Source organism: Aliivibrio finisterrensis (genome assembly GCF_008933155.1).
In the GTDB taxonomy this organism is placed as follows: Bacteria; Pseudomonadota; Gammaproteobacteria; order Enterobacterales; family Vibrionaceae; genus Aliivibrio; species Aliivibrio finisterrensis.
Window position 1 is genome coordinate 1 of sequence record NZ_WBVP01000009.1, and the last position, 57,388, is coordinate 57,388.

The window sequence follows — 57,388 nt, forward strand, 5'->3', positions numbered from 1 at the left end:
GACGTAAGAGTGAATATAACAAATACATCAACACGATTTGCTACATTCGGCATTCTAGGTTTCTTTGAGTTTACCGTATTAAGTGGTAAATTTGGGCTTAATCTGCATGGTAGCAAACGTGTTATGCAGGCGTTACATGCCAAAGTTGTCTCCTTTGAGATACAGTGTTATAGTTTAACCAGATTTGATAATTAGAGGTTGCTATGCCAGAGAATAGATGCATTGCTTGGGCTTTCATTTTGTTTGTATTTTTTTGATAACAAGCAGCATAAATTACCTCATATTCATGTCAAATATGGTAGCTATGAGCTAATCATAGCAATTCAAACAGGTGAGTGCTTAGAGGGTTATTTACCAAATAAGCAACGAAAACGAGCAGAAGCTCACATTGAAAGCAATCGAGTAAAATTGATGGCAATGTGGAAACATCAGTTGCTGGTATTAATCCGGGTAAATTATAGGTGACGTATGTTGAAAGTAATTGATGTTGATTTGGTAGCTGATTTTACACTTGAGCTTACTTTTAGTGACGGTTATACCGGTGAAGCTAACTTAACTGAGTATTTCCAAAAAGAAGCATTTAGGCATGTGACTAATTTTCAAAAGTTTGCATTAACTGCTGATGGCTCTCTTGATTGGAGTGGTGTTGAATTATCAGCGGCAACGTTAAAAGAAATCACGGTTGGTAGTTATGCTGAATCTGATTTAACGCCTTTTGACGTTAAAGAAATGGAAATGGTAATAAAGCAGGCTTCATGGGATTCAATGCAAGAAGGTCGAGCTGACATTTTGCAAGCGGCTATTCGTTCTTATGTTGAACAATTTGGCCACAGTGTTGTAATTGAGCGTGCAGGAATTAAAAGTAGAACGAGTGCTTATCGTTCATTAAAACCTGAAACGACACCAAGTTTTGGTACTTTGGTTCAATTAGGTCATGCAGTTATTGAATTGGCTAAAGATAGAGTTTCTGCTCATTCTTTGAGCCGCATGTAACAAATGCATCAACACGATTTACTACACTCGGCATCTCAGGTTGTCGGGTGTTTCTCGTTTTAAGGCGTAAATTTTAAGTATAATTGCATAGTAGTAAACGTGTTATGCAGGCGTTAGCTCATGGAGTTACCCACGTTTTGTAGACACCACATTAAGTTAGAACTACAGTATCGGTTAAGATTATAATCAGACATAACTATTGAGCCTTATGTTTATATTGACTACAATGGCGCACTTTTTATTTTCACAGGCAACGAACATGAACGATATCAAATCTCAACCAGCTTTACCAGATCACCTTTCTGGTAATCCACGCAGTCCGCATCATGTAGCAGAGTGTTTTGAATATCACATTGGTATCAAACTTAATGGTAAAGAGCGTACAGATGTTGAAGAATACTGTATCAGTGAAGGCTGGGTTAAAATCCCATCACCAAAAGCATTAGATCGCCGTGGCCAACCAATGCTAATCAAATTAAAAGGTACTGTTGAAGCTTTCTACAAGTAAGTAATTAACTTCACACCGTTCTAAATAAAGAAAGGCGACCTCATAAAGAAGTTGCCTTTTTTATAGTTATTATGTATTTACTTAATTAAAAGATTAAGTGTGCCATACCTGCAATCACAGGTAACGTAATCAACGTACGTAGAATGAAGATAGCAAACAGTTCAAAAATATTTACAGGGATTTTACTACCAAGAAGTAAAGCACCCACTTCAGACATGTAGATAAGTTGAGTCACAGACATAGCAGCGATAACAAAGCGAGTCATCTCACTATCGATAGACGCCGCAATAATTGATGGAATGAACATATCAGCAAAACCAACGACAATGGTTTGAGATGCTTCAACCGCATAAGGAACACCAAGTAATTCTAAGAAAGGAATAAAGGGTTGGCCCAATACAGAAAATACAGAAGTATATTCAGCAATCACCAAAGCAATAGTACCAAGCGCCATAACAACAGGTAATACACCAAAAACCATATCAACTGCGTTTTTAACGCCTTCACCAAACACACTTCGAATAGAAGTTACTTTTGAAGCCTTATTCATTGCTTGTTCAAGGCCCCAAGAAAAAGTCGTATAGCCTTCTGGGATAACTTCAGCATCAACAGCGCGTTCAGAACCATCGATAAACAGGTCCTTTTTACGGCTAAGAGGAGGCAGGCGAGGGATGATAATTGCCGCAACAACACCGGCTAGACATACCGTTAAGTAAAATGGTAAGAAATAGCTTTCTAATTCAACTTGCGCAATAACCACTAAGCTAAAGGTAATAGACACAGCAGAGAACGTCGTACCAACAACAGCAGCTTCACGTTGAGTATAAAACTTCTCTTCATATTGCTTACTTGTTAAAAGAATACCAACAGAACCATCACCTAACCAAGAAGCCATACAATCAATAGCTGAACGACCAGGTAAATTGAAAACAGGGCGCATAATTTTACTTAAAAGAGCACCGAACAATTCCAATAAACCAAAGTTAAGCAATAAAGGAAGCAGTAATCCCGCAAAAATAAAGACAGAGAATAAAACAGGCAACAGATCGTTAAGAACTAGACCACCTGTATTTGGTTCCCATATCGCTTCAGGACCAACTTGAAAGAAAACCATTGCAGCAGCGATGCCGCCAATTAAGCGAACCACAAACCAAAGAGGGGTAGGGTTAAGTAAACCAAATAAAAAGTCGTTATTTGTGATAATGCTAGGCTTAATAATCTTAGCCAGAATGGTAACCACAGACATCAACATAACGATGCCAGTAACTATTGCAACTAGATACTCACCAAACAAAGCTTGAATTGATTTTGCTAATACAGCAACAGGAATGGTGATATCACCGTTATAAGTGATTGGAGCCATAAATAGGAATAGGCCAATCAACGATGGGATAAGAAACATTAGAAGATTCTTCTTCTTGCTCATTTGGGGTATCTCACTTGAATTTTGCATAAATCTCTCAATTACAACTAGTTAATAAAAAGCTAATCCTTAGCATTATTATTCACTAAACTTCCGTATTCATTCAGTTATTACGGAGAGTACACTGTTTTTTTAAAAAGTGGAATACTATTCATTAAAAAAAAGTATTTATTCACTTATACGTGGTGATAACTATTGGATAGCATTTAAAATGCAACTGAATTGTTTGTTTTTTGTTACATTCTAAAAATTAAATATAAAAAAAGCCCCCGTGATTGGAGGCTATAATTGATAAGTGAGTTATTTAAAGTCTGCAACTCGCATTCTGTTTAATGTTGCCATAACTTCAATCACTCGAGGTTTAGCTAAATCACCATGCTTAGGCATCAACTCATGCCAATTATCATGAAGTTGCTGAGCAATAAATTCAACAGGGTTAGATTCCCAACCTGGTGTTTGAGATAACTGGAACCACATCCAACCGATAGCATGAAGCTGAGCGGAAGATTGCAGCTGAGACATGGCGGTAATATCAACTAATTCACGACCAAAACGAAGCGTATTCTTGTTTCTTGCTTGAATACGGAATTTACCTTCTTGCAAAATAGCCTGAAGAGAAGAGCGGTTTAACTGACGAGTTTGAGTTGGTAATAAATGCTCAGAACCTTCACGAACTCGCGTTGTAGGATGAGTCGCTACCACTTCCTTTGCTTTTACAGTGACATCAACGGCTTGGTAATCATGCATTTGAATCACGGTATCGGCAACATCAAGGTAATCACCAGAGCCACCCATAACTAGGATAGTTGATACATCTAACTCATCACGAAGTTGACCAATACGATCAACTAATGGCGTGATTGGCTCAGCTCCATTATTAACTAGTGCTTGCATGCGCTCATCACGGATCATGAAGTTGGTAGCAGACGTATCTTCATCAATTAATAATGTTTTTGCTTGAGCTTCTAAAGACTCTTGAAGCCACGCAGCTTGTGACGTAGAACCCGATGCATCTTGAGTAGAGAAACACGTCGTATCTTTACCCATAGGAAGGTGGTTGATGTAGTTTGAAAGATTCAAACTATGAACACAACGGCCATCTTCTGCTTGAATTTTAGCCGTTGACTCTTCAGTAACGATATATTCGCGACCATCACCAGGGATGTGATCATAAATAGAGCGCTCCAAGGCATTTAATAACGTTGATTTACCATGGAAGCCACCACCAACAATCAGAGTGATACCTTTTGGGATCCCCATGCCTTTAATAAGACCGCGATTCGGTGTCGATAACTCTACTTCAAGAGAAGCAGGGCTTTGGAATGGAATTGCGTCTTTCATTGGGCGATCATTATTACCAGCAATACGCGGTAAAATACTGCCATTAGCAACGAAAGCGACTAAATTATTGTCAGATAACTGACGACGCAACGCGACTTGATCAACGATAACTTGACAGTGGGCTTTAAGCTCATCAATAGGTAATTCGCGGGCTAATAAAGTACGGCGGATATATTTTGGCATATGAAATGTCAAAATATTAATCGCGCGTTTAGCTAAGATCTCGCGACCATCAGCAGGCAAGTTCATGTTATAACGAAGTTCAATCCCTTCATCATCAAAAATAACTGACGTATGATCTAAAACAGTTTGGCCAGAAAGCGCAATTGAAAGTGTCGTGTCTTTCTCAAGCAATTGACTAAAGTGGCGAGCAAGAAAGTCCCTTGCAGCACGCTGGTAATCAAGAGAGGTTTCTTGCAGCCATTGAAGATGTGTAAGTGACCATGCACGTTTAGCTCTTAATCGTGACGGCGGCGCGTAGGGATCAGATTGAACATTATCAATAGATAAAGTGAAGTCAGTGAAATCATATTCCCCTTTAATAGAGGTATAGCTACGATAGTTTCTTTTTTCTAATTTTTTTAGTTTGGCTTCAAGATGTTCCATTACATTCACATTATCAAATAAAGTTGTGAGCAGTATAACAAAAAGCCCGTCATAATAAGAACTTCTTTCATGCAGATATGAAAAAATAACTCTACGACTATTGGCTAATTTACTTTTCTAAGAGTTTCAAGTCATAGTAATGCTAATTAGACGTAAAGGAGTACAGTATGAATGCTATCGTTACTATTTTAGAAAATATATTTATTGGCTCAGGAATTATTTGTCTTTTGCTTGCTATTTCACTGTATGGAAAACGAACCGCAGATTGGGGTGGAGCATGTCTACTTTTTGTCAAAAGAATTGATCTGTCTCTCCAAGAGCATAAATGGTATCGGATTGGCGTCAGCTTATTTTTTATTGGTGTACTTGTACGCATTCTGAATTTAACACTTTGGGGATAAGAGTTACTCACAGTTATCCACATTTTCTGTGGGTAACTATTTGAATAACCACTTAACACTATGAAATTTAAAATAAATGCCTCTATAGCAAGCTTTTTATTGTTATATCCTATTATTTTTTTGTGACGCGAAGTAAAATACATAAGTCAATAAAAATAGCCTTGGATAAATAAAAATAAGATGGACAAAAGACAACCACGTAAGAGAATTGCCATTATTGGTGGCGGGATAGCGGGCTCAAGCATTGCCATGTATTTATCTGAGTATGATGTTGATATTATTCTGTTTGAAGAAGGCACAAGTTTAGTTAATGGGCCGCCAATATGTCACCTTCATGCAGGGGGGAATTTATACCGAGAGATCTCTGATGAACAATGTACTACGTTACTCTCTGAATCTATTGAGACCGTACGTTACTTTCCTCATACATTAAATGAGCGGCCAACTATTATCGCAATCCCTACAGCCGATAAAGGTCAACCTGAGGCGTTATTACCTCGTCTAAAGCTTTTGCAGAAAATCTATTCTAAATTAATAGAAGATGATGAAAGTAATCAAGTTTTTGGTCCTGCATCTGATTACTTTAAAACTTATTCAAAATTAGACCTGAAAAGAATTGCATCATACCCTCTAACTAATAACCCTAAAACACTTGATGATTGGTTAATTGCTTTTTCCAAACAAGTCGACCTGAATCAATTAAAATACCCAATTGTGCTTGTTCAAGAATATGGATTAAGTGTCTTTCGTATGGCGGCGACAGCACAATTAACATTATCAAATCAAAGCAACGTAACCCTAAATTTTGCCAACTCAGTAAATGGGGTGGTCAAAAATGAAGAAGATCATGGCGGTTGGGTTTTAAGCTATACAAAAGAGAACCAAACACATTCAGAAATGTTTGATTATGTGATTAACAGCGCCGGTTTTAAAACAGGCATAATCGACGATCTTGCCAATAAGCCTAAAAAGAGATTTGTTGAGTTTAAAGCTGCATACGTTGCACAGTGGGGCAATGTAAATAATGGTAAATGGCCAGAAATAATTTTTCATGGAGAACGGGGGACACCTCAAGGCATGGCTCAATTTACTCCGTATCCAAATGGTTTTTTTCAGTTACATGGTATGACAGAAGAAATTACTTTATTTAAGAATGGGCTCTCTAGCTCTTGTCACCTTTCAGCGCAACCTAAACTACCGAAAGAGTTTAATAAAAAAATTAATCAAGGTTGGGATCCGAAAATCCAAAAAGAAAGAACACAAAAGGCCATCAACCATTTAGCTCAATTTATGCCAGAATTTGCACAAGCAATACCCGCCGGAAAACCGTTATATGGCGCTCAACAAATACCTGGCGATGACATTACATTAAGAGCAGCAAATATATCCTATACATCTGACGGTTACTTTAGGGCTGAAATTGTCAAAGCATCTTCTGCGATAACATGCGCTAAAGAAATAGCGCAATTAATACATTTACAAGAAAATAAAAAATCAGCGTTAATTTTTACTATAGAAGACGTTGAAAAGAAAGCAGAAGTATTAGCAAAAGAACGCGGTTACCCCGTAGAGTTGGCACAAATATATTAAGTTTAACAGTAAATGCGAACCAAGTAACAGTGCAGTGTTCTGGGGTTTAAATGCATGCCAACATTAATTATGAGCATGATATAGACGCCACTTTTATACTCTTTTTATATAGATATGTGCATTATCACTTTGAACTACAATAGTTTATGCCGTACGGTGGTGGAAAATGAGATAATTTGATTGAATTATCTCGTTTTTTTGTTGAAAATAGCTACATAGTAATCTCATCAAGGTGATATGTGGAATTTTTACTGAAACGCCGTTGGCCTAGATTTGAATGTAAAAAATCAGTCAATGCAAAAATTTTTTGGGCACATCGATTAATGCCATTTGTCAGTGTTAAGTTGATGGATGTATCAAAAAAAGGGTTTGGATTTACCAGCGAACGGAAGCTTCAGGAAGGCTGTTGTGAATTAAGGATCCGTTCTTTTCCTGCGATGATGGGGAACATTGTCTATCGTAAAGAATTTAAAAATCAAGCGGGTGATACTTGCTATCAATACGGCTTTTATTTAACTACGCAGTTACATAAGACGCAAATTGAAAATCTAGGGTGTAGAGGGGTTATTAATATTGAGCACATCAATAATGATCCCAAACAGGAACCGTTAGGTTAGAAGTACTTTTAGTTTGTAGAACATTCGAACAAAGCGAAACAAAGGAAATATTTTAGCAGCGTATGCTTGTTAGTCGTTTCTAATGGATGGAAAATAGAGCAATTAATGCATGTGAGTTGAAACGTTTGTTGCATAATAATGGCGAGATCATCATTTTCTTCTGGAATTAAATTGTTAATTCCTTGATGTTTAAAGTTTGGCTCCACCTTAGATAAATTACCAGTCCACCAATGATAGAGTGTTTTGCTGCTACGAGTTCTGTCTTACTAATGGTCACACAAAGTAGCAAGGAGGTCTGAGCATTTGATGTCACTCTCTTTAACTAACTGTGTTATAGCCGAAAAAATTTGATCTTTAGCTTCCGTTTTTGCATTAAGAAATTGTGGATAAATTACCCATGTTTTTTATTGTTTATTACAATCGTATAAATGTAAAGGTTATGGCTGCTACCACAAGAGTGCAATGAGCATTTTACATCAGTATATTCTTGTTTTACTAATACCTGTAATCGTCGCTGAAACGCAGCACGTAAATGCACTAAGGACATTCCCCGATTGTGAATAGTCGGGTAATGATGCTGACAAAGCGCTTTATAATTATCATTGAATGCATTCAGCGAATTAATAAATAATGGCTCTAACAAAAGTATTCCTTTTAAAAAGTCCAGTGTTACTTCATAACTCTGGACTTTCAATAGTTCATATTAATAATTAACGATTATCAAAGCGATTATAATCAAATAAACCTGCTTCAACAGGGTAGTGCTCTCGATACCATTGACTTACTTCATCACTGTAAGCCCAAAACTTGTCTGAACTTCGATGGGTTGGTTACAGTGTCACTATTATTTACAAACCATTCTTGCCATTTTTGATAGCGATTCTTATCAAGAAAGTATGGCATATGTGTTTATCAGCAGTTGTACTGCGAACAGCAACGAGCGGTAATAAATACGGTCAACGTTAGGGTCATCATAAGGCTTCGAGTCACTATTAATGACAGCGGTTACCCTGGTGGAGTCGAAGAACGAACTAATTTAAAAAACGTAAATGCGATGGTTCAATATGAAAATACAAATTATTAAGAAACAGATACTCGTACAGATAGCGACTTGTGAGTTGTTGCTTTAATGAATCGCTATTAAAGAAGGATTCCCATTGATTGATCAACGTAACTTCATGATCAGTTAAAGGCTTTATGTCATTCATTTTTTCATATTGCTCAAGCCAAGAATACAGCAAATCATGTTCCTGAGTATTTAACTCTGGCATCCCATAAGGCATGCCCCATGCTGGGTACTGTGATTCATAATCAGCAATCTCTTCAATAGTAGGGCATGCTGCTCACGGTCTATTGAAAAATCGTAACCTTGCAGTTGATCGTCTTTAGCAAGTGGATTATTTTGTTTTAAAGTAAGCATGCGAGCCATCACACCCGCTTCAGTATTAGCAATACTACTTTGCTCACGTTCATTTAAAATAGGAGTAAGGCAAACAACACATCGGTTATCTAAGATTGGTTTGATATCCGTTAAATAGTCAATACCTTCAGGGGATTGATAATCATAGACCCTTTGTTGTACTTGTGACTTTCCAAACAGCTGATCGTAATTGTACGTTGCGTATGTCGCACAACCAGAAAAGTAGAAATAATGGGCGTTTGAAAAACATAACGGCATCCATGAAATAAAGGGGGAAAATTTTATTGTAATAATAAATGCGAAAAAAAACAAAAAAAGCCCGTTTACCTTTCGATAAACGGGCTTGATTTAACTAAGAGTTTTAAACAGTAGCAGGGCTGAGCTGTTGTGCTTTTTCTTCTGTGATTGGCTTAGTAATTAATGCTAGAACAATAGCAACACCAACCATTACCGCAGAGATAGTGTAAGCCAGAGCGTAATCACCACCTTGTGTCATAGAGTAACCTACAACTGCTGCACCGATAGCACCACCAATACCCCATGATGTGTAAAGCACACCGTAGTTGGTACCGTAGTTTTTAAGACCGTAGAATTCAGCAGTAAGTGATGGGAATACAGCTAGAAGCGTACCATAACCAACAGCGGCAACTGCAGTACCAATAATTAGCATTAATTCACTGTCGTACATACCAAATAATGCCATGTTTGCACCTTGAAGAACAAATGCAATAAGTAGTGTTTTAACACCACCAATTTTATCTGACAGGATACCAGCTGCCACACGACCGCCTGAATTAAAGATAGCAAGAAGTGATGCTAAATATACCGCATTAGGTAGGTTTGCTTGCATACTTGCGATAGTAGTAATGTTACCAATGATCATAAGACCTGCAGATGCGGCAAATGCATACATAATCCATAAAGAATAAAACTGAGGTGTTTTAAGCATTGCTTTCCAGTTTAAATCCATTGGTGTACGTGTTGTAACCGCAGCTTTGCCTGCTTTTACTTTTGGTTCTTCAGGTTGGTAACCTTCTGGTGGGTTATTGATAGTTGTTGCTAATGGAACAGCAATAATAAGAATCGCAACACCAAGAACTAAGAAACTTGTTTGAATACCATACATTGAAATTAATGCTGAAGTAACAGGCGCTAAGTAAATAGCAGCAAGGCCAAAACCAGCAGCGATTAAGCCATTAACCATGCCTTTCTTAGAAGGATGGAACCACTTCATAGCAGAAGGCGCAAGACAAGCGTAACCAAAGCCAATACCAGCACCAGTCATCACACCAAACGTTAAGTTAAGCATAAAAACAGTGTCAGCAAAACTTGATGCGATCATACCTAGGCCAACTAAGATTGTACCGAAGATCAAAATTAAGCGTGGGCCCATGCGATCTTGAAGAATACCAGCAACAAGAAGACAGATAGAAAAAGTGATTGTTGCAGTTGCATAAGGTTGAGAGGCTTGTGATGCCGTCCAGCCCATATCAGTAACAAGAGCCTTGTTAAATACGCTCCATGCGTAAAGAATTCCCAAACATAGGTTAATACAGAAGCCTGCAAGCAGGATACGCATTGCTTTATCGATATTTTTCATCGCAATCTCAGTGAGTTGAAAGTTTATTACAATTTAATGTATGTTTTTTTGATTGTACTTATATAAAAATGACTTACGTCACATTAATGAGCGCGGAGTTTATCAGCACTTTGTGTTCATTGGAATAGTTTGTATGAAAATTACACCATGTTTTTTCAATCTAATATTCCATATTTGACACAGTCAAAACAATGACGAGATCGGCATTAAATTGTCAGGTTTATGTAAATTTATGATCTAACATCTATTTTTACAATTAATTGCTTGATAGTATCCGCCGCGTTAAAACCTAACCAAATAATATGAGCAAATATGAACTTCAAAAAACTTAAAATCGCAGTGGCAGTTACTCTAGGCATCACAACACTTACAGGTTGTATGGGTCAAATGGGTGTATCAAAACTTGTTGCATTTGGTAACTTAAAAGCAGTAGATAACCGTTATGGTCGTGCTGGGCTTTATATTCTATTAGCGCCTGTATATGGTGTTGCTGCATTTGCCGATCTATTTGTATTTAACTCAATTGAATTTTGGACTGGTAAAAACATCATTACAGGTAAAAGCCCAGCAGTAGTAGATACCAATGTTGGTGGTGCTGTTTTTAAAGTAAATGATAAAATTGATTCATCAATGACCAAAGCACCAATTGCGCCACTTCAAGTAAATAACAATGTAAAAAATGCTTCGTTTAATCAAATCGATGAAAACACATTAGAGATGCACGTTGCACTACTAGATGGTACTCAACAAGTGCTGCGTGGTGAGAAGACAGATGATAGCGTTGCATTTTACTTAGATGGAAACTACATCACAACAGTACAAGTTGAAGAGTTAGAAAACTATGTAGCGGCTTCTCAAGCATAATATATGCTTCTATTCTTTCATGATAAAAAGCACTCAAGTGATTGAGTGCTTTTTTTTTTGCTTTACTTCAAAAAAATTCATTTATTTCTATTTTTATTTTAACGTTTAATTTAACCATTAAGTAACAAATTGCGCTTCATATATAAGACTATATTACTGCAGTTCAGCATTTACTCTTTAAAGGCTAAATCCTAATGAGATTGCGCAACAATTACGCAACAACCTCCATTTTTCCCTTAGTTGAATTTCCAATAAAAAGCGATAAAATACTACGTAAACAAAGATTTCAAAATTGAAGGGATGCTCTCAATTTATCTTCGAGGTGTTTATGAAACTATTATTTATCTTCTTACTCTCTACTATAGGCGGTGTTGCAGCTGCTGAGCATTTTCATTCCTTTATCCTAGGCTTAAGTATTGCGACACTTGCGGTTGGTTGTTGTCACTGGTTTGCATTTAGAACAACAAAATATCCACAACTTGCTTTAGTACTTTTACTGCTTGGACTATTTTCAAAAATGGCGGTAACTATCGTAGGAGTTATGATGGCTGTGGATGCAGAATTAATTACTTCACCATTTATTTTTGCTGTTTCTTATCTATTCTTTTCAATCGTAGCAACATATTTATGGTTTAAAATTAAAGATCGTAAAATATCGCAACAGTTACTAAATAGACATTCAGGCGCGGCTTAATATAAACCTCTGCTAGCCATTGAAAAGAAGGGGCTTAGGCTCCTTTTTTATTTTTGAATTATGCTATACCGTATCTATAATAATCATTCCTTGATATAGTAATGATAGTTTTATTAAAAAAAGGGTTGTAGATGGCGATTTCCATCTTAATTTGCGATGATTCAGCACTTGCTCGTAAACAATTAGCACGAGTGATACCTTCTTCATGGGGAGCAAATATTGAATTTGCTCAACACGGTTGGGATGCCATTTCTAAGCTTGAAGCTCAGTCATACGATCTTTTATTTCTTGACCTTACCATGCCTGAGTTGGATGGCTATGGCACATTAGAAGAAATGAGAGCACGCAGGATAACAACTCAAGTTGTTGTTGTTTCAGGTGATATTCAACCAAAAGCGCAACAAAAAGTAGCAGAACTTGGTGCTAAAGCATTTATAAAAAAACCTGTTGATAAGCCTACATTAATTTCCACACTAGGTTCAATTAGCATTAAACCTGAAGTTCAAGCGACTTATTTGGCACAACCAGTAACGTCTATTCAACTTCGTCGCCGTGATATATATTTAGAAGTCGCTAATGTTGCAATTGGCCGAGCAGCTGATTCTTTGGCTCGTCATTTCGATGTTTTTGTTCATATGCCTTTGCCAAACGTGAATTTATTTGAGATGAGCGAACTTCAGATGACACTTCGTCATTTGGCCAGCAATGAAAATATGTCAGGAGTATGTCAAGGATTTAGTGGTGAAGGAATCGCAGGAGAAGCCTTGGTACTGTTAAGCGATTCAAGCGTAACAGATCTAACTAAATTAATGGATTACCCCGAAGTAACAGAGAATAGCTTAGAACTAGAGTTATTGATGGATGTGTCTAATATTTTAGTAGGGGCATTCTTAAAAGGAATTGGTGAGCAAGCAGAGGTTAGATTCTTTCAAAGCGCCCCAGTTCTTCTTGGTCAACATGTTTCGGTGAACAGTGTTATTGAATCAACCAAAGGGTCGTTCAATCGTATTATGGCATTTGAGGTAAGTTACAGTATTGATAATACAAACATTAAGTGCGATTTACTTTTAATGATTGTCGATGAGTCATTACCTATATTAGATAATAAACTAGCTTACTTACTGGATGATGAATAATGAATGGTATTCCTGCTGAGTTTGAACAATTTCACTGGATGGTTGACATGGTACAAAATGTTGACCTTGGCTTAATCGTAGTTGATAAAGAATTCAATGTTCATCTTTGGAATGGCTTTATGACACACCATAGTGGCAAACAAGCCCATGATGTAATGGGAAAGTCATTATTTGAAATATTCCCAGAGATAGATAGCTCTTGGTTTAAAGCAAAGTCAAAGCCAGTTTTTGAACTGGGTACACGAAGTTTTGTTATTTGGCGACAAAGGCCTTATTTATTTCACTGTCGTAATGTTCGACCGATAACTCAACAAAGTCACTTTATGTATCAGAATGTCACATTAAACCCAATGCGAAGTACAACAGGGGAGATTAAATCTATGTTTCTTGCTGTTGAAGATGTTACCGCAGAGGCATTGGCTGAAACACTAAACAAATAAATGAAAATGCGATAAATAAGACAAAAAAATGGAGACACGATAGTCTCCATTTTATTTAAACTTATTTATTTGCTTTCTTATCCGCTTCTGTCAGTTCACGGATCTTACGGCTGATATCACGACGTGATTTAGAGATCTCAGCACTTTTGATGATGTGGTCATCAACACGGTCTTCATAATCAGCTTTCATATTTTGAACAACTGCAATGATTTCGTCTGTAGACATTGTAGGGTGAATATAATCCAGCATATTTTCTAAAAGAGTCACACGCTTTTGGTTATCACGAATTTTCTTTTGGTTATCTTGTAGCTCACGCTTTAGTTTATTTTTACGACGTGCTTGGTTGATGATTTCAAAAACGTTATTCATTTTTATTTCCTATAATATGTAATAGCCACTTTCTTGATTAAATCATAAATGCAACATTGAAAACAATAACAAGATCAATACAGTGCTAAAAAAAACAGTTAACCGATAAATTAAACCGCTTTTTTCTCTTCAATGTCTGCTGTTTCATTTTTAGAGATAAGAGTTACTTTTTCTGACTCAACAACTTCACGGTTTTCACCAATAAGTAAGCCACCTTTTTCAATAGTCAAATGCTGAGTTTGCATTGTGCCTTTGAACTTTCCTTTTGGCTGGATACTTACTTCACCACCTTGGCAAGTACCTTCAACTAGACCATTAATAAGTACTAATCCAGCGTTTATGTCACCTTGAACTCTACCAGTCGGCGTTACAATTACTTCCGCTTCTGTAAAGATATTCCCACTAACAAAGCCGTCAATTTGAATGCTTTGATCTGATTCAATATTACCTGTTACACGACAGCCTTTGGCAATAATAGATAATGATGCTGCGGTAGACCGACTACTAAAAAGGCCCATACAGGTTTCTCCAATTGATATTAAACTAACGAAAGAATATTATCATGGATAGAAGACAGAGGGATCACTAATTACATTATCAACATCAGTATTTAGTAATATAGCTCACATTTTTATTGTGTATAGTATCGATTATAGTAAAAGGATTACAAATAATGAGAACAATAACCCAAACAGAAATCCGCATTATTGGTTGTTTAATTGAAAAAGAAATCACAACACCAGAACACTATCCACTAACACTCAATTCATTAACCACGGCATGTAACCAAAAGAGCAACCGTGACCCTGTCACATCAATGAGTGAATCTGATGTTTTAGATGCATTAAATACATTAATTAACGATCGTATCGTGACTGATGAAACTCGTGGTAACTCAAGAGTGGCAAAGTATCAACATCGATTTTGTAATACAGAGTTTGGTAGCCTTAAACTGTCAAAACAAGAAATTGCCATATTATGCGTTTTGTTTCTGCGTGGGCCACAAACACCTGGCGAGCTAAGAACTCGTACCCAACGTTTATGCGAATTTGAAAATGTAGCACAAGTAGAAGCCGTATTAAATAAATTAGCGGCAGATGAGAACGCCCCTAAAGTTGTTAAATTATCGAAAGAACCAGGAAAGCGCGAAGCTCGATATGGACATTTGTTCTGTGGCGATATTAGTGACACCGTCACTATAGAGCAGAGTCAAAATACTCACACAAACAGCTCAGAAGAGAATAAGCGTATTGAACAGCTAGAAACTGAAGTATCCCAATTACGCACCGAACTTGATGAGTTAAAACAATTAGTAAACGACGTTCTCTCATAATTGCATGACAGAAATTAAATCTAATTGGACACTCTATCTAATAAGAACGCAAACAAATAGTTTGTATTGTGGTATTACTAATAATTTATCTCGGCGCTTTGAAATGCACAAAGCAGGAAAGGGCGCTAAGTACTTACGCGGAAAAGGACCTTTAACATTAGTATGGTCGCACAATGTTGAATCAAAATCCCAAGCGTTAAAGTACGAATACCGCATAAAAAAAATGACCAAAGCCTCAAAAGAAGCCTTGGTCAATAATTTAGTTGCGTTACCTGCTATAGATTAATATTGGATTAATCGTAAATAGTAGGGATTGGTTGACGTTTATGCTGAGACAGTTGATAAATTTTTATTAATTTAGCTTCTGCTTCAGCATCTATTTTTTTCCCTTCTAAGAAGTCATCAATCTGGTCATAAGTAACAGAAAGAGCATCTTCATCCGCTTTTTGTGGTGCGAGTTCTTCAAGATCTGCTGTGGGTACTTTTTTAACTAACTGCTCAGGTGCGCCTAGTGTTTCAGCTATTTTTCTCACTTGGCGTTTATTTAAACCAAATAATGGGGCTAGATCGCAAGCGCCGTCGCCAAACTTCGTATAAAAACCAGTAATATTCTCTGCCGAATGGTCAGTACCTAAAACTAATCCACCAACATAACCAGCCACTTCATACTGTGCAATCATGCGTGCACGCGCTTTTACATTGCCCTTAACAAAATCAATTTTTGCAGAATCAGAAGGCAGTAAACCTGTATGCTCAAGGCCAATGTGAGACGCCTTATGCAAACCATCAACACCTTCTTTAATGTTAATGCTAATAGAATGAGAAGGCTGAATAAACGACAAGGCCATCTGTGCTTCATCTTCATCTTTTTGGATTCCATACGGCAAACGAACTGCAATAAATTGATACTTTTTAGTATCATATTCATCATTCAGCTCATTAATAGCAATCTGAGCTAATCGCCCACATGTTGTTGAATCAACACCACCGCTAATACCAAGGATTAAAGAGGTACAGTGAGCCTTGAGTAAGGTAGCCTTAATAAAATTGACGCGTGTTTTAATTTCATTAACCGGATCAATTGATGGTTTAACTTTCATTTCTTCAACAATCAGTTGTTGCATTCTCATTCCTTTACTCTATTGAGACAGTTGGCAGTTAATTTAATAATCATACTGAATTTACACAATTAATAACAGCCTAATAGTGTTATAGGATAGCCATCGACAAAATTTTCACTTATGCTAACTAATAATGCCGTTAATAAGAGAAAAGTCATGAACATTGCTGTATTTGGTAGTGCATTTAACCCACCATCATTAGGCCACAAAAGTGTCATTGAGCGTTTAACTCACTATGATAAAGTGTTATTAGTTCCTAGCATTTCACATGCCTGGGGGAAAAAAATGCTTTCTTATGAAGACAGAATAGAGATGGTATCTGCTTTTATTAACGACTTATCCCTTAACAATGTTGAAATATCGCTGATTGAAAAAGAACTGTATGTTCCAGAGCAAAGCGTGACTACTTTTTCTTTATTAAAAAAACTTCAAGAATTGAATAAAGAGGCCGATATAACCTTTATCATCGGACCAGACAACTTACTTAAGTTTGACAAGTTTTCAAATGCCGATGAGATAGTAAAATACTGGAATGTAATGGCTTGCCCTGAAACACTTCCTGTCAGAAGTACTGATATACGAAACGCAATAAAAAAAGGTGAGGACATTACTCACTTAACAACACAAGGTGTCCAACTTTACATAAAGGCACACCATTTATACGAGTAGTCACGATGAAGAAACAAGTCGCTATAATCAGTTTATTAACAACAACTATGTCCATGGATTTAATTGCCAAGGATAACTCGACTTGTCTACAAGAAAGCTATGATAACTACTCTCGTCAAATTTATTCATCCAACTCAAAATGTCTTATTCCTTTATTTGAGGTGAATCAGTTTATTTATCAGTTAACAGAAATAACAGAAAACATAAAGTCAGACGTTATGGAAGAAGGATTTTGGGATAAATGGGCTTACAGTACAGGGGATGATCCTTTACTAACCGGCTACCTAAGTGATAGTGCGGTAGGCTTTACTGTATGGCAGCCTGAAGAGTATTATGACAAAAAAATTGAAGAGTTTGATTCTTATGGTGAATGGTTGGAAAGCCACGGCCTACAGTTAAGCTTGGCCTTTGGTGGGGAAGAAAAGGGTAATAATACCCGTTTTCGAATTGATTACCGTTGGCATGATCGCGCTGATGATCAATTGTTCATGCAACTGGAAATCCCATTCCAATAAAACCAAGCTAAGTTTGTATAATGCGTTAATCCAATAAAGTATAAGCTTGTTCTAGTAATTCCACATTTCCTGAAAAATAGCGCTCCGCAATCATACTATTCTTAGCTCCTGATTTACGCATTTTATCCGCTTCTCTTACTTTCAATGTCATCATCATATCAGGAGAAACCTGGCTAGACTTTATCTCTTTATTTTCAGATACTTGAGATAAGTAAGTATTGATATGCTGTGATTCCGGAGATAAATCCGTATGAGGTGACGCTTCTAATAACTCATCTTGCATTACCTGCAATAAATGCTGTTTGGCATTTTCAGTCATCGCTATTTCTTGAAGTTTATCTAAACCGGCTGAGAGTAGAGGCGTTGAGGCGATATAACCACCTTGAGTAGGTAGCGTTTCACGTGTGCGAATTGAGAACATTAATGTAGATAATGTAGAGTTAGGAACAATCGTCATTGATGACAGAGCATCAAAAGGTATCCAAAACAATTCACCAGGCAACACTAGGTATTCCCATTTACCAAGGCGAATAAGTACGGCTCCAGTTTGCACGGAAATCAGCTCATAATGATTCTTCTTTTTTCTTGCCGTATAAAGAAGGTGTGAATGTGTTCCTGACTGAAACGTAATTGCGTTTTTCATAGCTACCTCTGATTTGAAGCCCGTAACTCTACTGGTTTTTATCTAAAAATCAACGGATTCTCATCAATTACGGCGATATTTCATGGCCAATGGTACGACCTCTTGAATTGATCACGTACAACTGGAATAAAATCAAGTAGAATACGCGCTACTTCCTTTTTTGGTAACCAGAAGTCCAAACATGACCACACAAGATATCTATCAAGAAATTCGCCCTTACAATGATGATGAAGTTCCTGCCGCTATTGAGCGTTTAATTTCTGATGATGAATTCATTACAGCGATTCTTCACTATAAGTTTCCGTCTGCTTCTAAGTTTTTATTTTGGTTATTAGCACCGTTACTGCGTTGCAAACTACGTAAATCACTGTCTAAAATAACAACAGTAGAAGACGTTCAGTTAAATGTAGCAACTTACTTAAATAAAACGGTCAAAAAAACCACCGATGGCATTACGTACTCTGGATTAGATAAATTAGACCCAAAACAAGCGTATTTGTTTGTGTCTAATCACCGTGATATCGCCATGGACCCAGCGTTGATGAATTGGGTGCTATATAATAATCATATGCAAACCGTAAGAATTGCCATTGGTGATAACTTATTAAAGAAAGCGTGCAGTACTGAGCTGATGAAGCTTAACAAAAGTTTTATTGTTAAACGTTCAGCAAAAGCACCACGTCAAATGCTAAAAGCGTTGGGTGAACTATCTTCATATATCAAGCACTCTTTGGAAACCAATAACTCTATTTGGATTGCTCAAAAAGAAGGGCGAGCAAAAGACGGTAACGATTTTACTGATCCTGCGATTTTAAAAATGTTTCATGTAGAAGGGCGTAAGCGCAAAGAAGCTTTTTCTGATTATATGAATGATTTGAAAATTGTTCCTGTTTCTATCTCTTATGAAAATGACCCGTTAGATATTCAAAAAGCCAAAGAATTAAATGCAGTGGCTACCTTAGGCTCTTACGAAAAAGGGGAGTTTGAAGATATTGATAGCATCATTAAAGGGATTATCGGCAATAAGAAACGCATACACATCCACTTTGGTGACGTTGTCACCTCTGCGCCAGAAACGGCTGATGAACTGGCAGCAGTCATGGACAAAGAAATTACACAAGGCTATCGTTTATTCCCAATGAATTACGCCGCTGCCAATACTGAATCAGAAGAAGTCACTTCTGAAGTTAAACGTGAACTAGAAGAAAAGTTGTCACACTTAACAGCAGAAGAGCAGCCATTTTTACGTGCGCTTTATGCAAATCCAGTTAAGAACGCGGGATAATAAGAGATTCAATTAAAAAGCTTTTTATCCCAATGAGGAGGATTACCCACTTGTTGGGATAAAAAGTCAATAAAAGTACGCACTTTTGGTGGCAAATGTTGGCGTCGAGGGTAAACAGCGTAAATAGGTAGCTCCATATCTGCCTGCCACTCCTTTAATATTTGAATCAAACTGCCATTTTCAAATTCATCTTCAAGTAAATAGCTTGCTAAATACGCAATGCCAGCACCTGCTTTGGTTGCATCTAAAATAGCAGAAGCGTTATCTATTTTAAAAATACTTTGTACGTTAACCACTTGATGAACACCATCACGAGTAAATTCCCACTCATTAAAGCGTCGTTCATTACTATGATAAGTGATGCATTTATGCTGTGCTAATTCAGCTGGACGCAATGGTAAACCATTCTCTTTAATGTAGCATGGAGAAGCCGCAACAATAAAGCGGCAATCTGCAATTTTCCTCGCCACCATGCCTTCAGGAATATCATCATGAATTGCTATCCAGCAATCTAAACCGTCTTCAAGTAATTTAGGTTTATGATCAAATAAACTAACCTCCAATTCAACATCTGGAAAATGAGCTTGGAATTCAGCTAATGCATGAATAATGTGACTATTACCAAAAGACTGAGCGATACCTACTTTGAATACACCAGAAATACGCCCATGATGAGCATCTAGTAGGGCATCAGCTTCATAAGCAGTATCTACCAGCTTTTGACAATACTCAGCATATTGATGACCAAGCTTTGTAATAGAGACCGAGCGGTTATTACGTTGAACGAGTTGGCAATCTAAACGTGTTTCTAGCGCTTTAATTTGTTTAGATACATGCGATTTAGAAATACCAAGTTTTTCAGCAGCACGAGTAAAATTTAGCTCATTTGCTACCATCGCAAAGATTACCATTTGATGTAAATTATCTAACATTATTCAGCCTAGAGAAGGAATGTCTAGCTATTGTAATACTACTTAAAAATATAACCATCTACTTTTATGCCGTCAGGAAAAACCGTAATAGGTCTGCCACCCAAATAAATATTACCATTAACCACGAGATCATCAGGAAGTGACGTAATTTGTGAGTGGCCAAGGAATAGATTGCCTTTCACTACAAGTTGTTTTGGTAATGTTTTTAATGGTGTTCGTATTACACTTAGATCGCCGTTTACTCTTAAACGCGGAGGGAGCTCAGTGAGTCCTGACCCTGCAAAATTAATAAAACCTGCGACTTTAATGCCTCTGGTATAGCGTTTAAGTTGAGTGGTTCCAGCTAAATTCAAGTAGCCCTTTACTTGAGTGCCTTTAGGAATGTTTTTAATTACGGTATTTGCTAAGTTTAGATCACCATTAACTACCAAACCTTTAGGCAGTTTTTTTATTTTACTATTCGCAAGGTTCACATCACCTTTAAGCTCTAAATTATCAGGGAGTTCAGTGTAATTAGTATTACGTAAGCTGATATTTCCATAGCTATCTATATGATTAATGAGTCGATGTTTATTTAACATTTCAGCAGAAGTTGAAAAGGGGACCAAGGCTGTAAAGATAAGAGCAAAAAGAGTAATAATAGTTTTAGGCATAGATAAATAACTTTGTAGTAATGGCTTGACACTGTATCGACCACATCGTAAATAAGTTTAATTTAGAACAGTGATATGAGTCCTGTTTTTACGTTTTTATTATGAAAACACATTTGATATAGTGAAATTCGGTATCTAAGTGCCGAAGTAAAAAATTTAATTAAAGGTAAGGAGACGTAATGTCTAAAGCGACTGGTACTGTAAAATGGTTTAACGAAGAGAAAGGTTTTGGTTTTATCGCTCAAGAGAACGGACCTGATGTGTTCGCTCATTTCAGTGCAATTCAATCAGACGGTTTCAAAACGTTGAAAGAAGGCCAAGCAGTAACTTTTGATGTTGAGCAAGGCCCTAAAGGCCCTCAAGCAAGCAATATCCAACCTGCTTAGTACCAAGATATTAATAAAAAGGCTCTCAATGTGAGGGCCTTTTTTCTTTATTATCTACAATATAATCGATTATTTTCTAAGAGAGCGAGTCTTTAGTTCGTAAATCAGTTTTTCTGCACTACAAGAGAATTTCAAGCGAGCGTGAAGTTCTTTCTCATCGTTAGTCAGTTCAAAATTGTACTCAACTTCATCACATACTTCTTTTGCTAAAGATAAGTAATTAGCAAATTCCGCTTCTAATTGCGCTTTATTGTTAGCGAAGATGCTTACTTCTGCAACATCATCACCTTCTTTAATCACAAAGCCCATCTCAGCACTACATCCACAAGCATCGCATGGTACATTTTGTTCTACTTCAGTAGTCATTATTTTATCTCCACAATAAATATACAGACGTTATACTATGTTTCCATGGTTAAGAAAACCCTCTCGGAAAATGAACATAAAGAAGAAACACAAAGATAACAATTGCATATCATTCACGTATCAGTATTGGCACTTGAGACAAAAATCCCAAAAAATGAATATTTATGACAAATTTTTGTCAGAATTAAGCGTGAAATATTGTATTTCCATACTGTATAACGCAGAATGCCACTAAGTGATATTTAAATAGTAACTGACATTTCGTTACAATCGCGATTCTTAATTTTGAGAGTAAAGTAGCAGCCAGATTGCTATTATTACGTTTATCGTGTGAAATATCATAAAAAGATTATACAAATGGAGTTGAATCTTATAAGTTAACCTAATATTAATTTCGTTAATTTTTACGATTGATTTCTTAATGGACTAACCACATTAGAAGAGTTTTATTATGCCAAAAAGAAGTAAAGAAGATACTGAAATCACCATTCAAAAAATTATGGATGCGGTCATTGATCAACTATTACGCTTAGGCTATGACAAGATGTCATATACGACACTAAGCCAACAAACTGGTGTGTCAAGAACAGGGATTAGTCATCACTTCCCAAAGAAAACTGATTTTACAGCTGCACTAGACGGTCGTATATTCCGCTTATTTGCAGAACGTTTAGAAATGCAAGGTGATAAGCAAGCATTCATCGATAGCTGGATTTTATCTTTAGAAGACGAACAATTCCGAGCTATCTTACGTCTTTTATTCCATCATATCGTAACCTCTGCAAACGCACACGAATTTGCTCGCAATGGTATTGAGCGTTTATATGGTATGGTTGAAGACTTATACGGTGAAGAAAGCCGCAAAGATCTTGAGTGGCTTATTGGCTTATCTTTGATCCGTATGACAAAATAATATTATCTACTATAATTAAAAGCTTACCCATAATGGTAAGCTTTTTTTGCACATGGAATCAGTTAGAGTGAAAACTCTAGATTACTGGAGGAAATATGCTTAAAATTTCACGACTATCTGTATTATTAACAACAGTGCTTTCTTTATCTGTTTCTGCTAAGTCAGTGGATTTTGATAGCGCATGGAAAAATGTTCTCAACAATCATAACGGTATTGCGGCAGAGCGCGCTAATGTTCAGCGTCAAGAATCGTTGGCCTCAGGCACTTCTGACCTTAATCTTCCTTCTATTACCTTAAGTGCAAATTATACTTACCTAGATGACGATGTTACGGTTAACAGCCAACAATTATTAGACAGTACTGATATTAACCCAGCCTTTGCAGGTGCAGCTACTGGATTAATAAATGCGCTTGGTGGCCCAATCACATCAACTCTTTCAGAACGTGATATTTTCACTAGCTCTATTCGTGCGATTTGGCCAATCTTCACTGGTGGCCGCATCTCTGCCGCTGAAAGTGCAGCGGAGGGAAAAACAGACGAAGCACGCAGTCAGCTAAAAATGAAACAACAAGCCTCTTATGAAGATTTAGCTAAGTACTATTTTAGTGTCGTTCTCGCTAATGAAGTCGTTAAAACCTATAGCGAAGTAGAGCAAGGCTTAGCAAAACACAGAGATAATGCGGTTAAACTCCAACAGCAGGGTCAAATTGCTAAAGTAGAGCGCCTACAAGCTGATGCTGCATACGACAAAGCAAAAGTGGACCTTCGCAAAGCTCAACAAAATTCAGATATTGCCAGTGCTGCATTAAGAAGCATGTTGCAAATGAATGAAAACATCACGCCAGAAACACCGTTATTTATCAATCAAAAATTGCCTGAAATGACGGCTTTTATTGATAATACATTAGCCACTTACCCAGGTTTAGACCTTTTAGATGCCAAAGAGAAGCAAGCGAGCAGTTTAATAAAAGCGGAGAAAGGCAGCTATTATCCTGAAGTTTATTTATATGGTAACTATAATCTGTATGAAGGCGACAGCTTATCTGCTGAAATAGCACCAGATTGGATGGTCGGTGTCGGTGTTAATGTTCCACTATTAGATAATAAAGGGCGCTCAGAAAAAGTTGCCGCAGCGCATAGTGCAGTTCAACAAGTACAGTATCTTAAAAAACAGGCGAAAGAAGATCTTTCATTGTTGGTTGAAAAAACATACCGAGAAGCATTACAAGCGATAGATGAATATTATGGTTTAGCATCAAGTATCGCACTTGCACAAGAAAATATATTGCTCAGAGAAAAAGGGTTTAAACAAGGTCTATCGACTTCACTTGATGTGGTGGATGCTGAGTTATATTTGGCAAGTATTAAAACGCAACGTTCCTTAGCATCATTTAATTACATGATTTCATTAGTTAAGTTACTTGCTTTAAGCGATGAAACAGACACATTTGTACAATATCAACTTCAAGCAAGAGAAGGAAAATAACATGATTCAATTAAAGAAAACCATCGGTTCTCTTGCCGTTGTAGGTATAGTTAGTTGGGTTGGTTACAGTTTTTGGGCTGCTTATCAACCTCGCCCTGAATTACTTCAGGGTCAAATTGAAGCCGAGCAATACAATATTTCCTCTAAAGTCCCTGGTCGAATCGAGAATTTATACGTAAAAAAAGGTGACATGATAGAGAAAGGCCAAGCTATTTTCTCCTTATACAGCCCAGAAATAGATGCGAAGCTAGCGCAAGCAAAAGCAGGAGAAGCAGCAGCCAGTGCCCTGGCAGAAGAAGCTGAACAAGGAGCAAGAACCCAACAAGTCGCAGCAGCGAAAGATCAATGGCAAAAAGCAAAAGCGGCCAATAAGCTGCTAGAAAAAACCTATACTCGTGTTAATAACCTCTATAATGATGGTGTCGTATCAGAGCAGAAAAAAGATGAGGCTTATACTCAGTGGCAAGCGGCTAAATATACCGAAAATGCTGCTTACCAAATGTATCAAATGGCCAAAGAGGGAGCTCGAACAGAAACAAAACGAGCCGCTAATGAGAAAGTCAAAATGGCAATGGGATCGGTAGCTGAAGTAGAAGCTTATGTAGCAGACACTAAGATTAACAGTTGGTATACAGGCGAGGTAACTCAGGTTTTACTCAATGAAGGTGAAATTGCACCTCAAGGTTTCCCTGTTGTTAGCGTTATAGACATTAATCAAGCATGGGCAGTGTTCCATGTTCGTGAAGATAAACTTAAAAACTACAAAAAAGATCAACAAATTGATGTGTACCTTCCAGCATTGGATAAAACGATTCCATTTAAGATTACGAATATTGCTGTTATGGGAGATTATGCAACCTGGCGAGCAACCGATAATAGCCAAGGGTTTGATTTAAAAACCTTTGAAATAGAAGCACATCCAACTGCTGACATTCCAAATCTACGAGTTGGTATGAGTGCTATAGTTAAATTAGATTAAGCGTGATTTATGAAAGCATTTTGGCGTTCTTATTATTCTAACCCATGGCTAATTGCGGTTACTTTTGGTCTTCCATTGGTGCTATCATTGGTGATTTGGTGGATATTTTCATCATCTGTGGTGCGTGAATTACCTCTCGATGTGGTGGACCTTGATCAATCCAGTTTATCTAGGATGATCATACGTGATTACGACGCAACCCCAACACTTGCCGTCCGTACGATCCAACCGAATGTTATTATTGCCAATCGCGCATTAAAAGAAGGGGATAACTATGGCTATATCGTTATCCCTCATGATTTTGAGCGTAATGTCATGCTGGGTAAGAGCCCTCAAATTTCAGGTTTTTACAATGGACAATTTATCTTAATCGCAAAGCAAATTAATTCTGCTTTGATGCAAACAGACATGACGATCCAAGCAAAACTTGCAACAATAAAGGCACTGAGTACAAAGCAATCAACATGGACTCAAGCAATTAACTCTGCAGTGCCAATTAAAGTTCAAGTAACAGCACTATTTAACATTGGTAGTAATTATGATCAATTTTTGGTTTCAGCTATTCTTCCTGCTATATGGCAAATGGCGGTTATTGTCGGGATGATTTGGGCGATGAGAAACGAAATGGGTCGCAATAATAACAGCAATTTACGAGAATGGTTTGACGGTCAATCTCGGGCAAATATATATTCATTTATAAGTGTTTATTTTTTAATCGGAATGGCTCTTGGCTGCGTACTTTTTTATTTCTTATTCGGTATTTTGCAATTTCCTTTTTATGGAAATATCATTAGTTTTCTGACCACAATGTCAGCAATGACCCTTGCGTGCATTAGTCTTGGAACTGCCATTGGTTATGGAACAAACAATATTGAAAAAGCGATGAGTATCTCAGGTGCTTATACTGCACCAAGTTTTGCATTTCTAGGCGTTACTTTTCCGGTATCAGACATGAACAATATTGCTACTTTTTGGCACTCAATAATACCAGCAAGCCAATTTGTTCGTTCCCAAATAGAGCAAGCAAACTATGGATATGATTTTGTTGAAAGTTCCTCCCATATTGGCATTCTGTTGTTGTTTACTATACCGCTAATTGTGCTTATTTCACGTTTAAGGAAGTAACAATGTCTTTTCTTACTGCATTAAAAAAAGAAGCGATAGGAATTTTTACCAATAGTAGCATTGTACTCACAATGATTGGTGGTGTGATTTTTTATGCTTTTCTTTACCCATTGCCTTATTTAAATCAAAGTCCAGAAGAACAGAAGATCACAATTGTTGATTTAGATAAGTCAGAACTTAGTCGAAAATTTATTTTTATGGCTAATACATCACAACAATTAAACGTAGTAGAGCAGGCTGATAGTATAGATCAAGCAAAACAGCAGTTTCTAAATAATAGCGTGAGTGGCTTTTTAGTGATCCCATATGACTTTTCAGACCGATTACAATTAGGCCAAGCACCAACAGTTGCTTATGCTGGAGATGCATCGTACTTTTTGGTTTATGGAACCATAATCGAAGGATTAATGAACGTGGGTGGGACATTATCCGCAGAATATCGTGTTACCCATATGGCCATTGACGGCAATCCTTTGTCTAATGCAATTAATACCTTTCAACCTTTTAAATCTAATTATGCTCCCGTATTTAATCGAAATATGGGTTATGTAGAATATGTCGTTCCCGCTGTATTTGTATTGATTCTACAACAAACGCTATTAATGGCTGTTGGTATTAGACAGAAATCAGCAATAGCTAAAGAAAATTCACCCCAACAATTAATTGCTCGGTTTTCTTTATTTTTAATGACTGAAATCATACTTGCTAGCTTTTATTTTGGCTTTGTGTTTGACCATTATCATATCAGCCGTTTTTCTAACGTATTGGACTTACTGATCATAATGGTGCCATTTATTGCATCGGTTATCTTACTTGGTATGCTACTGGCGCGATGGCTTCCAACCACTGAGAGTATTTTGTTATTAGTACTTTTTAGCTCTATGCCTATTGTATTTAGTGCCGGATTTATCTGGCCAACTGAACTTATTCCAAATGCATTAACTGATATTATGCACTTATTGCCAAGTGGATTTGCTATTGATGGCTTTCTTAAGATCAACCAAATGGGCTCTGGCTTACACAGTGTTCTTTTAAATATATCAGGGCTTTACGGTTTATGCTTACTGTATGGGTTTGGTCTTTTTATCAGTAAGCAAAAGTAACTCTTAAAAGTGATACTGAGTAAAACATAGTTTCATTGTCAGATGAAGTGTCTTGATTTCATTTTTACTGATCAAGGGGTAGACTTCACACGTATAAATACTTATGGTTTTGGTGAGAAAGAACTCATTGCTTCTAATGTGAATTCCGATGGACGTAAAAAAATTGTCGTATAGAAATCAGCATTACTCCAATAATCGAATTGTCTGATGAGTAGTCATTTCTTAGATCATTTTATAATTGCGTAAGCAAAACTATCTACATTACTGACTCATAAGCTATAATAAGCCTTATTTCAAAAAGGAAAATGAAATGGGGCTTTTTTCACGTCTATTTGGAACATCACCTAAGCAAGAAGCAACGATCGAACCAATTGAATATCAATCCTTCCTAATTTATCCAAACTCAGAACGAGATGGCTCTCAATTTCGTATCGCCGGCACAATAACAAAAGAAATAAAGGGTGAAATTAAAGAGCACCGCTTTATTCGTTCTGATGTAATCTCAAACAAAAGTGATGCTGATGAGCTTATGGTACGTAAATCAAAAATGCTGATCGATCAAATGAATGAGTCAATCTTTAATTAAATGCCTTAGCTTTGATGTAGATTAGATTGAAAAAATCCTATCTAATTATAATCATTGCTGTAAATCAACCTCAAAATCGTAATGGTCTGACCTCTGCTTTGTCACTGTAATGTTGTTTTTTTACTGAATTAGGGTGAATATAAGCAGGAATTATTTTAATGTAATAAAATTATGTCATTTTATTACAAAACACTTGAATTTATATCTTAGAAAGTAAGTATCAATTCATGCCAATAGTAAAGGAATAACTATGCAAATTGGTGTACCAAGAGAAGTACTCGCGGGTGAAACTCGTGTAGCTGCCACTCCCAAAACGGTAGAGCAGCTATTGAAGCTTGGCTTTACTGTCTCTGTTGAATCTAAAGCCGGTATTTTAGCCAGTTTTGATGACTCTGCATTTGAACAAGCCGGAGCAACTATCGTTTCTGCTGATGATGTGTGGAAATCAGATCTAATCCTTAAAGTTAATGCTCCTCAAGTTAACGCTGAAACAGGTGTTGATGAATTCGATTTAATTCAAGATGGTGCTAGCCTAATCAGTTTTATTTGGCCTGCGCAGAATGAAGAGTTACTTGCAAAATTAGCGACAAAGAACATCAACGTGCTAGCTATGGATTCTGTTCCTCGTATTTCACGAGCTCAAGCGCTTGATGCTCTAAGTTCAATGGCGAATATTGCAGGTTACCGTGCAGTCGTAGAAGCAGCACATGAGTTCGGTCGTTTTTTTACTGGTCAAATTACCGCTGCTGGTAAAGTTCCACCGGCAAAAGTACTTGTTGCTGGTGCTGGTGTCGCTGGTCTTGCGGCTATCGGTGCGGCTGGCAGTCTTGGTGCAATCGTTCGCTCATTCGATGTTCGTCCTGAAGTAAAAGAGCAAGTGCAATCAATGGGCGCTGAATTTCTTGAAGTCGATTTCAAAGAGAACTCAGGTTCAGGTGATGGTTACGCAAAAGAAATGTCTGATGAATTCAACAAAAAAGCGGAAGAGCTATATGCAGCTCAAGCTAAAGATGTTGATATCATCATTACAACAGCACTTATTCCTGGTCGTCCTGCACCTAAGCTTATCACCAAAGAAATGGTTGATAGCATGAAAGCGGGTAGTGTTATCGTTGACTTGGCAGCAGCCAATGGTGGTAACTGTGAATACACAGTAAAAGACGAAGTGTTTGTTACAGAGAATGGTGTAAAGATTGTCGGTTATACCGATATGGTTGGTCGTCTACCAACTCAATCATCTCAACTGTACGGTACAAACCTAGTAAACCTTCTGAAGCTTTTATGTAAAGAAAAAGACGGCAACATTAACATCGATTTTGAAGACGTTGTTCTTCGCGGTGTAACGGTTGTTAAAGAAGGCGAAGTAACATGGCCAGCGCCACCAATTCAAGTTTCGGCACAACCTCAAGCGAAAGCAGCACCAAAAGCGAAAATTGAGCCTAAAATTGAAGAGCCAATGTCACCAATTAAAAAATTTGCAATGATAGGAGCTGGTGTTGCTGCATTTGGTTGGGTTGCCTCGGTTGCTCCAGCTGCATTCTTAGCACACTTTACTGTATTTGTATTAGCGTGTGTGGTGGGTTATTACGTTGTATGGAATGTAAGTCATTCACTTCATACACCATTAATGTCAGTAACTAATGCCATTTCAGGCATCATCATTGTCGGTGCATTATTGCAAGTGGGACAGGGTAATGGTGTCGTTTCATTTTTAGCATTTATCGCAGTTCTAATCGCTAGTATTAATATATTTGGTGGTTTTGCTGTAACCAAGCGTATGCTTGAAATGTTTCGTAAAGATAAGTAAGGGGTAGAGATAATGTCAGCAGGATTAGTTCAAGCAGCATATATTGTATCTGCCGTTTTATTTATCATGAGTTTAGCCGGTTTGTCTAAACAAGAAACAGCGCGTAGCGGTAACTACTATGGTATTACTGGTATGGCTATCGCATTAATTGCTACCATTTTTGGCCCTGACTCTGCAGGTACAGGATGGATTATCGTCGCTATGGCAATAGGTGCTGTTATTGGCCTTTATTACGCTAAAAAAGTGGAAATGACAGAAATGCCAGAGCTTGTGGCAATTCTTCATAGCTTTGTAGGTATGGCTGCGGTTCTTGTTGGTTACAACAGTTATATCGATCACGGTGTACTTGTTGGTGCAATGCTAACTATTCACCTTGTTGAAGTTTTCTTAGGTGTATTCATTGGTGCGGTAACTTTCACCGGATCTTTAGTTGCGTTTGGTAAATTGCGTGGTGTTATTGATTCATCAGCGCTGCAATTACCTCACCGTCATAAGCTTAACCTTTTAGCATTAGTTGCTTCAGTAGGACTTCTTTACTACTTTGTTAGTGTTGAAGGCAGCATGTTTGCCATGATCTTAGTAACCTTAATTGCATTTGCCTTTGGTTATCATCTAGTTGCTTCGATCGGTGGCGCAGATATGCCAGTGGTTGTTTCAATGCTTAACTCATACTCTGGTTGGGCAGCGGCAGCAGCAGGTTTCATGCTATCGAATGATCTTCTGATTGTTACTGGTGCGTTAGTGGGTTCATCAGGTGCAATTCTGTCTTACATCATGTGTAAAGCAATGAACCGATCTTTCATCAGCGTAATTGCTGGTGGGTTTGGTCAAGATGTTGTTGCTTCATCAGGTGACGAAGAGCAGGGCGAGCATCGTGAAACAACAGCTGAAGAAGTAGCAGAAATGCTTAAAGAGTCTAAGTCTGTTGTGATTACTCCAGGATATGGAATGGCTGTTGCTCAGGCTCAATATCCTGTTCATGAAATTACTGAAAAACTTCGCGCTCAAGGTGTTGAAGTTCGCTTTGGTATTCACCCAGTTGCAGGGCGTTTACCAGGCCACATGAACGTTCTTCTTGCTGAAGCAAAAGTGCCTTACGATATCGTTCTTGAAATGGATGAGATCAACGATGACTTATCTGAAACAGATACGGTCCTAGTTATTGGTGCTAACGATACAGTTAACCCTGCAGCAATGGAAGATCCAAACAGTCCAATCGCAGGTATGCCTGTTCTTGAAGTGTGGAACGCGAAAAACGTAATCGTATTTAAACGTTCAATGAATACAGGTTATGCTGGTGTTCAAAACCCACTATTCTTTAAAGAAAACACTGAAATGCTTTTCGGTGATGCTAAAGAAAGTTGTGTTGAGATCAGTAAACATCTTTAATTAAAAGGTGTTTATTAAAGAGATTAAAAACCGAGTATTTATTACTCGGTTTTTTTTATCCAAAATAATAGTCAATTCTTATACCATTCTGGATAAGTAGTTGTTCAGATAATTGCGTAAGAAAAATCGATTTTAACAAGCAAGAATGATCAATTACTTATGTAGATTGGTATTAATCAGAGCTAACCCGAGATCTTATTGATGTAATAACCGTCAAACCATGATTAATGGATCTAAAATGGATCTCTACTTATTAAAATGTACCTTTGGAAAAGTAGAAAAAGATCATATACTATAGATAAGTAATAAATAAGTTGTAAAATCAATGAGTAGTGACAGCGTAACACTTTTAAGTAATGATATTTCAGTAGGACTAACCATGCCTAAAGTGAGTAGCTTAAATGCAGCTCAGGCATATTTATTATCTTTAAACTCTGAAAATAGCCGATCAACGATGAGATCTAATTTAAATAAGATCGCTCATCTTCTTGGATCTTTTAATTTAAACAATTGTCCGTGGCATCAGATAAACCGTGATTACGTACTTGGTGTCATTGAGGCATTAAAATCTGAAAAATTAGAATCGGCCACCATCAATACCTATATAGCGGCAATCAAAGGCGTAGCTCAAGAACTGTGGTTATCGAAAAAAATCACTACAGAAAACTACCAATTAATAAAGCACATCAAACAGATGAAAGGCTCTCGATTAGCTAAAGGTCGGGCCTTATCTAGTAATGAAATCCAATTGTTATTTTCTTCTTGTAATGACCAAACCATAAAAGGTATTCGAGACAGTGCTATTTTAGGTGTGTTATTAGGCTGTGGTTTAAGACGCTCAGAAATTGTGGATTGTTCTATTGGTAGCTTTAATGCAGAAGAAGGGTCATTACGGGTACTTGGTAAGGGCAATAAAGAACGAATGTCTTACTTGCCACAACAATCATTAACATTACTACATTCATGGCTAAATGCTGTCAGCGGGGACAATAGCCGCGCCTTATTTACCCGTATAAGGCGTTTTGATACTGTGACTGATGATAAGCTAACATCACAGGCTATTTTACATATACTAAATGAACGAAGAAAACAGGCTGGGGTGAGTGCATTTTCTCCCCATGATTGCCGAAGAACTTTTGCTTCTATGTTGTTAGATAATGGCGAGGATATTTCGACCGTAAAAGATGCAATGGGGCATGCAAGCATCATTACCACGCAAAAGTACGATAAACGTGGATTTGAACGTTTGAAAAAAGCGAGTGATAACTTAAGTTTTATATGAATAAATAATCACAGTAGTTAGAAATATCTCGGGTTTATACTTTTTATTTTGCATAGTTACCTACTTTAACCTACATAAGTATTTGAGCATTCTTGCTTGCTCTAATCGATTTTTCCTACGCAATTATCTGAACAAATACTTATGCAGAATGGAATTAAACATAATGATTAAGATAAATTTAAGACATAAAAAAGACGCAATTAAGCGTCTTTTTTTATGTTAGATAAGGCAAGTATCGGATTACTTTTTACGACAGAACTCAGCGATAACATACATAGATTGACCGCCGTTTGCCTTACCAGAAACTAGACGAGGATCGTCGCCAAGGCTGATGCCACGGATAACGGTGCCTTGTTTAATTACTTGGTTAGTGCCTTTAACTGGAAGGTCTTTAGTAACGGTAACGTCGTCGCCTTTTTTAAGCTCAACGCCGTTAATGTCACGTGGTTTTTCACCGTCAGAAAGAAGTGCTTTCTCAGCCCATTCTTTAACGTCTTCTTCAACGTACATCATGTCTAGAGCATCTTGAGCCCAAGATTCAGAAGCAAGCTTAGTTAGAAGAACATAAGACATAACTTGAACAGTAGGAACTTGGCTCCACATAGAGTCATTTAGACAACGCCAGTGATTAACATCCATTGTTGCAGAGTCTTCGATTTGTATCGTACATGTATCACAAATCATTACACAGTTATCAACGTTGATGTCTGTCTTTGGTGGTACTGCGAATGGTGCTAGAGAAGATGCAGAACCACATAATTCACATTTAGAATCACAGCGAGATAATAGAGTTGTTTCAGTGCTCATAAAATAGTGCCTGTTGTTTAGTGATGTTTATATTATGGCAAGTTTATACCATAAGAAAAAGGATTACGGTGAGAATACTGTAATTTTTCTGATTTCTTTCAATGTAAGAATATTATACGTAAACAATGCTTTTCAAATAGGTGAAATATATGAGTAAAATCGGTTAAATATAATGATTAATGGTAAGTGATGCTATTCTAATGAATGTTTAAAAAAGGGTTTTATGCATATAAACATGCCTAAAAGTGTATAATAGAGCGAAATCTACGCATAACAAACCATTAACAACCATCAGTAACAATTGAAATATCGGGCACTAAATTAGAGTCTGGATCAATTTTTACATATTGATAGATTAATGAACAATTATACACTAATGAATCATTTAAAGAAAAAATGATGACTGAAGGATACTCTAAATCAGGATACATAATAGAATGATCAATAACATACCAATCACCAATTTTACAAGGTTTCAGTTTTTCACAATGCGTAATCGAATTATCTGAACCTTGCCCAAGATCAATTATCTTATTGATGTTAGCTATTTTTAATACAGGGTAGCCTGAAGTTACATCAACTGTTGTCCCTTGTATGTCTACTGAATGATCTCCTATATCTTTGCCTTGGATAATCGAAAGAGCGTGTACTTGTTCTTCCGCTGTTTCTAACGGGCCTTTTAGACCATTAATCTGAGCTATACGGGCGTCTTCTTGAAATGACAACCATTTCGAGTAAGCCGTAACAGCTAATATAGAAAAGATAACAATTACAATAACAAGTTCAATTAATGTAAATCCTGAATTTCTTTTCATAATTGCTCCAAATTTAAAATTCCCTTTGTATTTTAGCTGATTAACTGAATATCTATAATCATTTATTTCTATTAATCTAATAGACTAAACCATAAATAGCTAAAAAGAAGCATTACTATTTTGCGCCCACAGGCCAATGCGCATTATGTATATTATGTTAAATAACATATAAGAAGATTCAAACCTCATTAGTTAACTATCCCTGTTTATATTCTCGCCTCTTATGGCTATTTAACGATAATCTTATTTACCATAAAATAGCTAATAATCATTCAATAATACTTCGTATTCATCGTTTGATTATTAGCTTTCAAAGCTCCATTAATAATTAGCCACCAGCTAGTTTTACTGTATGACCTTGCTTTGTTAGGAACTCTTTGATTTTCTCACGGTTATCGCCTTGAATTTCAATGTCGCCATCTTTAACTGCGCCACCGCAACCGCATACTTTTTTTAGCTGAGCAGCTAATAATTTAAGTTGCGTGTCTTCCATATCTAAACCAGTAACAACACAAACGCCTTTACCTTTACGGCCTTTGGTTTCACGTTGAATTCGAACAATGCCATCACCTTTTGGGCGCTCTTGTTTTACTTCTTCTTGTTTAATGCGGCCAATATCGGTTGAATATACTAAAGACATAACTAATCTCGTTTTAAAGTGATGATGAATTGTAAATTATTTTTCATGTTTATCCAAAAAGGATTTTATTGCAGCCAATGAACCTTTGGCTAATTTCCCATGATATAAGCAATACCAAGCCTTTTCTTCACCGGTATCGTTCTTGATTTGAAAACCTTTATGCTCTTCGGTACGTGATTTGTCTCTTTTCTCATTTATTGCCGTTTCGCCCATATCACCAAATTCTTTAGGCGGTATGATTGCTCCTGTGTCACTCCACCAATCAATGCTTTTCTTTACAGCACTTAAGTGACCGTGTAACACCTTATTTTTAATCAGTACTTTCCAGTCATCAGGAATACCTGTCTTATTTTCAATGAAGAAGCCTTTATATAATGACTTTTGCATACCAATTACTCTTACTATTTAATGACTCATTTTCACATAGTTAGGATCGAATATTTTTTAGCTTTACACCAGACTTTTGATAGTGAATCGTGATCTTATGTGCGATTAATTTTTGTGATATAGTTTTGTCACACAGAAGAATTAGTTATGGTGCACTAGAATGGATAAGTCTATTTTCTTAAGTTCAGATATCGATATAGATACATTTGCTTCTTGCTTAAAAAAGAAATATTCACGTAATAGCTTAATTTCATTCAGAAATGATTGGAATAATTTTGTTGTATTTTGTCAGCTACATCATGTAATGGCCTTACCAGCCTCAACGACTGCAATTCGCATCTTTATTGAAAAACAAGCGAAAGAAAAAAAGTTAGCGTCCATTAAGCGTTCCCTTATATCTATCTCACATGTCCATAACGCATTCGAATTGAAAGACCCTACTCAAACAGCTCAAGTAAAAGCAGCCGTTGGAAAGATAAGATTAGATAAAAGAGACGACAGCAAACAAACAGAAGGCATTACTCTTAGTATGCTTGCAGAGCTTGAACGCCAACTGTCTTCCTCTGTTGAATTAAAAGACATTAGAGATTTAGTTATCTGGCACTTAATGTTTGAATTACTCTTAAAGCGTGGAGAGTTAAGAGACCTTACTCTTGATGACGTTTGTTTTGATGAGTTTGGAAATTGTGTCATTCAACTGCAACAGAATTATTATCCACTATCACAAGAAACGACTTTATTACTTAATAAGTGGCTAAGTGCATCACATCTTACCGAGGGCTATTTATTCAGAGGGCTTGACCGACATCAGAATCTTTCGTCAAGTCACTTAAATGACTCGTCTATTTATCGTATTTTCCGTCGTGCAAGCGAATTACTTAATCTGGAGGTTAATTTTTCTGGGTTATCTGCTCGAGTGGGTGCAACGAAAGAACTTTCTAAGTCTGGCTATACCGTTCATGAAATTCAAGAGTTAGGTCGTTGGGTTAGTCCTGCCATGCCAAATCAATACATTGGAAATATTGAACGTTCAGAAAGACAAAAAGATAAATTCAAAAAAAGCCTGAATAATATCAGGCCTTTGTTTATCACTTAAAGTAATACAAATTACTTAATTGAATTAAGAATTGCTTTTTTTAGAAACGTTTTAAAACAGTCGCCATTATGTTCCAGCAATTTAGGGAACATTGAAATTGGGGTCATTCCTGGGAAGGTATTCACTTCGTTTAAGAATATTTCGTTCTCTTCTGTTAGAAAGAAATCAATACGAGATAAATCTTTTAGCTTCATCTGTGTAAATACTTTTTGGCTGTATTGATTAATTAACTCAATTTGCTCAGCCGATAAATTTTCAGCAGTTAATGTTGTCGTTGAATGACTGCCACTGCCGTATTTTTCATCGTAAGAATAAAATGCGCCATCAGGAGCGGTTACTTCACCAGGGGGCGTTGTGAATAGCTTACCGTCAATTTCATACGCAGCAACTTCCAACTCTCTTGGCTTAACTGCTTTTTCAACTAACACTTGCTCAGAAAACCCGAAAGCATCATCGATAGCTTGTGATAATTCACTTTCAGACGTGACCTTGTAACAACCAACAGATGAACCTTGGCAAGCGGCCTTAACAAACAATCCGCCCCATTCTTTAAATGCCGCCAATGCAGAGCTATGTGTCTCTTTATTGTTTTCCGTTAAGAATAAATATGGCGTATTTGGTATACCTAATGCGTCATACCAAAGCTTTGATGTGATTTTATTAAAGCTGTTTGTGCTTGCTTCTGCACCACAACCTAAATAAGGAATACCGAACATATCAAGCATTGATTGAATATCGCCCGTTTCACCAGGGTAACCGTGAATACAAGGGATAACATAATCAACTAGACCTAGGTTCTCATCACCACAAAGTAATGATTTGTCAGAGCGTAATTCATATTTCAAACCAGAGTCGATATGAAACCAAGCACCATCTTTAATTTCAAGGTGCGTGATTTGAAATGAATTTAATTCCGATAGTTGTTGAGAAATATATTTTGAAGAAACCAAAGAAACTTCATGTTCGGTACCGCTACCGCCACAAAGTAAAAGGATATGAGTCATAATATTCACTATTGAAAATAATCGGCAAGCTAAAGCAAGCCTGCCGATTTAGTATTTAATTTAATTTGTGTAACTCAGGGTTATCTGAATTTTTAATGCTATTAATGCTACGAACAAATGGACCGTATGCTTGGATCTCAGCCGGCAGTGTTTTTATTGCTGCACGCGCATCTGCAGGTGTTGCAAAATCACCATACAAAATCGTATACCATGGCATATTATTTACGGTTTTACGGTTCATCCAAACAGGTTGTTCGCCTGCTAATTTTCCAGCATAAGTCGTTAGATCTGTTTTACGGCTCAAGGCAAGGATCTGAAGCGTATAACCATAGCGATTATGCATTTCGTCTTGCTTACTTGTTGGCGGTAAAATCTTCACAGCAGCATCAGACTCTGCAACTGCTGATGTCTCTTCTGGTGTTAGTTTAACCACTGGCTTTTCAGTTTGTGGTTCTGCAGCAATCTCAGTCTCTTCAAAAGTAGTTACCTCTTCTTCAATAGGTTGAGATACTTGGTACACTTCTTCAGAGGTTTCTGTCGTGATGTTTGTGGTATACGAACTACTTGTACATCCTGCAAGTAGTGCGGTTAACGTAATAGGAATGATTCTTTTCATTTTAATTCACAATTATAAGTCATGCTGATTTCCTAATTTTGCACCTGATATACAAGACAATCAAGTCTTTAGCTCTCTATCTGTTCAATTACTCAAATATTTCCTTAGATTACGGTACAATTGTTGTGTTTTTGTGCGCTAGGTTTTGTTTATATTATTCTATTAAGCCAAAAAAATACTTTCTCAGCTATCTTATTCTTATATAAGGATTAAGGGAGCTGTAATGTCAGATTTAAAAACGCTTTTTCGACCGCGTTCAATTGCGGTTATTGGCGCGTCAATACACTCGGATCGCGCTGGTCATATTGTAATGAGAAACCTATTAGATGGTGAGTTTGATGGGCCGATAATGCCAGTACACCCTAACTATCATTCCGTCTGTGGGATCCTTGCTTATTCAGATATTCCTTCCCTTCCCATTACGCCTGATTTTGCTATTTTATGCACTCCGGCACGTGAGAACGTAAAAATATTAACGGAACTCGGAGAAAAGGGCGTTAAGTTAGTCATTATTCTCTCTTCTGATATGCATTTACATTGCAGCGGTATTGGGGAGCCTTTACCTTATGAAGCGGCACGAATTGCTTCTCAATTTAATATGCGAATTTTAGGACCAAACAGCCTTGGGATAATCCTTCCTTGGGTAAATCTTAATGCGTCATTCTCTCCAATTAATGCCAACAAAGGAAACATTGCCTTTATCTCTCAATCAGCAGCAGTGTGCACTACCATACTTGATTGGGCGAAAGAAAAAGAGATTGGATTCTCTGCTTTTGTTTCTTTAGGAGATGGCATTGATATTGATTTCAGTGAGCTACTAGATGCCTTATGCACTGATTCAAAAACCGACGCCATACTACTTTATATTGATTCAATCAAAGACGCACGACGGTTTATGTCTGCCGCTCGTGCTGCTGCTCGTAATCGGCGCATCTTAGTCGTAAAAAGTGGTCGCTCCGTTGCAGGAAGTAAAGCGGCGCAACTACATACCAATGGAGAGATAAGTTTAGATGCAGTGTATGACTCGGCTATTAGACGGGCAGGTATGTTACGTGTATCAAACACTCATGAATTATTTGCAGCAGTAGAAACACTTGCACACCCTATTCCATTTCGCGGGCAACGTTTAGCAATAGTAACAAATGGCGGTGGCCCTGCAATAATGGCGGTTGATAGCTTAATGCAACAAGGAGGAAGTCTTGCACAATTAAGTGATACATTAGTCGAACAATTAAACCAATACCTTCCTCATAATTGGTCGCATTCCAATCCTATAGACATTGGCGGTGATGCTAATGAACAAAGATACTGCGAGACGGTTAACGCGTTATTAGACAGTGTAGATTGCGATGCTATTTTAATTATGCATAGCCCTTCTGCTGTATCCAATTCCACTCAAACAGCAGCTAAATTAGTCCAATTAATCGATAATCACAAACGCAAAGCAAATTTTACTATTTTAACTAATTGGTCAGGAGAGAGTTCTTCGAAAGAAGCTCGTTTACGCTTTACACAAGCGGGGATTCCAACTTACCGTACACCAGAGAGTTCGGTTTCAGCATTTCTTCACTTAGTTGAGTATCATCGCAATCAGAAGCTCTTAATAGAAACCCCAGTATCGTCTGGCCATATTAATAAGCATGATGCGAGAATGGCTCGCGAATGGTTAGATAATTGTGTTTCACATAAACTGACCGACCTTGATACACATGAAACCCAAACTCTATATTCATGCTATGGATTTAAGACCGTAGATACTTGGATCACAGAGGAACCGGTTGAAACAGGTTATATTGCCGAGAGTATTGGTTACCCTGTTGCCATAAAACTCCGTTCTCCTGATATCCCTCATAAATCCGATGTTCAAGGTGTAATGCTTAATTTAAACACCAAAGAAGAAGTCATTAATGCAGCACAATCTATTATTGATCGAGTATCAATAAGCTACCCTTCAGCTCGAATTTCAGGGTTAAGCGTTCAAAAAATGGCACAAAGAGCGGGATCTCAAGAATTACGAATTAAAGTATGCCAAGATCCAGTCTTTGGTCCTGTGATCTTACTTGGTGAAGGAGGATCTGAGTGGGATCTCAATAACAATGCCGCCGTTGCATTACCACCACTTAATATGGCGCTAGCTGAAAACCTCATAAAATACGCGATTAAAGAAAATATTATTCAGCATCGCAATTCTCCGACAAAAATGAGCATCTTTGATTTAAGCGCTTTTCTCGTTCGTCTATCTCAGATGGTACTTGATTGCCCTGAAATAGTTGAACTTGATATACACCCTCTTCTTGTTTCGGGTATTGATCTCACTATTATTGATTCATCCATGAAGGTACAGCATTTTACTGGCGACATTCATAAACGATTAGCCATTAGGCCTTATCCAAATGAATTAGAAGAATTTTCACAACTTAAAGATCATAGCTCAGTATTACTTCGTCCAATTCTTCCTGAAGATGAGCCAAAACACGCAGAGTTTATTTCTCAGGTATCACATGAAGATTTATATAAACGATTCTTTTCTGATGTTGGTGAATTTAATCATGAAGCTCTGGCGAACTTTACTCAAATCGACTATGACAGAGAAATGGCTTTTGTCGCGACGAAACAGATTGATAATCAAGAGGTTATTCTGGCTGTGGTTCGTGCATTATCTGATCCAAATAACATTAATACCGAGTTCGCTGTATTGGTACGCTCAGACCTTAAAGGCTTAGGTTTGGGGAAAATTCTAATGGACAAGATTATTCGATATTGCAAATCACAAGGTATTAAAGTAATGAATGGAATGACGATGCCATCAAACCGAGGGATGATTGGATTAGCGCAACATTTTGGGTTTACTGTAGACATTCAGATGTCAGATGGCGTAGTCGAAATGAGTTTAGAGCTAAATTGAATCTTAATTTAAAAATAAAAAAACCAAGATAATCGCAATGATTATCTTGGTTCACATAGATATAAAATTGTTTAAAAAAGGGATATCTATATTATTTTACTTGTTCAGCTTTTTCTTTCTTTACCATAATTGCACCAGCAATAACAAATGCAACTAATAATAAAATTTCCATTAACCTATCCTGTCTATTGTTTAAAAAGTGATTTACTTGGGTAATATATCATCAATTTATATTAGGTAAATAGTTTTTCCTAACATTTATACATACTCTGTCACACATCATAAAATATATACTGCCCTTTACCGGAAAATTTCGTTTCATATAATATAAATTGGTAACTCCACACCATTTTTGTCTTTTTCAAGCATCTCACTATGTCATTAAGCTATGCTTTCAATTGACTACAAACAAATTTGCTGAAGCAATAACGTGCACACCACCACATAAGAATTTAAGAAGGAGATCTATCTATCATTTCATATAAGTATAAACACACACAAATGCAGTACGAAGAGACATGATACGAAACCTGATAAAGTTCCCCTACTAAAGCAACAGAATCAGGCTATCTTTGTTTTTATTCTCAACACAAAGTACATTATGAAAAGTTCTTATTACATCCTCCTACTAACGTTGCTTTCTTTTCCAAGTGATGCTAGATCTGTGAAAAAGTATTATAAAGAACATCAATCAAAACGATGCGAAACCCTTACACGGACATTAACGCACGTAAATAAAGTATTGAGCTTTAGTGAAGGAAAGGAGTACAAGGAAAAACTAAAAGAGAAAAAAGCATTGAAGAAATTACGAAAAGAGAAAAGCTGTTAAAAAGCCAACTGGTAAGTTTACAGTTGGCTCATTGTTTACGTATTATTTTGCTTTTGGTCTAAAAGCCTTAATAACGTCTTCGTTACATTCAAGAAATGGCCCTTCCATTAAGTCAATGCAATATGGAATTGCTGGGAATACCGCATCTAAACATTCACGAATGGATTTTGGTTTACCTGGTAAATTTACAATTAAAGAATCTTTACGCAGACCTGCTGTTTGACGTGACAAGATAGCAGTAGGAACAAATTTTAATGACTCTGCACGCATTAACTCACCAAAACCAGGCATCATGCGATCACACACAGCTTCAGTTGCTTCAGGTGTAACATCACGCTTAGCAGGGCCAGTACCACCCGTTGTAACAACTAAGCAGCAACCTTTCTCGTCCGTAAGTTCAATCAGTGTTTTTTCAATCACATCTTGCTCATCAGGGATAACTACGTACTCCGGTTCCCATTCAGAGGTAAGGTAATCATTCAATGTAGCAATGATTGCAGGACCTGAAATGTCTTCATAAATACCAACACTTGCACGGTCGCTTACCGTAACAATGCCAATTTTCGCTTTTTTAGTCATAGTTAATTTCTTATTGAAGTAAGGTAACCCTATTATTACAAGTGGTTACCTATTTTTCTACTAAAAAGACAAATTGGATTAGTATTCGTAAGCCATATTTAGTGATACACCATAAGTTGAATCAATAGAGTAGATGGCAGCTAAATCAAAATGGAACATATTTAATGGTGAAAAACCAATACCCGCGGTAAAGGCATCGTCGTAAGTTCCAGCTAGGTCTTTCTTGTAACCACCACGTAATTGAATCTGATATAATAAATCGACTTCAGCACCCGCTCTGAACATTTGAACATTATCATCCAAACCAACAAAACGCTCCTGCTCATTCAAATCCATATCAGCGGTTAAGATAAAGTAGTTGGTCATGAATGCCACACCAGCTGTGTATGTTGGTGTTAGCTCATAGTTATATTGGTAATCTTTTCCATTTGGATCATAAAAACCACCATTAACACTATCCTTAAATTTTACATTAACCTTAGCGGTTTCAATTTCATTTTTAATTAGGTTTTTACCTGCTGCAGCAAAACGCCAAGGACCATAAAACCAAACAGCACCAACATCAACATTAAATGCATTGTCGGTGGTTTTATTTTTATTAAAATCTTTAAAATCAAAATTGTTTACCGCTTCTACATAGGTATACGTTAGGTAACTTTGAATTTTTGGTGTTACACCAATAGTGATATTTTGTCCTAGGAAATTTGTGTAACCAGCAAAGGCTACCCCCGCTTCTGCTAAGCCTAAAGCAACGGTGCCTACCGCTGTTCTGTCTGCCATTTCGATAGGGTTAGTTGTTCCAGTATATACATCTGGCAACGTAATACCTTCTACTGATGTTTTACCATAAAAAGCCATAGATAAATAACGATTAGGGATTGCAACAGCCATACCTGCACCCATGCTAAAACTTAATGCGTCACCATTTAAGTTTCTTAAGCCATTTTCAATATCAGATGCACCACCCACTGGATCAGTTGGTATTTTTGAGAAACCTTTCTGGACTTGATCAACGTCATCAACCATTCCGCCTTGGTCCATAATTTGAAGACCTGCGCTTGGAAGCAAGAGACCAGCATCGTCTTTACGGCTGTAAATAGCGACTAATGCAGGGTTATAAAAAACACCAGTTAGATAATCAGCAGCAGCAGTACCTGCCCCACCCATTGCATCGATACGACCATCAACGCTAAAATTTGTTGCTGATGCTTGTGAAGAAGCGACCGTAGCGCAAGAAAGTAAGCCAATTTTCATCCACTGTTTCATTTTTTATAACCTAATAGAAATACTTAAGTACGGTATCGGCTTAAGAAAAGCTAACTTTAGGTAAATTTACGCTTTCATTTATTTTAATGATGAATAAGGGAGATAAGTAAAATTTGAATAGTTAACGTAGTGAAAAGCCGAGATCATATGATCTCAGCTTTTTATTATTTCTTTGCTTTCTCTGCTATTTCAGCTCGGATCTGATCAGAAATGATTTTAATGGCTTCACCACTGCTAACACCTTGACGCATTAATTCTTGGATCTTTTCTACCGCTTGTTGTTGCTCTTCATGAGTTAACGTTGGTAAATCTAACATCAGTTACTCTCTACAGTTTCTGTGACATCAAAATTGATGACTTTGGTTATGGCTTGTATTTCTTGAATCGATATTGGGCCTTGGAAACGTTTATGATTAAACGACACACTTAAAATATAACTTCCTGGTAGCACATTGGTTTTAGGAAGACTTTGTGGGAATTGTTCATCATAGAACTTCTCCCACAATTTTATGTATTCACTATCTTGATGGTCATAAATCCCAATCGCCATTTCTGGTAATGGGCAATTAGACTTTAATAATCCAGTTTGCGTAGTTTTCCACTTATCTTTTCCTAACCACGATACCATCATTTCTGTTTTCGGTGTATTCAATATAATCCAGGACTCCCATTTAGTACTCTCTTTATCGTCCACAGTTATAATGAGTTTATATAACCCATTTTTAACTCGATTATTGAGCGATTCACTGGCGTAGGTATATTGTTTTATCTTCTCGTCTTGCGTCGGAGTTATGCTTATCGACGGGTTAGTTAATTGCTCCTCATCCGGCCATTTAATAAAGGACAATGATGATATTGTCTTTTTACTATCAAACTGAACTAATAATTGATGATATAATCGACCTGGACTTTGAATAATCATTCGTTGAACACTCAACGAATTTAACCAATTAGGGATAACAATAGTTGATAAATCACGGCCACAATTTTTCGTACTAGCCGTACCAATCAATTTATCAATATTATGCTTTACATTGTTATCTGTCGAACTCTGTAAAACTTCAATTGCGGTTTCAAATCCCTTTAAAGAATCACCTTCTAAAAATTGTTTATGGGCACTATATAGCGCAGATTGCTCATTAAACCAATCTTTTGCAACGGCATTAGTACCCATAAATACTAAACAAAAAAAACCAATGGATGTGGCAATTTTTCGCTTAATCATCATCAGAATTACGCTTTCATTTTATAGCCAACACCGCGTAAGGTTTCGATATCTATCCCTACGATTTTTTGGCGAAGTTGTAAAATATGCGTATCAACAGTACGCGTGGTTGGGAAATGGTTGTAGCCCCATACTTGATCCAGCAATTCATCACGAGTAAATACTTTTCCTAAATTAGATGCAAGGAAAAGTAAAAGGTCAAACTCAGTTCGAGTTAAAGTCACATTTTCACCAGAGTTAACCACGTCTCTTGTTGAAGTATCAATCGATAAATTACCTACGTTTAACTGCGTTTTTGCCTCGTCAGATTCTGGAGACCGTAAATGCGCACGCAAACGGGCCAATAACTCTGCTTCAGCAAAAGGCTTAGTTAAATAATCATTAGCGCCTGAATCAAGCCCTGTTACTTTATCGCGAACAGACACTAATGCCGTTAGCAAAATAACTGGAACATCTTTTATTTGTTTCCATTGAGGTAGCCAAGTCAGTGAGTCCCCCTCTGGTAGCTGACGATCAAGGATCACAATATCAGCTTCCGTCCATAAACTTGATACATTCGTTGCATTTTCAGAATGCAAGCACCGATACCCTGCTTCTTCTAGGCTAACTACAAGGCCATCTGCTAAGTTTTTATCATCTTCAACAAGTAGGATTGTCTGTTTCACACGGTATCTCCAATATAAATGTCGTTGGGGGACCTTGAAGTGTCATGGTTCCACCCATTCTTTTAATCATTGACTCAACAATGGTTAGACCTAAGCCTAGCCCTGCTTTACTAACAAAAGGGGTTTTTAATTCTTTCCAATTTGCTTTTGTTAATTGTCCACCATCAATGACTTCAATTTTTAAATGTTTTTTTCCTACAGTAACGTTCAAAAGCACAGGTTCAATCCCATATTTATGAGCATTACTAACTAAGTTATCAATACAATTACCTAGCCAGTAAATATTTACTTTTATCGCTGAGTCCTTATTTATCTTAAATTCTACAGGCTTACTATACTCCATACAGCGATAACTTAACCACTCTTCAACAGAAGGGATCCACTCTGTTGAAAGACCTTTGTCATCAGACTGCAAATAATCTTTACTTGCTTCTGCCAGTTGTCTTAGTCGTCGAGAATCTTCGCATAATCGTCTAAATTCATCATAAAGTGACTCGGGCAGTGATTCAAATTGCCTTCTAAATCCTTCAACTGTCAATCCCAAACTGGCAATTGGTGTACGTAACTCATGCGTAAGGATCTGTAAAACCAACATACGGCTTTTCATCTCTCGACGCTTACCGTTCCATTGAGATATCCCCCAACCTATTGCAAGTGATAAGTTAGCAAAAACAAGAAATAGCACAATATATGAAAGTGTTTGAGAATTACTCTCATCTTTCCAACAGACATTCCCATTTTTTACGTAACAGTTATCTCCCTGTTTAAACACTGACATATCTAAGTCAAACTTGTCTAAGTACTTTAATTTTAGCTCCATCGGATAAAGGTAATAACGGCTTCCTTTTCTTATCCAAAGTAACTTATCGGCAATGATCGTATCAGAGCCACTGATAATCGCTCTTATTGCTTTATCATCCATTTTTTGAAGATGATGCAATAAGGTTCCTTCTTGCGCTAATGGACGTTCTTTAATATGCATATATTGTTCTAGCTCACCTAATTTCTTAGGATACTGCTCAACATAACGATAAGCATATGAGCCACCTCCAGGATGAATCATTCCTGAACGCGCAAACCAGCTATTAGGTAATGTGAACCCTTTACATATAGCTCGGATCAGCACCAAAGGCTCCCCAACAAGTGGGCTTACCGGCCAAGGTCCAGTACAAGTATGGGCATTTTTATAAAGCTGTTGTAACTGCTTAAATGGGTAAGATGCCGTTTGCGGCAAGAGTGTATCAGGGGACAATAATACTGTAGGATATTCTTTTTGTATCAGGCGAATGTCATAAATCTCAACAGCCTGCTGTTTTTTAAACGCTTTTTTAAAGCTGTCAATTTTCGTAGCTAGACTCTCGGCATGTAAAGAAGAGCTAATTAACAGTAATAAAGAAAGGAGAAAGCGTTTATTTATCAACGGTGAATCCTGTAGTTAATGTAAAAAGAAAGATCAATTGAATCAGTATATTATAAATCAATCGGAATACGAACCGTTTATCTTACTTCACCATTACTTTTCCGCCAATCATCTTATATGCAGGAGTCCCCTTGATTAAAGTTTCTCGAGCGAAGACACCTTTACAATTAGGACAAATACAAGTCTCATCAGTATAGTTTTCAACAATACGCTCAATAAAGCACTTAATTAATGCGCCTTTACCGCCTTTTCTATATTTAAAAAGGATTGTTCTGCACTTATCACAATAGATCTGAACTGTTTTTGTTGGACCTTTTTTATTTGGCTTTGCCATACCTTTCAATTATCCATGGTTGCGATCAGCAAAGATTTTACTTTACACTGGAGTTACAATCCAACCAAATAAGTAATTGATTGTTCTTATTTGTTAATTTGCTGTATATAAAGGAGCGTCCATGCGAACTTATGCTCAACACCCCCAAGCTAAAGAAGCTCTACTCCTTCTTAATGAGCTGCAATCTTACTTTAAAGATGAATTGATAAAAGCAAGTGAGCTCTCAACTCAACCTTCTGAGTTTATTTCTGTGGAGTGGTTACGCGATCAAGGTTTACATGGCGGAGGAAAACGCTTTGAAGCGATTGAAGGAGGAATTTTCAACCGAGCGTCAATTAATGTCTCTCAAATTCATTATGAAGACGATACGGCAAAGCATTACGACAGTGCGACAGCGCTTTCTACAATTATCCACCCTGCCAACCCATTACTGCCTTCAGTTCATATGCACTTTAGCTGGACAATATTAAAAGACGGTTCCAGCTACTGGCGAATTATGGCAGATCTAAACCCTTCCCATTTTAATAAAGACGATAAAGAATATTTCGATCAAACCCTAAAAGTTGCCGCTAAAACGTATTATTTACAAGGAACTAAAGCAGGAAATCACTATTTTGATATTCCAGCATTAAAAACACGTCGCGGTGTCAGTCACTTTTATTTAGAAGGATTTAATCCTGCCGAAGAAAGTGGTGATACATTCACTCGTCACTTTGCACGCAATGTTATGGACACCTATGTTCATATTCTAAAATCCCACTTGATGGATTCGGCAACCCCCTCAGTAGAACAACGTCAGCAACAATTGGATTACCATACTTTATATTTTTATCAAGTGCTTACTTTAGATAAGGGAACAACCGCTGGGTTATTGGTACATAATCAAAATGATGTTGGAACATTGGGGTCTCTGCCTTCTCATATTAATCGTAACTTACTTCAAGATTGGCAAAAATGCTCTCCAGAGCCAATTAATGAATTAGTTAGCACTCTTTTGACTGCATTGCCTGACTACAAAATTTGCCCGATAACCATTGAGGTTAAAGCGAAGCTAGCGCAAGCGATTCGTGAATTTAATCATCGGAAAATGTAAACTACGTTAGCTTTTTTTAACGCCATTGGTCAGTTTCAATGGCGATAATAAACAATTAACTTATTTCTGGTTTTATCCATACGGTTTCAAAATCAAACCAACCTAATCCATTGCATGATGCATTTTGAATACTGTTATTTGCATTTTCACTTATTCCCATCCAACCATGGAAAAGAGGTAAAATTTGATCGCTATTGACTAGATAACGACAAATTTCGTTCACAGGAAAGTGGTTTTCTGATGAAGATTGCCAATTATCAATGAGCATTGTTATTTGAATAAAATCCTCTTCCGGCGTCACTCTTTCTATTTCATTAAACGCAAATAACCATGATAGCAAAGCTTCTGGGCATTGAGTTCCAAGACTCATTCCTCTAAGCCACATATCAATAGATCGCGTTTTTTCTTCACACAATAAATCTAATGTATCAAACGGATGCATTTTTAAAACAATACCATCAAGCGCTAAACGTTGCTCTATTGCTTTACCTAACAATGGATATAACGGGTGCTCTTTTTCGTAACCAAGGTGAACTACGCTCCCTTTCGTCGGCAAAGTAAATGGGACCTTTGACCGATTAAGACAGTGTTGTAATCCAGGTAATAAACCATAAGCATTAAATAAACCAATCCCATTCATTTGTGAATTTTGAAGCTCATTAAGCAGCATTAATGGAGTAATGACTTGTGACAGATACGCTTGCCAATTTTTATCTTTTGCAACCCCTGTTTTACGATTGAACAATAGATAACTACACCCTTTATCTACATCGACTTTTTCACCATAAGAAGAATAAGACTCTGGCCCTTCACTTACTTCTAACCCAAGTTTTAGCTGTATTGGTGCGACTTCAGGTAAAGTCCAAACCTCAACCGAATCAATCAATGGTCTATAACCAAAATAATGCTCATTAGCGGTTAGAATTAATTTTTTATCCGTATTCTCACTTATCTTATAAGGTCCAGTGCCAATAGGATATCGGCTGTAATCCTGTTGTGTATGAGCCGCAGTTGGAATAATTTTCGCGTTAAACTGTGCAAGTTTTGATGCAAAATGATGATCGCTTTTAGATAAAGCAAAATCAATAATATTAAGGCTTGGGCTGCTTACACTGTGAATATGAGCAAACACAAAGTTCGACTTAAGCGCTAAAAACGTCTCTTTAATATCCTCGAACGCTAATAACTTTCCGTCATGAAAGCTAATACTTGGCCTAATATAAAATCGCCAATGAGTAGGAGAAAGCATTTCCCAATGGTGAGCGATATCTCCCTCAATATCTCCTGCTTTATTCCATTGCGTTAGTCCATTAAAGATTTGCTGAACAAGGTGCTGCTCTGAACGACGAATGGCAAGAGATGGCTTAAGTATGTGTAGTTGACGATAATAAGGCAGCTTAACGACTTGCTTCCCTTTTTCATGAGAAACGCCTAGCGCATTATTAATCAGATCTAATAACGCATCTTGGTTACCATCAAGCAATTCAAGGGCTACATCTAGCTTTCCTTCTTCAATGTTCTGTCTAGCTAACGATAAATACACCGTATCAGGCGTAGAAATGAACTCTAAAATAGAGCTTTTTCCTCTTCCTACTGCAGGGTTCCAAATGATCCATTTTTCATCAGACATTTTTTTAAGAACCATACGTGTATTTCGACGAGTACAACATAACAAATCGGCAATATCATCAATTTGAACGCCTGAATCATTATTATTATAATGCGTATATAGTTTCTCAAATTGTGTACGTAAACGTGGACTACCCATAAAGCACCGTTGTGTTAGTTGATACTAGTCTAGTTATAAGTTCAAATTCTGAGACTGTGAACTTATACTCTTGATTTTTCAATAAGTAAGTTTACACTAAATCTCGAGTATTTAGAGGAAATTCATCATGTCATCAATTGAATTACACCAATTTAACACCCAAACCCGAAGAAAATCTGATCGCTATCCAGTGGAACGAAATGGCGTATTTATTGTTAAATCGGGCCAATTTCATTACTGTGATAAATCAGGCAAACCTATTACCCTTAATGCTGGTGATTTTTTACTTTACAGCTCTGGTGACATATCAAAAGTAAAAATGATTAATGAAAATGGTAATTTTAAAGCCGAATCATTAGTCATTGATGTCAGTCTTTTTCAAAAATTCATTACTTATACCAATAACACCGCACATACGGCGTCAGACAAAGAGTCTTTCATTTTTACGCCTGAAAACACATCAGTAAATAAAATTTTAGATCTGATAAAAAGCCAATTAGCAGAAGGCGCTACCGATGATTCACTTGAGTTTATGGTGCTGGCTTTATTAAGTGAAATGGTGCATGAATATCCGGACTTAATTGCTTTTATACATCGTATTTCTATCCTAACCACCTCACAGCAATTGATTCAATATGTAGAAGATAATATTTCTGCCGATTTAACCATTGATGCTGTCGCACCGAAATTAGGAATGTCCGCATCAACACTCAAACGAAAATTGCAATCGGATAAACTTTCTTTTGCACATTTAGTTAAAGTGAAACGCATTAACTATGCCGCAACTCAATTGCGAATAACACGTAAAACCATCACTGAAATTGCCTATGAAACAGGATTTAAAACAGCTGCTCATTTTAGCACCTGCTTTAAGTCTGTTCATGGGAGGACTCCGAAAGAGTTTAGAGAATCTATACAACCTTAAGTGTCACATTGGTGTAACATTTTGACTTTATGATGCTTTTTTTTATTATGGATTTAGGTCATGTTTAAAGCACTCAGTTACACCACTTTTATCACGGGATTACTTTTTAGCTCAACCCTTTTTGCCGCCGATAACAATATGGTTATTGCAGGTTCGACCTCTGTTTCTACTTTATTAGAACCTTTTATTGAAGAGTATAATCAAGCAACCAAACCGTCCATTGATTTACAAAGCATTGGCTCTAGTGCTGGCATAACTATGTTGGAAAATAATATTGTCAGTTTAGCGATTAGCTCTCGTCAACTTACGCCTAAAGAAAAACTGTCTCTTTCTTCAAATCTTATCGCCTATGATGCAATTGCTATTATCACCCACCCAGATAATCCAATTAATAACCTTTCTGCTGATAATATATGGAAGATCTATCATGGAGATATTACTAACTGGAAACAAGTTGGTGGTGAAGACAAAGAGATTGCTGTTATAACAAGAGAAATAGCGTCAGGCTCTCGCTTTTCATTTGAGAAACACCTTAAACTAACCAAAGAAATTAACTCATTTACGGTTTCTGATATCAGCAAAAAAGCGATTGTTGTAAACGGTACAAGTATGGTTAAGAGTATTGTGGCACGTAACCCACACGCGATTGGTTATGTTTCTGCGGGATCGATTGGTGATCTAGCACAATTGCAAGTTGTTAAAATTAATGGTCTTTCACCAAGCACAGAATCCATCTCTGATAAAAAATACCCTCTCTCTCGTCCTTTCTTGTTTGTATATAAAAATGAAGACCTTTCTTCTAATTCACAAAAATTCATTGATTACATAAACTCAAAGCAATCAATTTCTAAAATAAAATCATTAGGTTATGTAAAAGAATAGTTGAAATAAAATAGCGAATAATTTATTGTGAAAATTAATACAGTCAGAATCACAACAAGGAAGAACCATGTTAACTGTAAATAGCTATTTTGAAGACAAAGTTAAATCAATTGGCTTTGTTCAAAAGAACAATTCAATTTCTGTTGGTGTTATGTTACCGGGTAACTATACTTTTGGAACAAATGCAGCAGAGAAAATGTCTGTAATCACAGGGGCTCTTACTATAAAGCGCTCTACGGATGCTGATTGGGTAGTGTTTAGTTCTGGAGAAGATTTCTCAGTTGAAGGCAACTCTTCATTTGACGTTAAAGTTGAAGTTGAAACCGCATACTTATGTGAGTATTTATAATCACTAGAGTATAAAATTTACTCAGTTATTTGATAAAAAAGCCAAGTGAATGAAGGTTCACTTGGCTTTTTATATTCTTAATGTATAAACAACGGTTTATTCGTCATCTACTACTAATTTTTTTGGCTTTTTCTTTGGCATAAACACTTGATCACCCACTGCTACGTTAGTGTGGAATGAATTATCACGTTTCTTAGCTGTTTTTGGCTTATGAGTTCCGCGTTTTGCTGTATTTTTCTTAGCATCTGCTTTCTTCACAAACGTACGTTTTTTCTTAGGTACAAGCCCTTTGAATTTGCCTTTTAGATCTTCAAATACAGAGAACGTTAATTCTTTTTGTAAGAAATTCTCTATACGCTTAAAGCTTTCCCAGTCTTTTGGCCCAACAAGAGAAATCGCTGTACCTTTCTTACCAGCACGCCCTGTACGACCAACACGGTGGACGTATTCTTCCATATGTTTTGGCATATCGAAATTGATAACGTGAGTTACGCTAGTTAAATCTAAACCACGCGAAGCAACATCTGTTGTCACTAGTATTTTATGTGCGCGACGCTCAAACTGGCTCATGATGTTATTACGAGCGGTTTGATTCATGTCACCACTTAATGCAACGGCTTTAAGGTTACGTTCGTTCAGTAAGTTAGTTAAACGATCGGTATCAACACGTGTTGCTGTAAAGATCATGATTTGGAAGTATTTTTCCGTTTCAATGATTTTATCTAACAACGCTTGCTTATGATCTAAGTGATCACACAAGTAAAAGCTTTGCGTAATATCTGTATGCTCATCGGTAGATAAACCAACAGAAACAAACTTAGGGTTATCCAACATGTTGCCTGCAAACTGGGTTACCGCATCATGATCTAACGTTGCAGAGAACATTAAAGTTTGACGACGACGATGGTTTGCTGCTTGATGAATTTTTTGAAGATGATCTGCAAAACCTAAGTCAAGCATACGGTCAGCTTCATCAAGAATAAGCATTTCTAATCCATTTAAGAATAAAGATTGATGCTCTATGTGATCCGCTAAACGACCAGGAGTTGCTACGATAAATTTAGGGAATTTACGAAGTGCATTGACTTGATCATTAAAGTTTTCACCACCAGTGATCAATGCAGCATCGTACGTTAACCCGCCCAACATTGCACGTAGGTGCGTATATACTTGTTTTGCGAGTTCACGTGTTGGCGCTAAAATCACAGCTCGTGGATCATTTTTAGAAAACGACTTTGATTTTAGTGATTTATGAAGCATTGGTAATACAAACGCGAGTGTTTTACCTGACCCAGTTTTTGATGATGCAAGAATGTCTTTTCCTGCCATCGCAATAGGAACTGCTTTACGCTGAATTTCAGTTGGTTTTTTGATGTTCTGGTGAGCGAGATTTTTTAATAGGCGATTATCTAAACCTAAATCTTTAAATTGCAAAAGCTGCACTCCAATTTCGAGTATTATTGATGGATAACCAGTCATTCTGGTCTAATGAGGCGGAGTATAGCATAAGACTCCTTTAACCTTGCACATAATTCTTCATTTGGTCACTTACACTCACCCACCACTTTGCTACAATGCCTCAATAAACGATAAGATAGACAATATCTTTAATAATAAAAACATTCGATAATAAACATCTTTTATAATAAACATCTTTTATAATAAGTAGTAGAGAAGTCTATGAGCATTCAAATCACTGGAACAATAGCAAAAATGCGCGCATCCCTACTTGATGGCGCAGTACAATATCGTCTACCGGTAGGAGACGAAGAAGTCGAACTCAACGCACTCATTGGTCAAACACTGACATTAGCGCATACAGGCAATATTTTCTGTTGCTCTTGCGGTAAAAAAACCAAGAAAAGTTACTCTCAAGGTCACTGTTTTGTCTGTATGAAAAAACTGGCAAGCTGTGATATGTGCATTATGAAACCAGAAACTTGTCATTTTGCAGAGGGGACTTGTCGCGAACCTCAGTGGGGAGAAGCTAACTGTTTTGTTGATCATTATGTTTATCTATCAAACACTTCAAGTTTAAAGGTAGGTATTACTCGCCACACTCAAATCCCAACGCGTTGGATTGACCAAGGTGCAACACAAGGGTTACCTATTGCTAAAGTTAAGAACCGTTTAATTTCAGGATTAGTTGAAATTGAATTAGCAAAATTAATCGCAGATAAGACCAATTGGCGTACGCTTTTAAAAGGCAATAATGAGCCATTAGCGCTAAAAGAAGCGGCATTAGAACTCCTTCCTCAAGTAGAAGAAGCGATTGCGAAAATTCAAGCTGAACACGGTGAAGATTCTGTTGAACTATTAGATGAAAATATTCTTGATATCGCATTCCCTGTTAATAAATTTCCAACCAAAATTGTCAGCCATAATTTTGATAAAAACCCTGAAGTTACTGGCGTATTAAATGGCATTAAAGGTCAATATTTACTGTTTGATACGGGTGTAATTAATATTCGTAAATTCGGGTCTTATGAAGTGACCGTGACCGCGTAACTTAATACGGGCGTCCATTGTATAAATGAATGCCCTTCCTTCAATCGTAACTCAACGCGGCGACTCTATATTTCTGCCATCTGCACTTAAACTGTGCCACTCTTCAAGAGTTGGCAGTATTTGTTCTTACATATCGTGACTTTGTATTAATCCCCCAAAAAAAAACACGTAACACAATGCTAGCAAGCAACCTTAGGGTTTAGCGTACCATTTGTTTTATTTTATCTAATTATGTGATTTAACTCGATAATTGATTCTAATTTATTTGATTGGATTTATTGATTCAGTTATCAATATCAAATACTATTGAAGGGAGTCGAGCATGATTTTAGCCACACCAAATGAATTTGAACCATACTTATTTATTGATAGTAAAAGTGGCTCATACTACTCAAAATATGACAATTTCATATTACAAAGTGTATTTCAACCCATTGTAGATATTCAAAATAAAGTGATTGGGTATGAGGCACTACTTCGTATTTTTGATCACAAGATGACGTCAATACGCCCCGATCTTTTTTTCAAAAGTAAAACTCATTCATTAGAAGACATATTGAATATTGAAAGACTTAGCCGGATTATCCATATCCGAAACTTTTCAACCTTTGCATCTGACGATTGCCAACTCTTTCTTAATGTATTACCAGAGTCGGCCATCCATTTTCATCAGCATAAGCTTAAAAATATTAATATATCTTTACTTGAGGTTCGAATAAAACAGCTAGGTTTAACCCCACAACAAGTGACACTAGAGTTGCTTGAATTCTACTATCATGATGAAGAGGGACTAGCTACCGCTATTCAGGGTATTAAAGAACATGGGTTTAATGTGGCTATTGATGACTTTGGTTGTGAAGCATCAAGTAAAAAAAGAGTATCCAGTTTAAACCCTCATATCATTAAAATAGACCGTAAATTACTTCTGCAATACGATAAAGGGTTAACCCAACCATTATTATCTGCGATCGCTTTAGCAAAAAAAGAAAATGCTAAAGTGGTTATTGAGGGTATAGAAACACCATCGCAATATGAAAAAATGAAAGCTCTAGGTATTGATTATTTTCAAGGTTTTTTAATAGGTAAACCTTTAGCATTACATCAACAAAAGCATCAAGCAGCGTAACTTCCCTTTACTCTTTTCACTTTGTCGCTAAAATAGCGTTTTTGATTTTTTAAAGGATTCACGCTATGTCCATCCAATGGTTCCCTGGTCACATGCATAAAGCTCAAAAAGAGATCGCCGAGGTGATCCCTAAAATTGATGTGATCATTGAAGTACTTGATGCTCGTATCCCTTTTAGTAGTGAGAATCCAATGATTGCCTCTCTACGCCAAGATAAGCCTTGTATTAAAGTTTTGAACAAGCGTGATTTAGCAGATCCTGAAGTGACTCAACTTTGGATTGAACACCTCGAGAAAGAGCAAGGCGTTACAGCAATGGCAGTGACAACCAGTAACCCTGATGAAATCCATAAAATCATGGAAAGATGCCGTAAGCTGGTTCCTCACCGTGAAGCGATGGGAAAAAACGTTCGCACCATGATTATGGGTATTCCGAACGTAGGTAAATCAACCATCATTAATACCTTAGCCGGACGTATGATTGCAGTAACCGGTAACCAACCTGCCGTAACTCGTCGTCAGCAACGTATTAACTTACAAAACGGGGTCGTTCTTTCTGATACTCCTGGTATTTTATGGCCTAAAGTTGAAAATCCACACAGTGGTTTCCGTCTTGCTGCCACTGGTGCAGTTAAAGATACAGCAATGGATTACGATGAAGTGGCTTTCTATACTGTTGAGTATTTAGCAAAACAGTACCCAGAGCGTTTAAAAGAGCGTTATAACTTAGATGACTTACCAGATAACGATGTAGAGTTAATGGAAGCGATTGGTCGTAGTCGTGGTTGCTTGCAAGCTGGCGGACGAATCAATATCTATAAAGCGTCTGAAATTCTGCTTCATGAACTTCGTTCTGGCACATTAGGTCAATTGACTCTAGAGCTTCCAGACATGATCCCTGCTGAACTTGAAGCTGTTGAAATTGCAGCAGCACTTAAAGTTGAACAACAAATTAAGAAAAAAGAAGAACGCCGTAAACGTTACTTGAAAAACAAACGTTAATTATATTTAAACACAACAAAGAGAGGCTAACCAATAAGTTAACCTCTCTTTGTTTATTCTTATCACTGAACCTATTACTCTTCAATAAGTAAACCTAATAACACACCTTCTAACTGATCCCAAGGTAACAACTGAGTATCAATCACTTCTAATTTTGATTCCATGCCATCAATGCTAAGTAAGTTGACAGAAACTACGCCATTAGCAACATTGAATGCATAAAAGCCTTTATTAGTGTTCATCACCGCTTTAACACGTTCAGCAGTAAGAGCAGAGAGCATTGAAAATAACTCATCAAAATCAAATACTGATTCAGCCCCAAAGAACCAACCACAGCTAACATAACCCTGCCCTTTATTTTCTTTACGACAAAATTTTTGACCCGGTTCTAATACCATCTCAACTATTTCTTGCTCTGCATGATGGTGATGGTGCTCTTCAATGATTAAGTCAGTGGTTCGATCTTCCTCTAACCATTGTAAAGGTAATTCTCCATGGTCAATAGCGGTTGATTTTGGTTGATGTGGTAACGATTTAACCCAAGAATAAAATAAACATTTATCATAGTCTG

Annotated in this window: 63 protein-coding genes and 2 pseudogenes (1 of these 65 cut by a window edge); 36 read left to right on the top strand and 29 right to left on the bottom strand. The window is 37.0% G+C overall.

The features are described 5' to 3' along the window. From F8B77_RS17875 to F8B77_RS09540, 4 genes and pseudogenes are all read left to right on the top strand, one after another. Positions 1-195 (top strand): hypothetical protein (locus F8B77_RS17875; protein ID WP_244298242.1); only part of this gene is annotated, 195 nt, incomplete at its 5' end. 3 nt (positions 196-198) lie between these two features. Beyond that, positions 199-475: pseudogene (gene dhiT, locus F8B77_RS09530) on the top strand (type II toxin-antitoxin system toxin DhiT). Beyond that, the gene (gene dhiA / locus F8B77_RS09535; RefSeq protein ID WP_151655161.1) at positions 469-993 is read left to right on the top strand and encodes a type II toxin-antitoxin system antitoxin DhiA; all 525 of its coding nucleotides are present in this window, start codon (positions 469-471) and stop codon (positions 991-993) included. The pseudogene dhiT and the gene dhiA overlap by 7 nt, the downstream one beginning before the upstream one ends. Positions 994-1,252: 259 nt before the next feature. After that, positions 1,253-1,501: a DUF3297 family protein gene (locus F8B77_RS09540; RefSeq protein ID WP_130046140.1), complete on the top strand. Its 249-nt coding sequence runs from the start codon at positions 1,253-1,255 to the stop codon at positions 1,499-1,501. Positions 1,502-1,586: 85 nt separating this feature from the next. Here the strand turns inward: F8B77_RS09540 and F8B77_RS09545 are convergent, their stop codons facing one another. Together F8B77_RS09545 and F8B77_RS09550 are read right to left on the bottom strand one after the other, a co-directional pair. Next, entirely contained in the window at positions 1,587-2,954 is a 1,368-nt protein-coding gene (locus F8B77_RS09545) for a YjiH family protein (protein WP_167512798.1), read from the bottom strand. A 270-nt stretch (positions 2,955-3,224) separates the two neighbouring features. Beyond that, entirely contained in the window at positions 3,225-4,871 is a 1,647-nt protein-coding gene (locus F8B77_RS09550; RefSeq protein WP_151655163.1) for an ABC-ATPase domain-containing protein, read from the bottom strand. 167 nt (positions 4,872-5,038) lie between these two features. Between F8B77_RS09550 and F8B77_RS09555 the strand changes: the two genes are divergently transcribed. The 3 genes from F8B77_RS09555 to F8B77_RS09565 all read left to right on the top strand — a co-directional run bounded on the left by F8B77_RS09555 (position 5,039) and on the right by F8B77_RS09565 (position 7,479). Continuing rightward, positions 5,039-5,272, top strand: coding sequence for a hypothetical protein (locus F8B77_RS09555; RefSeq protein WP_151655164.1), 234 nt, complete (start codon positions 5,039-5,041; stop codon positions 5,270-5,272). A 180-nt stretch (positions 5,273-5,452) separates the two neighbouring features. Then, positions 5,453-6,862, top strand: a complete 1,410-nt coding sequence (locus tag F8B77_RS09560) for an NAD(P)-binding protein (protein ID WP_151655165.1) — start codon at positions 5,453-5,455, stop codon at positions 6,860-6,862. Positions 6,863-7,101: 239 nt separating this feature from the next. Next, positions 7,102-7,479 (top strand): hypothetical protein, encoded by a 378-nt coding sequence (locus F8B77_RS09565; RefSeq protein ID WP_151655166.1) that lies wholly within the window; start codon positions 7,102-7,104, stop codon positions 7,477-7,479. A 710-nt stretch (positions 7,480-8,189) separates the two neighbouring features. Here F8B77_RS09565 and F8B77_RS18100 read toward each other — a convergent pair. Continuing rightward, positions 8,190-8,252 (bottom strand): annotated as a pseudogene (locus tag F8B77_RS18100) (hypothetical protein); the annotation flags it as partial. A 34-nt stretch (positions 8,253-8,286) separates the two neighbouring features. Between F8B77_RS18100 and F8B77_RS17965 the strand changes: the two are divergent. Further along, positions 8,287-8,445 (top strand): hypothetical protein, encoded by a 159-nt coding sequence (locus F8B77_RS17965; RefSeq protein WP_244298243.1) that lies wholly within the window; start codon positions 8,287-8,289, stop codon positions 8,443-8,445. Between the two features lie 65 nt (positions 8,446-8,510). Here the strand turns inward: F8B77_RS17965 and F8B77_RS17970 are convergent, their stop codons facing one another. The 3 genes from F8B77_RS17970 to F8B77_RS09585 all read right to left on the bottom strand — a co-directional run bounded on the left by F8B77_RS17970 (position 8,511) and on the right by F8B77_RS09585 (position 10,499). Beyond that, positions 8,511-8,762: a fatty acid cis/trans isomerase gene (locus tag F8B77_RS17970; protein ID WP_244298244.1), complete on the bottom strand. Its 252-nt coding sequence runs from the start codon at positions 8,760-8,762 to the stop codon at positions 8,511-8,513. After that, on the bottom strand, positions 8,738-9,157 hold the full coding sequence (locus tag F8B77_RS17975) for a hypothetical protein (protein WP_244298245.1): 420 nt from the start codon (positions 9,155-9,157) through the stop codon (positions 8,738-8,740). The genes F8B77_RS17970 and F8B77_RS17975 overlap by 25 nt, the downstream gene beginning before the upstream one ends. A gap of 103 nt (positions 9,158-9,260) precedes the next feature. Then, complete coding sequence (locus F8B77_RS09585) at positions 9,261-10,499, bottom strand: L-lactate MFS transporter (protein ID WP_151655167.1); 1,239 nt, start codon at positions 10,497-10,499, stop codon at positions 9,261-9,263. 312 nt (positions 10,500-10,811) lie between these two features. On the opposite strand from F8B77_RS09585, the gene F8B77_RS09590 reads away from it, so the two are divergent. The 4 genes from F8B77_RS09590 (at position 10,812) to F8B77_RS09605 (ending at position 13,633) form a co-directional block, all read left to right on the top strand. Then, the gene (locus tag F8B77_RS09590; RefSeq protein ID WP_151655168.1) at positions 10,812-11,363 is read left to right on the top strand and encodes a DUF3332 domain-containing protein; all 552 of its coding nucleotides are present in this window, start codon (positions 10,812-10,814) and stop codon (positions 11,361-11,363) included. 328 nt (positions 11,364-11,691) lie between these two features. Further along, complete coding sequence (locus tag F8B77_RS09595; protein WP_151655169.1) at positions 11,692-12,057, top strand: NADH:ubiquinone oxidoreductase; 366 nt, start codon at positions 11,692-11,694, stop codon at positions 12,055-12,057. A 131-nt stretch (positions 12,058-12,188) separates the two neighbouring features. After that, complete coding sequence (locus F8B77_RS09600; RefSeq protein WP_151655170.1) at positions 12,189-13,193, top strand: response regulator; 1,005 nt, start codon at positions 12,189-12,191, stop codon at positions 13,191-13,193. Further along, positions 13,193-13,633 (top strand): PAS domain S-box protein, encoded by a 441-nt coding sequence (locus F8B77_RS09605; protein WP_130046128.1) that lies wholly within the window; start codon positions 13,193-13,195, stop codon positions 13,631-13,633. The genes F8B77_RS09600 and F8B77_RS09605 overlap by 1 nt, the downstream gene beginning before the upstream one ends. A gap of 61 nt (positions 13,634-13,694) precedes the next feature. Here the strand turns inward: F8B77_RS09605 and F8B77_RS09610 are convergent, their stop codons facing one another. Further along, complete coding sequence (locus tag F8B77_RS09610) at positions 13,695-14,003, bottom strand: DUF496 family protein (protein ID WP_130046127.1); 309 nt, start codon at positions 14,001-14,003, stop codon at positions 13,695-13,697. Between the two features lie 110 nt (positions 14,004-14,113). Further along, complete coding sequence (locus tag F8B77_RS09615; protein ID WP_130046126.1) at positions 14,114-14,521, bottom strand: bactofilin family protein; 408 nt, start codon at positions 14,519-14,521, stop codon at positions 14,114-14,116. 155 nt (positions 14,522-14,676) lie between these two features. Here F8B77_RS09615 and F8B77_RS09620 point away from each other — a divergent pair, with 155 nt between their 5' ends. Both F8B77_RS09620 and F8B77_RS09625 read left to right on the top strand, forming a co-directional pair. Next, a complete protein-coding gene (locus tag F8B77_RS09620) occupies positions 14,677-15,336 on the top strand; it encodes a YceH family protein (RefSeq protein WP_151655171.1) in 660 nt (219 codons plus the stop codon). A gap of 4 nt (positions 15,337-15,340) precedes the next feature. Beyond that, complete coding sequence (locus F8B77_RS09625; RefSeq protein ID WP_130049265.1) at positions 15,341-15,622, top strand: GIY-YIG nuclease family protein; 282 nt, start codon at positions 15,341-15,343, stop codon at positions 15,620-15,622. A 7-nt stretch (positions 15,623-15,629) separates the two neighbouring features. Here F8B77_RS09625 and nadE read toward each other — a convergent pair whose 3' ends face one another. Further along, positions 15,630-16,460, bottom strand: coding sequence for an ammonia-dependent NAD(+) synthetase (nadE, locus tag F8B77_RS09630; RefSeq protein WP_151655172.1), 831 nt, complete (start codon positions 16,458-16,460; stop codon positions 15,630-15,632). Positions 16,461-16,613: 153 nt separating this feature from the next. On the opposite strand from nadE, the gene F8B77_RS09635 reads away from it, so the two are divergent. Together F8B77_RS09635 and F8B77_RS09640 are read left to right on the top strand one after the other, a co-directional pair. Next, positions 16,614-17,126: a nicotinate-nicotinamide nucleotide adenylyltransferase gene (locus F8B77_RS09635; RefSeq protein WP_151655173.1), complete on the top strand. Its 513-nt coding sequence runs from the start codon at positions 16,614-16,616 to the stop codon at positions 17,124-17,126. Between the two features lie 5 nt (positions 17,127-17,131). Further along, positions 17,132-17,641 (top strand): hypothetical protein, encoded by a 510-nt coding sequence (locus F8B77_RS09640; RefSeq protein WP_151655174.1) that lies wholly within the window; start codon positions 17,132-17,134, stop codon positions 17,639-17,641. A gap of 25 nt (positions 17,642-17,666) precedes the next feature. On the opposite strand, the gene F8B77_RS09645 is transcribed toward F8B77_RS09640, so the two are convergent. Next, a complete protein-coding gene (locus F8B77_RS09645; RefSeq protein WP_167512799.1) occupies positions 17,667-18,284 on the bottom strand; it encodes an AraC family ligand binding domain-containing protein in 618 nt (205 codons plus the stop codon). A 181-nt stretch (positions 18,285-18,465) separates the two neighbouring features. On the opposite strand from F8B77_RS09645, the gene F8B77_RS09650 reads away from it, so the two are divergent. After that, positions 18,466-19,569, top strand: a complete 1,104-nt coding sequence (locus F8B77_RS09650; RefSeq protein ID WP_151655176.1) for a 1-acyl-sn-glycerol-3-phosphate acyltransferase — start codon at positions 18,466-18,468, stop codon at positions 19,567-19,569. A gap of 8 nt (positions 19,570-19,577) precedes the next feature. Here the strand turns inward: F8B77_RS09650 and F8B77_RS09655 are convergent, their stop codons facing one another. Then, the gene (locus tag F8B77_RS09655) at positions 19,578-20,501 is read right to left on the bottom strand and encodes a LysR family transcriptional regulator (RefSeq protein WP_151655177.1); all 924 of its coding nucleotides are present in this window, start codon (positions 20,499-20,501) and stop codon (positions 19,578-19,580) included. Positions 20,502-20,539: 38 nt separating this feature from the next. Next, a complete protein-coding gene (locus F8B77_RS09660; protein WP_151655178.1) occupies positions 20,540-21,154 on the bottom strand; it encodes a hypothetical protein in 615 nt (204 codons plus the stop codon). 179 nt (positions 21,155-21,333) lie between these two features. On the opposite strand from F8B77_RS09660, the gene cspE reads away from it, so the two are divergent. Next, positions 21,334-21,540: a transcription antiterminator/RNA stability regulator CspE gene (cspE, locus tag F8B77_RS09665; protein WP_130046116.1), complete on the top strand. Its 207-nt coding sequence runs from the start codon at positions 21,334-21,336 to the stop codon at positions 21,538-21,540. A 69-nt stretch (positions 21,541-21,609) separates the two neighbouring features. On the opposite strand, the gene F8B77_RS09670 is transcribed toward cspE, so the two are convergent. Then, positions 21,610-21,906: a YfcZ/YiiS family protein gene (locus F8B77_RS09670; RefSeq protein WP_151655179.1), complete on the bottom strand. Its 297-nt coding sequence runs from the start codon at positions 21,904-21,906 to the stop codon at positions 21,610-21,612. A 451-nt stretch (positions 21,907-22,357) separates the two neighbouring features. Here F8B77_RS09670 and F8B77_RS09675 point away from each other — a divergent pair, with 451 nt between their 5' ends. From F8B77_RS09675 to F8B77_RS09715, 9 genes are all read left to right on the top strand, one after another. Further along, a complete protein-coding gene (locus F8B77_RS09675; RefSeq protein ID WP_151655180.1) occupies positions 22,358-22,819 on the top strand; it encodes a TetR/AcrR family transcriptional regulator in 462 nt (153 codons plus the stop codon). A gap of 95 nt (positions 22,820-22,914) precedes the next feature. Then, positions 22,915-24,306 (top strand): TolC family protein, encoded by a 1,392-nt coding sequence (locus F8B77_RS09680; protein WP_151655181.1) that lies wholly within the window; start codon positions 22,915-22,917, stop codon positions 24,304-24,306. Position 24,307: 1 nt separating this feature from the next. Next, positions 24,308-25,285, top strand: a complete 978-nt coding sequence (locus F8B77_RS09685; RefSeq protein ID WP_151655182.1) for an HlyD family secretion protein — start codon at positions 24,308-24,310, stop codon at positions 25,283-25,285. 9 nt (positions 25,286-25,294) lie between these two features. Further along, positions 25,295-26,410, top strand: a complete 1,116-nt coding sequence (locus tag F8B77_RS09690; protein WP_151655183.1) for an ABC transporter permease — start codon at positions 25,295-25,297, stop codon at positions 26,408-26,410. Positions 26,411-26,412: 2 nt separating this feature from the next. After that, the gene (locus F8B77_RS09695; protein ID WP_151655184.1) at positions 26,413-27,513 is read left to right on the top strand and encodes an ABC transporter permease; all 1,101 of its coding nucleotides are present in this window, start codon (positions 26,413-26,415) and stop codon (positions 27,511-27,513) included. A 310-nt stretch (positions 27,514-27,823) separates the two neighbouring features. Beyond that, positions 27,824-28,099, top strand: a complete 276-nt coding sequence (locus F8B77_RS09700; protein ID WP_130087639.1) for an HlyU family transcriptional regulator — start codon at positions 27,824-27,826, stop codon at positions 28,097-28,099. A 250-nt stretch (positions 28,100-28,349) separates the two neighbouring features. Next, entirely contained in the window at positions 28,350-29,906 is a 1,557-nt protein-coding gene (gene pntA, locus F8B77_RS09705; protein ID WP_151655185.1) for a Re/Si-specific NAD(P)(+) transhydrogenase subunit alpha, read from the top strand. Positions 29,907-29,918: 12 nt separating this feature from the next. Then, the gene (gene pntB / locus F8B77_RS09710) at positions 29,919-31,295 is read left to right on the top strand and encodes a Re/Si-specific NAD(P)(+) transhydrogenase subunit beta (RefSeq protein WP_130046106.1); all 1,377 of its coding nucleotides are present in this window, start codon (positions 29,919-29,921) and stop codon (positions 31,293-31,295) included. Positions 31,296-31,620: 325 nt separating this feature from the next. Further along, a complete protein-coding gene (locus F8B77_RS09715; protein ID WP_130049090.1) occupies positions 31,621-32,577 on the top strand; it encodes a tyrosine-type recombinase/integrase in 957 nt (318 codons plus the stop codon). 240 nt (positions 32,578-32,817) lie between these two features. Here F8B77_RS09715 and F8B77_RS09720 read toward each other — a convergent pair whose 3' ends face one another. The 4 genes from F8B77_RS09720 to F8B77_RS09735 form a co-directional block, all read right to left on the bottom strand. Beyond that, positions 32,818-33,384 carry a PhnA domain-containing protein gene (locus tag F8B77_RS09720; protein ID WP_151655186.1) on the bottom strand — a complete coding sequence of 189 codons (567 nt, stop codon included), beginning with the start codon at positions 33,382-33,384 and terminating at the stop codon, positions 32,818-32,820. Positions 33,385-33,665: 281 nt separating this feature from the next. After that, the gene (locus F8B77_RS18045; RefSeq protein WP_151655187.1) at positions 33,666-34,199 is read right to left on the bottom strand and encodes a type II secretion system protein; all 534 of its coding nucleotides are present in this window, start codon (positions 34,197-34,199) and stop codon (positions 33,666-33,668) included. Positions 34,200-34,527: 328 nt separating this feature from the next. Then, the gene (yciH, locus tag F8B77_RS09730) at positions 34,528-34,839 is read right to left on the bottom strand and encodes a stress response translation initiation inhibitor YciH (protein ID WP_130046102.1); all 312 of its coding nucleotides are present in this window, start codon (positions 34,837-34,839) and stop codon (positions 34,528-34,530) included. Positions 34,840-34,875: 36 nt separating this feature from the next. Further along, positions 34,876-35,226 (bottom strand): DUF3319 domain-containing protein, encoded by a 351-nt coding sequence (locus F8B77_RS09735; protein ID WP_130049097.1) that lies wholly within the window; start codon positions 35,224-35,226, stop codon positions 34,876-34,878. Between the two features lie 160 nt (positions 35,227-35,386). Between F8B77_RS09735 and F8B77_RS09740 the strand changes: the two genes are divergently transcribed. After that, complete coding sequence (locus F8B77_RS09740; RefSeq protein WP_151655188.1) at positions 35,387-36,322, top strand: tyrosine-type recombinase/integrase; 936 nt, start codon at positions 35,387-35,389, stop codon at positions 36,320-36,322. Between the two features lie 11 nt (positions 36,323-36,333). On the opposite strand, the gene F8B77_RS09745 is transcribed toward F8B77_RS09740, so the two are convergent. Further along, positions 36,334-37,326: a D-alanine--D-alanine ligase gene (locus F8B77_RS09745; protein ID WP_130049099.1), complete on the bottom strand. Its 993-nt coding sequence runs from the start codon at positions 37,324-37,326 to the stop codon at positions 36,334-36,336. Between the two features lie 55 nt (positions 37,327-37,381). Beyond that, positions 37,382-37,942 (bottom strand): SPOR domain-containing protein, encoded by a 561-nt coding sequence (locus F8B77_RS09750; protein ID WP_130049100.1) that lies wholly within the window; start codon positions 37,940-37,942, stop codon positions 37,382-37,384. A 223-nt stretch (positions 37,943-38,165) separates the two neighbouring features. Between F8B77_RS09750 and F8B77_RS09755 the strand changes: the two genes are divergently transcribed. Beyond that, positions 38,166-40,847 (top strand): bifunctional acetate--CoA ligase family protein/GNAT family N-acetyltransferase, encoded by a 2,682-nt coding sequence (locus tag F8B77_RS09755; protein ID WP_151655189.1) that lies wholly within the window; start codon positions 38,166-38,168, stop codon positions 40,845-40,847. An 871-nt stretch (positions 40,848-41,718) separates the two neighbouring features. Here the strand turns inward: F8B77_RS09755 and mog are convergent. The 7 genes from mog to F8B77_RS09795 form a co-directional block, all read right to left on the bottom strand. Next, positions 41,719-42,255 (bottom strand): molybdopterin adenylyltransferase, encoded by a 537-nt coding sequence (mog, locus tag F8B77_RS09765; RefSeq protein ID WP_151655191.1) that lies wholly within the window; start codon positions 42,253-42,255, stop codon positions 41,719-41,721. Positions 42,256-42,333: 78 nt separating this feature from the next. Beyond that, positions 42,334-43,521 (bottom strand): conjugal transfer protein TraF, encoded by a 1,188-nt coding sequence (locus F8B77_RS09770; protein ID WP_151655192.1) that lies wholly within the window; start codon positions 43,519-43,521, stop codon positions 42,334-42,336. 164 nt (positions 43,522-43,685) lie between these two features. Further along, positions 43,686-43,841 carry a YoaH family protein gene (locus F8B77_RS09775; RefSeq protein WP_207215680.1) on the bottom strand — a complete coding sequence of 52 codons (156 nt, stop codon included), beginning with the start codon at positions 43,839-43,841 and terminating at the stop codon, positions 43,686-43,688. Then, positions 43,838-44,749, bottom strand: a complete 912-nt coding sequence (locus tag F8B77_RS09780; protein WP_244298246.1) for a DUF2861 family protein — start codon at positions 44,747-44,749, stop codon at positions 43,838-43,840. Before F8B77_RS09780 ends, F8B77_RS09775 begins: the two co-directional genes overlap by 4 nt. 5 nt (positions 44,750-44,754) lie before the next feature. Then, a complete protein-coding gene (locus F8B77_RS09785) occupies positions 44,755-45,411 on the bottom strand; it encodes a response regulator transcription factor (RefSeq protein WP_151655193.1) in 657 nt (218 codons plus the stop codon). Then, entirely contained in the window at positions 45,386-46,831 is a 1,446-nt protein-coding gene (gene vxrA / locus F8B77_RS09790) for a sensor histidine kinase VxrA (RefSeq protein WP_151655194.1), read from the bottom strand. Before vxrA ends, F8B77_RS09785 begins: the two co-directional genes overlap by 26 nt. 82 nt (positions 46,832-46,913) lie before the next feature. Further along, positions 46,914-47,165, bottom strand: a complete 252-nt coding sequence (locus F8B77_RS09795; protein ID WP_151655195.1) for a hypothetical protein — start codon at positions 47,163-47,165, stop codon at positions 46,914-46,916. 121 nt (positions 47,166-47,286) lie between these two features. Between F8B77_RS09795 and F8B77_RS09800 the strand changes: the two genes are divergently transcribed. Beyond that, on the top strand, positions 47,287-48,258 hold the full coding sequence (locus F8B77_RS09800) for a coproporphyrinogen III oxidase (RefSeq protein ID WP_151655196.1): 972 nt from the start codon (positions 47,287-47,289) through the stop codon (positions 48,256-48,258). Positions 48,259-48,313: 55 nt separating this feature from the next. Here F8B77_RS09800 and F8B77_RS09805 read toward each other — a convergent pair whose 3' ends face one another. Continuing rightward, positions 48,314-50,026 (bottom strand): SgrR family transcriptional regulator, encoded by a 1,713-nt coding sequence (locus tag F8B77_RS09805; protein ID WP_151655197.1) that lies wholly within the window; start codon positions 50,024-50,026, stop codon positions 48,314-48,316. Between the two features lie 127 nt (positions 50,027-50,153). Between F8B77_RS09805 and F8B77_RS09810 the strand changes: the two genes are divergently transcribed. The 3 genes from F8B77_RS09810 (at position 50,154) to ppnP (ending at position 52,182) form a co-directional block, all read left to right on the top strand. After that, positions 50,154-50,951: a helix-turn-helix domain-containing protein gene (locus tag F8B77_RS09810; protein ID WP_167512800.1), complete on the top strand. Its 798-nt coding sequence runs from the start codon at positions 50,154-50,156 to the stop codon at positions 50,949-50,951. A 60-nt stretch (positions 50,952-51,011) separates the two neighbouring features. After that, positions 51,012-51,833, top strand: a complete 822-nt coding sequence (locus tag F8B77_RS09815; RefSeq protein ID WP_151655199.1) for a phosphate ABC transporter substrate-binding protein — start codon at positions 51,012-51,014, stop codon at positions 51,831-51,833. Between the two features lie 67 nt (positions 51,834-51,900). Continuing rightward, positions 51,901-52,182: a pyrimidine/purine nucleoside phosphorylase gene (gene ppnP / locus F8B77_RS09820; RefSeq protein ID WP_130048106.1), complete on the top strand. Its 282-nt coding sequence runs from the start codon at positions 51,901-51,903 to the stop codon at positions 52,180-52,182. Between the two features lie 96 nt (positions 52,183-52,278). On the opposite strand, the gene F8B77_RS09825 is transcribed toward ppnP, so the two are convergent. Further along, positions 52,279-53,661, bottom strand: a complete 1,383-nt coding sequence (locus F8B77_RS09825) for a DEAD/DEAH box helicase (protein WP_130045872.1) — start codon at positions 53,659-53,661, stop codon at positions 52,279-52,281. 201 nt (positions 53,662-53,862) lie between these two features. Here F8B77_RS09825 and F8B77_RS09830 point away from each other — a divergent pair, with 201 nt between their 5' ends. The 3 genes from F8B77_RS09830 to ylqF all read left to right on the top strand — a co-directional run bounded on the left by F8B77_RS09830 (position 53,863) and on the right by ylqF (position 56,817). Then, the gene (locus tag F8B77_RS09830) at positions 53,863-54,690 is read left to right on the top strand and encodes a DUF2797 domain-containing protein (RefSeq protein ID WP_151655200.1); all 828 of its coding nucleotides are present in this window, start codon (positions 53,863-53,865) and stop codon (positions 54,688-54,690) included. Positions 54,691-55,012: 322 nt separating this feature from the next. Beyond that, positions 55,013-55,816 (top strand): EAL domain-containing protein, encoded by an 804-nt coding sequence (locus F8B77_RS09835; protein WP_151655201.1) that lies wholly within the window; start codon positions 55,013-55,015, stop codon positions 55,814-55,816. A 65-nt stretch (positions 55,817-55,881) separates the two neighbouring features. Then, complete coding sequence (ylqF, locus tag F8B77_RS09840; protein WP_151655202.1) at positions 55,882-56,817, top strand: ribosome biogenesis GTPase YlqF; 936 nt, start codon at positions 55,882-55,884, stop codon at positions 56,815-56,817. Positions 56,818-56,891: 74 nt separating this feature from the next. Here ylqF and F8B77_RS09845 read toward each other — a convergent pair whose 3' ends face one another. Beyond that, positions 56,892-57,388, bottom strand: the 3' portion of a protein-coding gene (locus F8B77_RS09845) for a CobW family GTP-binding protein (protein ID WP_151655203.1). 475 nt of this gene lie beyond the right edge of the window; only the last 497 of its 972 coding nucleotides appear in the window; the start codon falls outside the window, past its right edge; the stop codon is at positions 56,892-56,894.

Coding starts and splice junctions, on each gene's coding strand:
- dhiA (WP_151655161.1), top strand. CDS start 469: ATGTTGAAAGTAATTGATGTTGATTTGGTAGCTGATTTTACACTTGAG.
- F8B77_RS09540 (WP_130046140.1), top strand. CDS start 1,253: ATGAACGATATCAAATCTCAACCAGCTTTACCAGATCACCTTTCTGGT.
- F8B77_RS09545 (WP_167512798.1), bottom strand. CDS start 2,954: ATGCAAAATTCAAGTGAGATACCCCAAATGAGCAAGAAGAAGAATCTT.
- F8B77_RS09550 (WP_151655163.1), bottom strand. CDS start 4,871: ATGGAACATCTTGAAGCCAAACTAAAAAAATTAGAAAAAAGAAACTAT.
- F8B77_RS09555 (WP_151655164.1), top strand. CDS start 5,039: ATGAATGCTATCGTTACTATTTTAGAAAATATATTTATTGGCTCAGGA.
- F8B77_RS09560 (WP_151655165.1), top strand. CDS start 5,453: ATGGACAAAAGACAACCACGTAAGAGAATTGCCATTATTGGTGGCGGG.
- F8B77_RS17970 (WP_244298244.1), bottom strand. CDS start 8,762: ATGCCTTATGGGATGCCAGAGTTAAATACTCAGGAACATGATTTGCTG.
- F8B77_RS17975 (WP_244298245.1), bottom strand. CDS start 9,157: ATGCCGTTATGTTTTTCAAACGCCCATTATTTCTACTTTTCTGGTTGT.
- F8B77_RS09585 (WP_151655167.1), bottom strand. CDS start 10,499: ATGAAAAATATCGATAAAGCAATGCGTATCCTGCTTGCAGGCTTCTGT.
- F8B77_RS09590 (WP_151655168.1), top strand. CDS start 10,812: ATGAACTTCAAAAAACTTAAAATCGCAGTGGCAGTTACTCTAGGCATC.
- F8B77_RS09595 (WP_151655169.1), top strand. CDS start 11,692: ATGAAACTATTATTTATCTTCTTACTCTCTACTATAGGCGGTGTTGCA.
- F8B77_RS09600 (WP_151655170.1), top strand. CDS start 12,189: ATGGCGATTTCCATCTTAATTTGCGATGATTCAGCACTTGCTCGTAAA.
- F8B77_RS09605 (WP_130046128.1), top strand. CDS start 13,193: ATGAATGGTATTCCTGCTGAGTTTGAACAATTTCACTGGATGGTTGAC.
- F8B77_RS09610 (WP_130046127.1), bottom strand. CDS start 14,003: ATGAATAACGTTTTTGAAATCATCAACCAAGCACGTCGTAAAAATAAA.
- F8B77_RS09615 (WP_130046126.1), bottom strand. CDS start 14,521: ATGGGCCTTTTTAGTAGTCGGTCTACCGCAGCATCATTATCTATTATT.
- F8B77_RS09620 (WP_151655171.1), top strand. CDS start 14,677: ATGAGAACAATAACCCAAACAGAAATCCGCATTATTGGTTGTTTAATT.
- F8B77_RS09625 (WP_130049265.1), top strand. CDS start 15,341: ATGACAGAAATTAAATCTAATTGGACACTCTATCTAATAAGAACGCAA.
- nadE (WP_151655172.1), bottom strand. CDS start 16,460: ATGCAACAACTGATTGTTGAAGAAATGAAAGTTAAACCATCAATTGAT.
- F8B77_RS09635 (WP_151655173.1), top strand. CDS start 16,614: ATGAACATTGCTGTATTTGGTAGTGCATTTAACCCACCATCATTAGGC.
- F8B77_RS09640 (WP_151655174.1), top strand. CDS start 17,132: ATGAAGAAACAAGTCGCTATAATCAGTTTATTAACAACAACTATGTCC.
- F8B77_RS09645 (WP_167512799.1), bottom strand. CDS start 18,284: ATGAAAAACGCAATTACGTTTCAGTCAGGAACACATTCACACCTTCTT.
- F8B77_RS09650 (WP_151655176.1), top strand. CDS start 18,466: ATGACCACACAAGATATCTATCAAGAAATTCGCCCTTACAATGATGAT.
- F8B77_RS09655 (WP_151655177.1), bottom strand. CDS start 20,501: ATGTTAGATAATTTACATCAAATGGTAATCTTTGCGATGGTAGCAAAT.
- F8B77_RS09660 (WP_151655178.1), bottom strand. CDS start 21,154: ATGCCTAAAACTATTATTACTCTTTTTGCTCTTATCTTTACAGCCTTG.
- cspE (WP_130046116.1), top strand. CDS start 21,334: ATGTCTAAAGCGACTGGTACTGTAAAATGGTTTAACGAAGAGAAAGGT.
- F8B77_RS09670 (WP_151655179.1), bottom strand. CDS start 21,906: ATGACTACTGAAGTAGAACAAAATGTACCATGCGATGCTTGTGGATGT.
- F8B77_RS09675 (WP_151655180.1), top strand. CDS start 22,358: ATGCCAAAAAGAAGTAAAGAAGATACTGAAATCACCATTCAAAAAATT.
- F8B77_RS09680 (WP_151655181.1), top strand. CDS start 22,915: ATGCTTAAAATTTCACGACTATCTGTATTATTAACAACAGTGCTTTCT.
- F8B77_RS09685 (WP_151655182.1), top strand. CDS start 24,308: ATGATTCAATTAAAGAAAACCATCGGTTCTCTTGCCGTTGTAGGTATA.
- F8B77_RS09690 (WP_151655183.1), top strand. CDS start 25,295: ATGAAAGCATTTTGGCGTTCTTATTATTCTAACCCATGGCTAATTGCG.
- F8B77_RS09695 (WP_151655184.1), top strand. CDS start 26,413: ATGTCTTTTCTTACTGCATTAAAAAAAGAAGCGATAGGAATTTTTACC.
- F8B77_RS09700 (WP_130087639.1), top strand. CDS start 27,824: ATGGGGCTTTTTTCACGTCTATTTGGAACATCACCTAAGCAAGAAGCA.
- pntA (WP_151655185.1), top strand. CDS start 28,350: ATGCAAATTGGTGTACCAAGAGAAGTACTCGCGGGTGAAACTCGTGTA.
- pntB (WP_130046106.1), top strand. CDS start 29,919: ATGTCAGCAGGATTAGTTCAAGCAGCATATATTGTATCTGCCGTTTTA.
- F8B77_RS09715 (WP_130049090.1), top strand. CDS start 31,621: ATGAGTAGTGACAGCGTAACACTTTTAAGTAATGATATTTCAGTAGGA.
- F8B77_RS09720 (WP_151655186.1), bottom strand. CDS start 33,384: ATGAGCACTGAAACAACTCTATTATCTCGCTGTGATTCTAAATGTGAA.
- F8B77_RS18045 (WP_151655187.1), bottom strand. CDS start 34,199: ATGAAAAGAAATTCAGGATTTACATTAATTGAACTTGTTATTGTAATT.
- yciH (WP_130046102.1), bottom strand. CDS start 34,839: ATGTCTTTAGTATATTCAACCGATATTGGCCGCATTAAACAAGAAGAA.
- F8B77_RS09735 (WP_130049097.1), bottom strand. CDS start 35,226: ATGCAAAAGTCATTATATAAAGGCTTCTTCATTGAAAATAAGACAGGT.
- F8B77_RS09740 (WP_151655188.1), top strand. CDS start 35,387: ATGGATAAGTCTATTTTCTTAAGTTCAGATATCGATATAGATACATTT.
- F8B77_RS09745 (WP_130049099.1), bottom strand. CDS start 37,326: ATGACTCATATCCTTTTACTTTGTGGCGGTAGCGGTACCGAACATGAA.
- F8B77_RS09750 (WP_130049100.1), bottom strand. CDS start 37,942: ATGAAAAGAATCATTCCTATTACGTTAACCGCACTACTTGCAGGATGT.
- F8B77_RS09755 (WP_151655189.1), top strand. CDS start 38,166: ATGTCAGATTTAAAAACGCTTTTTCGACCGCGTTCAATTGCGGTTATT.
- mog (WP_151655191.1), bottom strand. CDS start 42,255: ATGACTAAAAAAGCGAAAATTGGCATTGTTACGGTAAGCGACCGTGCA.
- F8B77_RS09770 (WP_151655192.1), bottom strand. CDS start 43,521: ATGAAACAGTGGATGAAAATTGGCTTACTTTCTTGCGCTACGGTCGCT.
- F8B77_RS09780 (WP_244298246.1), bottom strand. CDS start 44,749: ATGATGATTAAGCGAAAAATTGCCACATCCATTGGTTTTTTTTGTTTA.
- F8B77_RS09795 (WP_151655195.1), bottom strand. CDS start 47,165: ATGGCAAAGCCAAATAAAAAAGGTCCAACAAAAACAGTTCAGATCTAT.
- F8B77_RS09800 (WP_151655196.1), top strand. CDS start 47,287: ATGCGAACTTATGCTCAACACCCCCAAGCTAAAGAAGCTCTACTCCTT.
- F8B77_RS09805 (WP_151655197.1), bottom strand. CDS start 50,026: ATGGGTAGTCCACGTTTACGTACACAATTTGAGAAACTATATACGCAT.
- F8B77_RS09810 (WP_167512800.1), top strand. CDS start 50,154: ATGTCATCAATTGAATTACACCAATTTAACACCCAAACCCGAAGAAAA.
- F8B77_RS09815 (WP_151655199.1), top strand. CDS start 51,012: ATGTTTAAAGCACTCAGTTACACCACTTTTATCACGGGATTACTTTTT.
- ppnP (WP_130048106.1), top strand. CDS start 51,901: ATGTTAACTGTAAATAGCTATTTTGAAGACAAAGTTAAATCAATTGGC.
- F8B77_RS09825 (WP_130045872.1), bottom strand. CDS start 53,661: ATGACTGGTTATCCATCAATAATACTCGAAATTGGAGTGCAGCTTTTG.
- F8B77_RS09830 (WP_151655200.1), top strand. CDS start 53,863: ATGAGCATTCAAATCACTGGAACAATAGCAAAAATGCGCGCATCCCTA.
- F8B77_RS09835 (WP_151655201.1), top strand. CDS start 55,013: ATGATTTTAGCCACACCAAATGAATTTGAACCATACTTATTTATTGAT.
- ylqF (WP_151655202.1), top strand. CDS start 55,882: ATGTCCATCCAATGGTTCCCTGGTCACATGCATAAAGCTCAAAAAGAG.